The organism is Heyndrickxia camelliae (genome assembly GCF_002844575.1).
GTDB lineage: Bacteria > Bacillota > Bacilli > Bacillales > Bacillaceae_C > Margalitia > Margalitia camelliae.
Genome location: NZ_PIQO01000012.1, coordinates 1 through 57,671 on the forward strand (window position 1 = coordinate 1; position 57,671 = coordinate 57,671).

Annotated in this window: 53 protein-coding genes, 1 pseudogene, 2 riboswitches and 2 other annotated features (1 of these 58 running past the window's edge); of the genes and pseudogenes, 17 read left to right on the top strand and 37 right to left on the bottom strand. The window is 36.5% G+C overall.

The genetic code is table 11. The annotated features are described in order from the left end of the window. Window positions 1-478 precede the first annotated feature (478 nt). Window positions 479-1,724 (bottom strand): annotated as a pseudogene (tyrS, locus tag CWO92_RS14950) (tyrosine--tRNA ligase). 41 nt (window positions 1,725-1,765) lie between these two features. Further along, window positions 1,766-1,974 (bottom strand) — a binding site (T-box leader). 93 nt (window positions 1,975-2,067) lie between these two features. Then, entirely contained in the window at window positions 2,068-3,606 is a 1,539-nt protein-coding gene (gntK, locus tag CWO92_RS14955; protein WP_437177556.1) for a gluconokinase, read from the bottom strand. Window positions 3,607-3,775: 169 nt separating this feature from the next. Here gntK (CWO92_RS14955) and CWO92_RS14960 point away from each other — a divergent pair, with 169 nt between their 5' ends. Beyond that, window positions 3,776-4,591, top strand: coding sequence for a MurR/RpiR family transcriptional regulator (locus CWO92_RS14960; RefSeq protein ID WP_158175307.1), 816 nt, complete (start codon window positions 3,776-3,778; stop codon window positions 4,589-4,591). A gap of 32 nt (window positions 4,592-4,623) precedes the next feature. On the opposite strand, the gene gntK (CWO92_RS14965) is transcribed toward CWO92_RS14960, so the two are convergent. The 5 genes from gntK (CWO92_RS14965) to CWO92_RS14985 all read right to left on the bottom strand — a co-directional run bounded on the left by gntK (CWO92_RS14965) (window position 4,624) and on the right by CWO92_RS14985 (window position 10,276). Beyond that, window positions 4,624-6,162, bottom strand: coding sequence for a gluconokinase (gntK, locus tag CWO92_RS14965; protein WP_101355021.1), 1,539 nt, complete (start codon window positions 6,160-6,162; stop codon window positions 4,624-4,626). 164 nt (window positions 6,163-6,326) lie between these two features. Next, on the bottom strand, window positions 6,327-7,649 hold the full coding sequence (locus CWO92_RS14970) for a GntT/GntP/DsdX family permease (RefSeq protein WP_101355022.1): 1,323 nt from the start codon (window positions 7,647-7,649) through the stop codon (window positions 6,327-6,329). A 338-nt stretch (window positions 7,650-7,987) separates the two neighbouring features. After that, entirely contained in the window at window positions 7,988-8,314 is a 327-nt protein-coding gene (locus tag CWO92_RS14975) for an antibiotic biosynthesis monooxygenase family protein (protein ID WP_101355023.1), read from the bottom strand. Window positions 8,315-9,165: 851 nt separating this feature from the next. Continuing rightward, window positions 9,166-9,960: a phosphotransferase family protein gene (locus CWO92_RS14980; protein ID WP_101355024.1), complete on the bottom strand. Its 795-nt coding sequence runs from the start codon at window positions 9,958-9,960 to the stop codon at window positions 9,166-9,168. Window positions 9,961-10,021: 61 nt separating this feature from the next. Further along, on the bottom strand, window positions 10,022-10,276 hold the full coding sequence (locus tag CWO92_RS14985; RefSeq protein ID WP_101355025.1) for a DUF1572 family protein: 255 nt from the start codon (window positions 10,274-10,276) through the stop codon (window positions 10,022-10,024). Window positions 10,277-10,465: 189 nt separating this feature from the next. On the opposite strand from CWO92_RS14985, the gene CWO92_RS14990 reads away from it, so the two are divergent. Beyond that, on the top strand, window positions 10,466-10,858 hold the full coding sequence (locus CWO92_RS14990) for a hypothetical protein (RefSeq protein WP_101355026.1): 393 nt from the start codon (window positions 10,466-10,468) through the stop codon (window positions 10,856-10,858). A gap of 301 nt (window positions 10,859-11,159) precedes the next feature. Then, entirely contained in the window at window positions 11,160-11,360 is a 201-nt protein-coding gene (locus tag CWO92_RS14995; protein ID WP_101355027.1) for a hypothetical protein, read from the top strand. A gap of 154 nt (window positions 11,361-11,514) precedes the next feature. Here CWO92_RS14995 and CWO92_RS15000 read toward each other — a convergent pair whose 3' ends face one another. The 5 genes from CWO92_RS15000 to CWO92_RS15020 form a co-directional block, all read right to left on the bottom strand. Beyond that, window positions 11,515-12,501: an ABC transporter ATP-binding protein gene (locus CWO92_RS15000; protein ID WP_101355028.1), complete on the bottom strand. Its 987-nt coding sequence runs from the start codon at window positions 12,499-12,501 to the stop codon at window positions 11,515-11,517. After that, complete coding sequence (locus tag CWO92_RS15005) at window positions 12,494-13,483, bottom strand: ABC transporter ATP-binding protein (protein WP_101355029.1); 990 nt, start codon at window positions 13,481-13,483, stop codon at window positions 12,494-12,496. Before CWO92_RS15005 ends, CWO92_RS15000 begins: the two co-directional genes overlap by 8 nt. A gap of 12 nt (window positions 13,484-13,495) precedes the next feature. Continuing rightward, window positions 13,496-14,347 (bottom strand): ABC transporter permease, encoded by an 852-nt coding sequence (locus CWO92_RS15010; protein ID WP_101355030.1) that lies wholly within the window; start codon window positions 14,345-14,347, stop codon window positions 13,496-13,498. A 5-nt stretch (window positions 14,348-14,352) separates the two neighbouring features. Then, window positions 14,353-15,306, bottom strand: coding sequence for an ABC transporter permease (locus CWO92_RS15015; protein ID WP_101355031.1), 954 nt, complete (start codon window positions 15,304-15,306; stop codon window positions 14,353-14,355). 166 nt (window positions 15,307-15,472) lie between these two features. Next, the gene (locus CWO92_RS15020) at window positions 15,473-17,056 is read right to left on the bottom strand and encodes an ABC transporter substrate-binding protein (RefSeq protein ID WP_101355032.1); all 1,584 of its coding nucleotides are present in this window, start codon (window positions 17,054-17,056) and stop codon (window positions 15,473-15,475) included. Window positions 17,057-17,287: 231 nt separating this feature from the next. On the opposite strand from CWO92_RS15020, the gene CWO92_RS15025 reads away from it, so the two are divergent. After that, window positions 17,288-17,731 carry a hypothetical protein gene (locus CWO92_RS15025; protein ID WP_101355033.1) on the top strand — a complete coding sequence of 148 codons (444 nt, stop codon included), beginning with the start codon at window positions 17,288-17,290 and terminating at the stop codon, window positions 17,729-17,731. Between the two features lie 213 nt (window positions 17,732-17,944). Here the strand turns inward: CWO92_RS15025 and CWO92_RS15030 are convergent, their stop codons facing one another. From CWO92_RS15030 to cidR, 3 genes are all read right to left on the bottom strand, one after another. Beyond that, complete coding sequence (locus CWO92_RS15030; protein ID WP_235851620.1) at window positions 17,945-18,427, bottom strand: DinB family protein; 483 nt, start codon at window positions 18,425-18,427, stop codon at window positions 17,945-17,947. 102 nt (window positions 18,428-18,529) lie between these two features. Then, complete coding sequence (gene uptA / locus CWO92_RS15035) at window positions 18,530-19,129, bottom strand: undecaprenyl phosphate transporter UptA (RefSeq protein WP_101355034.1); 600 nt, start codon at window positions 19,127-19,129, stop codon at window positions 18,530-18,532. Between the two features lie 214 nt (window positions 19,130-19,343). Then, the gene (gene cidR / locus CWO92_RS15040; RefSeq protein WP_101355035.1) at window positions 19,344-20,249 is read right to left on the bottom strand and encodes a cidABC operon transcriptional activator CidR; all 906 of its coding nucleotides are present in this window, start codon (window positions 20,247-20,249) and stop codon (window positions 19,344-19,346) included. A 159-nt stretch (window positions 20,250-20,408) separates the two neighbouring features. Here cidR and CWO92_RS15045 point away from each other — a divergent pair, with 159 nt between their 5' ends. Together CWO92_RS15045 and CWO92_RS15050 are read left to right on the top strand one after the other, a co-directional pair. Further along, window positions 20,409-20,780 (top strand): CidA/LrgA family holin-like protein, encoded by a 372-nt coding sequence (locus CWO92_RS15045; RefSeq protein WP_101355036.1) that lies wholly within the window; start codon window positions 20,409-20,411, stop codon window positions 20,778-20,780. Further along, window positions 20,780-21,463 (top strand): LrgB family protein, encoded by a 684-nt coding sequence (locus tag CWO92_RS15050; RefSeq protein WP_101355037.1) that lies wholly within the window; start codon window positions 20,780-20,782, stop codon window positions 21,461-21,463. The genes CWO92_RS15045 and CWO92_RS15050 overlap by 1 nt, the downstream gene beginning before the upstream one ends. A 108-nt stretch (window positions 21,464-21,571) precedes the next feature. Here CWO92_RS15050 and CWO92_RS15055 read toward each other — a convergent pair whose 3' ends face one another. From CWO92_RS15055 to CWO92_RS15070, 4 genes are all read right to left on the bottom strand, one after another. Continuing rightward, the gene (locus tag CWO92_RS15055) at window positions 21,572-22,165 is read right to left on the bottom strand and encodes a YdeI/OmpD-associated family protein (RefSeq protein WP_101355038.1); all 594 of its coding nucleotides are present in this window, start codon (window positions 22,163-22,165) and stop codon (window positions 21,572-21,574) included. A 196-nt stretch (window positions 22,166-22,361) separates the two neighbouring features. Then, window positions 22,362-22,793 (bottom strand): DinB family protein, encoded by a 432-nt coding sequence (locus CWO92_RS15060; RefSeq protein ID WP_101355039.1) that lies wholly within the window; start codon window positions 22,791-22,793, stop codon window positions 22,362-22,364. 66 nt (window positions 22,794-22,859) lie between these two features. Next, window positions 22,860-23,669, bottom strand: a complete 810-nt coding sequence (locus CWO92_RS15065; protein WP_101355040.1) for an ABC transporter permease subunit — start codon at window positions 23,667-23,669, stop codon at window positions 22,860-22,862. Next, window positions 23,666-24,556, bottom strand: coding sequence for an ABC transporter ATP-binding protein (locus tag CWO92_RS15070; RefSeq protein WP_101355041.1), 891 nt, complete (start codon window positions 24,554-24,556; stop codon window positions 23,666-23,668). Before CWO92_RS15070 ends, CWO92_RS15065 begins: the two co-directional genes overlap by 4 nt. A 146-nt stretch (window positions 24,557-24,702) precedes the next feature. On the opposite strand from CWO92_RS15070, the gene CWO92_RS15075 reads away from it, so the two are divergent. Further along, window positions 24,703-25,290 (top strand): TetR/AcrR family transcriptional regulator, encoded by a 588-nt coding sequence (locus tag CWO92_RS15075; protein WP_101355042.1) that lies wholly within the window; start codon window positions 24,703-24,705, stop codon window positions 25,288-25,290. Window positions 25,291-25,380: 90 nt separating this feature from the next. Here CWO92_RS15075 and CWO92_RS15080 read toward each other — a convergent pair whose 3' ends face one another. The 6 genes from CWO92_RS15080 to CWO92_RS15105 all read right to left on the bottom strand — a co-directional run bounded on the left by CWO92_RS15080 (window position 25,381) and on the right by CWO92_RS15105 (window position 31,477). Further along, complete coding sequence (locus tag CWO92_RS15080) at window positions 25,381-27,312, bottom strand: BglG family transcription antiterminator (protein ID WP_101355043.1); 1,932 nt, start codon at window positions 27,310-27,312, stop codon at window positions 25,381-25,383. Window positions 27,313-27,474: 162 nt separating this feature from the next. Beyond that, window positions 27,475-28,863, bottom strand: coding sequence for a glycoside hydrolase family 1 protein (locus CWO92_RS15085; RefSeq protein ID WP_101355044.1), 1,389 nt, complete (start codon window positions 28,861-28,863; stop codon window positions 27,475-27,477). Between the two features lie 74 nt (window positions 28,864-28,937). Then, a complete protein-coding gene (locus CWO92_RS15090) occupies window positions 28,938-29,243 on the bottom strand; it encodes a PTS sugar transporter subunit IIA (RefSeq protein WP_101355045.1) in 306 nt (101 codons plus the stop codon). 68 nt (window positions 29,244-29,311) lie between these two features. After that, complete coding sequence (celB, locus tag CWO92_RS15095; protein ID WP_101355046.1) at window positions 29,312-30,607, bottom strand: PTS cellobiose transporter subunit IIC; 1,296 nt, start codon at window positions 30,605-30,607, stop codon at window positions 29,312-29,314. 14 nt (window positions 30,608-30,621) lie between these two features. Next, entirely contained in the window at window positions 30,622-30,930 is a 309-nt protein-coding gene (locus CWO92_RS15100; RefSeq protein WP_101355047.1) for a PTS sugar transporter subunit IIB, read from the bottom strand. A 268-nt stretch (window positions 30,931-31,198) separates the two neighbouring features. Continuing rightward, window positions 31,199-31,477, bottom strand: a complete 279-nt coding sequence (locus CWO92_RS15105) for a YbyB family protein (RefSeq protein ID WP_101355048.1) — start codon at window positions 31,475-31,477, stop codon at window positions 31,199-31,201. Window positions 31,478-31,649: 172 nt separating this feature from the next. Between CWO92_RS15105 and CWO92_RS15110 the strand changes: the two genes are divergently transcribed. Together CWO92_RS15110 and CWO92_RS15115 are read left to right on the top strand one after the other, a co-directional pair. Next, the gene (locus tag CWO92_RS15110; protein ID WP_101355049.1) at window positions 31,650-31,970 is read left to right on the top strand and encodes a winged helix-turn-helix transcriptional regulator; all 321 of its coding nucleotides are present in this window, start codon (window positions 31,650-31,652) and stop codon (window positions 31,968-31,970) included. A gap of 545 nt (window positions 31,971-32,515) precedes the next feature. Continuing rightward, the gene (locus CWO92_RS15115) at window positions 32,516-33,001 is read left to right on the top strand and encodes a C40 family peptidase (RefSeq protein WP_235851616.1); all 486 of its coding nucleotides are present in this window, start codon (window positions 32,516-32,518) and stop codon (window positions 32,999-33,001) included. 60 nt (window positions 33,002-33,061) lie between these two features. On the opposite strand, the gene proS is transcribed toward CWO92_RS15115, so the two are convergent. From proS to CWO92_RS15155, 8 genes are all read right to left on the bottom strand, one after another. Next, complete coding sequence (gene proS / locus CWO92_RS15120) at window positions 33,062-34,459, bottom strand: proline--tRNA ligase (protein ID WP_213084050.1); 1,398 nt, start codon at window positions 34,457-34,459, stop codon at window positions 33,062-33,064. A 91-nt stretch (window positions 34,460-34,550) separates the two neighbouring features. Next, window positions 34,551-34,762 (bottom strand) — a binding site (T-box leader). 103 nt (window positions 34,763-34,865) lie between these two features. Further along, window positions 34,866-35,774, bottom strand: a complete 909-nt coding sequence (locus tag CWO92_RS15125; RefSeq protein ID WP_101355051.1) for a TIGR01777 family oxidoreductase — start codon at window positions 35,772-35,774, stop codon at window positions 34,866-34,868. An 85-nt stretch (window positions 35,775-35,859) separates the two neighbouring features. After that, window positions 35,860-36,579 carry an amino acid ABC transporter permease gene (locus CWO92_RS15130; RefSeq protein WP_101355052.1) on the bottom strand — a complete coding sequence of 240 codons (720 nt, stop codon included), beginning with the start codon at window positions 36,577-36,579 and terminating at the stop codon, window positions 35,860-35,862. Window positions 36,580-36,593: 14 nt separating this feature from the next. After that, the gene (locus CWO92_RS15135) at window positions 36,594-37,244 is read right to left on the bottom strand and encodes an amino acid ABC transporter permease (protein WP_101355053.1); all 651 of its coding nucleotides are present in this window, start codon (window positions 37,242-37,244) and stop codon (window positions 36,594-36,596) included. A 65-nt stretch (window positions 37,245-37,309) separates the two neighbouring features. Beyond that, the gene (locus CWO92_RS15140; protein ID WP_101355054.1) at window positions 37,310-38,113 is read right to left on the bottom strand and encodes a transporter substrate-binding domain-containing protein; all 804 of its coding nucleotides are present in this window, start codon (window positions 38,111-38,113) and stop codon (window positions 37,310-37,312) included. Window positions 38,114-38,239: 126 nt separating this feature from the next. Beyond that, window positions 38,240-38,968 (bottom strand): amino acid ABC transporter ATP-binding protein, encoded by a 729-nt coding sequence (locus tag CWO92_RS15145; RefSeq protein ID WP_101355055.1) that lies wholly within the window; start codon window positions 38,966-38,968, stop codon window positions 38,240-38,242. Window positions 38,969-39,195: 227 nt separating this feature from the next. Further along, a complete protein-coding gene (locus CWO92_RS15150) occupies window positions 39,196-40,230 on the bottom strand; it encodes an AI-2E family transporter (RefSeq protein WP_233269709.1) in 1,035 nt (344 codons plus the stop codon). 274 nt (window positions 40,231-40,504) lie between these two features. Beyond that, window positions 40,505-40,684, bottom strand: a complete 180-nt coding sequence (locus tag CWO92_RS15155; protein ID WP_101355057.1) for a twin-arginine translocase TatA/TatE family subunit — start codon at window positions 40,682-40,684, stop codon at window positions 40,505-40,507. A 225-nt stretch (window positions 40,685-40,909) separates the two neighbouring features. Continuing rightward, window positions 40,910-41,050: riboswitch (cyclic di-AMP (ydaO/yuaA leader) on the top strand. A gap of 167 nt (window positions 41,051-41,217) precedes the next feature. Here CWO92_RS15155 and CWO92_RS15160 point away from each other — a divergent pair. The 3 genes from CWO92_RS15160 to CWO92_RS15170 all read left to right on the top strand — a co-directional run bounded on the left by CWO92_RS15160 (window position 41,218) and on the right by CWO92_RS15170 (window position 46,233). Further along, a complete protein-coding gene (locus tag CWO92_RS15160) occupies window positions 41,218-43,038 on the top strand; it encodes an APC family permease (RefSeq protein WP_101355058.1) in 1,821 nt (606 codons plus the stop codon). A 195-nt stretch (window positions 43,039-43,233) separates the two neighbouring features. Next, window positions 43,234-43,425, top strand: a riboswitch (Lysine riboswitch). A gap of 216 nt (window positions 43,426-43,641) precedes the next feature. Beyond that, window positions 43,642-45,108, top strand: coding sequence for an amino acid permease (locus CWO92_RS15165; protein ID WP_235851617.1), 1,467 nt, complete (start codon window positions 43,642-43,644; stop codon window positions 45,106-45,108). Window positions 45,109-45,234: 126 nt separating this feature from the next. Next, complete coding sequence (locus CWO92_RS15170) at window positions 45,235-46,233, top strand: DUF3231 family protein (protein ID WP_101355060.1); 999 nt, start codon at window positions 45,235-45,237, stop codon at window positions 46,231-46,233. Between the two features lie 39 nt (window positions 46,234-46,272). Here the strand turns inward: CWO92_RS15170 and cstA are convergent, their stop codons facing one another. The 3 genes from cstA to CWO92_RS15185 all read right to left on the bottom strand — a co-directional run bounded on the left by cstA (window position 46,273) and on the right by CWO92_RS15185 (window position 50,755). Beyond that, window positions 46,273-48,075, bottom strand: coding sequence for a carbon starvation protein CstA (gene cstA, locus CWO92_RS15175; RefSeq protein WP_101355061.1), 1,803 nt, complete (start codon window positions 48,073-48,075; stop codon window positions 46,273-46,275). 189 nt (window positions 48,076-48,264) lie between these two features. Next, window positions 48,265-49,002 (bottom strand): LytR/AlgR family response regulator transcription factor, encoded by a 738-nt coding sequence (locus tag CWO92_RS15180; protein ID WP_101355062.1) that lies wholly within the window; start codon window positions 49,000-49,002, stop codon window positions 48,265-48,267. Then, window positions 48,977-50,755, bottom strand: coding sequence for a sensor histidine kinase (locus CWO92_RS15185; RefSeq protein ID WP_101355063.1), 1,779 nt, complete (start codon window positions 50,753-50,755; stop codon window positions 48,977-48,979). The genes CWO92_RS15180 and CWO92_RS15185 overlap by 26 nt, the downstream gene beginning before the upstream one ends. Window positions 50,756-50,955: 200 nt before the next feature. Between CWO92_RS15185 and CWO92_RS15190 the strand changes: the two genes are divergently transcribed. Continuing rightward, window positions 50,956-51,438, top strand: coding sequence for a MarR family transcriptional regulator (locus CWO92_RS15190; RefSeq protein WP_101355064.1), 483 nt, complete (start codon window positions 50,956-50,958; stop codon window positions 51,436-51,438). Window positions 51,439-51,575: 137 nt separating this feature from the next. After that, window positions 51,576-52,985, top strand: a complete 1,410-nt coding sequence (locus tag CWO92_RS15195; RefSeq protein ID WP_101355065.1) for an MDR family MFS transporter — start codon at window positions 51,576-51,578, stop codon at window positions 52,983-52,985. Between the two features lie 426 nt (window positions 52,986-53,411). Here the strand turns inward: CWO92_RS15195 and CWO92_RS15200 are convergent, their stop codons facing one another. Next, window positions 53,412-54,794 (bottom strand): glycine--tRNA ligase, encoded by a 1,383-nt coding sequence (locus CWO92_RS15200; protein ID WP_101355066.1) that lies wholly within the window; start codon window positions 54,792-54,794, stop codon window positions 53,412-53,414. A gap of 446 nt (window positions 54,795-55,240) precedes the next feature. Here CWO92_RS15200 and CWO92_RS15205 point away from each other — a divergent pair, with 446 nt between their 5' ends. From CWO92_RS15205 to CWO92_RS15215, 3 genes are all read left to right on the top strand, one after another. After that, window positions 55,241-55,777, top strand: a complete 537-nt coding sequence (locus CWO92_RS15205) for a YceI family protein (RefSeq protein ID WP_101355067.1) — start codon at window positions 55,241-55,243, stop codon at window positions 55,775-55,777. A 194-nt stretch (window positions 55,778-55,971) separates the two neighbouring features. Continuing rightward, complete coding sequence (pyrH, locus tag CWO92_RS15210; RefSeq protein ID WP_101355068.1) at window positions 55,972-56,706, top strand: UMP kinase; 735 nt, start codon at window positions 55,972-55,974, stop codon at window positions 56,704-56,706. 101 nt (window positions 56,707-56,807) lie between these two features. Beyond that, window positions 56,808-57,671: the 5' portion of a ketoacyl-ACP synthase III gene (locus tag CWO92_RS15215; protein WP_101355069.1), read on the top strand. 126 nt of this gene lie beyond the right edge of the window; only the first 864 of its 990 coding nucleotides appear in the window; the start codon lies at window positions 56,808-56,810; its stop codon lies off the right edge, out of view.

Genomic DNA, 57,671 nt, shown 5'->3' on the forward strand with positions numbered 1-57,671 from the left:
AAACTCTCCAAAAAAGTGTTTGATATAGCTCTAATTTTAACGTTGGCTTCATTTCCAATAAGAAATGAATAAATATTATTTGTTGACGTTTTTGTTTGTTTAGTTTTCAAAGAGCAATTTTGAATGACTACGAAATTAATTATATCATTTTATTTCGCAGAAGTCAACTTCTTTTTAAAAAAGGATATTCTGAAGTGACAACGAAATTAATTATACTTTGTGTTTTCGCAGAAGTCAACTTCTTTTTTTGTATTCCTGTTTTTCAAAAGGACAATAATTAATTTAACACCATACTTCGCAGAAGTCAACAAAAAAATTTGCCCTTTCGTTTATTTTATCTGGGATTGTGATACTTAGTACGATAAATCATCTAGAAGACATCAGAATCGAAAGGACATATAAAATGAATTTTATTCAATAAGTATCTTTATAATAGAAATCTTATTCTCGACATCATTTTTTCGCACACATATAACATTCAGTCTCTTACCAACTTAACAAACTTCCGCTTTCCAACCTGAATAATCGGTTCTTCCTTTATATTCACTAATTTATTTAAATCTCTTATCTTCACTTCATTGATTCTAACTCCGCCATTTTGAATCATTTTCCGTGCTTCCGTTTTTGAAGGTTGCATTTTTAATTCGACCAGCAAATCAACTAATGGTATTGTACCGTTGCCTTGCCATTTAACTGCCGGAATATTTTCAGGCAATGACCTTCTTTGAAATACTGCTTTAAACGTTTCTTCTGCCCTTTCTGCTTCCTCTATATTATAGAAAGTACTCACAATGGTTCTAGCCAAGAACATTTTAGCATCTCTAGGGTGGAGTTTTCCTTTACCTAATTGCTCTTTTACTTGTTTCTTCCGTTCAAGCGGCAAATCCGTTGCGAGTTCAAGATATTTAACAATTAGAGCATCTGGAATAGACATTGTTTTTCCATACATCTCATGTGGCTCATCATCTACACCTATATAATTATTTTCGGATTTTGACATTTTTTCTACACCATCAAGCCCTTCCAATAAAGGAAGTAATAGAACAACCTGCTTTTCCTTTTTGAAATGTTCTTGCAGCTGTCTGCTCATTAACACATTAAAATGCTGGTCAGTACCACCTAACTCTACATCGCTCTCTAATTTCAACAGAATCATATCCTTGCATTAACGGATAGAAAAACTCATGTAATGAAATGGGCTTTCCAGTGGAAAATCGTTCTGAAAAATCATTTCTTTCCAGCAGCCTTGATACTGTAATACTTGAAGCTAAGTAAATAATATCTTCAAGGTTCAGTCTGTTAAGCCATGTTGAATTATAGTGCAGTTCCACTTTCTCCATATCCATTACTTTATTGAATTGTTCAAAGTATGTTTTTGCATTATTTTTTACCTCTTCATTAGAGAGTTGATTTCTAACAGTTGACTTTCCAGTTGGATCCCCTATCTTTCCAGTAAAATCTCCAATAATAAGTTGGATCCTATGCCCGTTTTCTTGAAATTGCTTTAGCTTATTTAAAACTACTGTATGACCTAAATGAACGTCAGGTGCAGAAGGATCTAATCCTAACTTTATCTTTAATGGCCTGTTTTTTATAATGGACATAGCGATTTTATTTTTTAATTCGTTTAACGGAACAATCTCCTTTGAACCATTGCAATATATATCAAACTGTCTCACTTCCATTAATTGTGCGGTTGTCAGTTTTTCTATAAAATTTTCCATTTACCTTTCCTCCTTCTCAAAAATAAAAAACCACGCCCCTAAAAAGGGACGTGGTTTACGAGGTACCACCCTTATTGAAGATTTCTCTTCCGCTCAAATCGAATAAAGGCTCGCCCGTTCTTCACTACTTTACTTTCGCGAAGAAAGTTCATGGAGGTAATTCGTCCTTATCTGTATACTGATTTTCACCAACCATCAGTTCTCTGCAATAGGGAGATAAGACACTACTTTTTCCAATCATAACCTTTATATTGTCTAAAATTCCAAATATTTTTTATATACTAACTGAAAATGAGATAAAAATCAAACTAATATATAAAAATTGTTAAAAATCCTTCTATTCTTATACCCATTTCTTTTGAAATGCCGAAATGCTATCATACTCTTCCTGCAATAACCTCGTTAATCGAATGTAAATTGGTGTTAGATCTTGATAAATGGCAACATGTTCACTATTTGGGGTATGGTGATGGATAGATCCTACCATTTCATTCGCAACCTTAAATGAATCAATCTCTCCAAGACTGTACAAACCAAGAATAGCTGCACCAAGACATGAACTTTCAAAACTTTCCGGGACATATACTTCATGATTAAAGATATCAGACATCATCTGCCGCCATATCTCTGATCTTGCAAAACCACCGGTGGCATGTATTTTTTGTGGTTCTCCAATTAGTTCCACAAGCGCTAAAAGTACCGTATACAAATTAAAAATAACACCTTCCAGTACAGACCTTATAAGATGCTCTTTCTTATGATGCATTCCTAATCCAAAAAAGGAACCGCGAGCATTAAAATTCCACAGAGGTGCTCTTTCGCCAGCCAAATAAGGATGAAAGAGAAGACCATCAGAACCAGGCGTTACCCTATCCGCTATTTCCGTCAGCACTTCATACGGATCCTTCCCAAGCCTATTTGCAGTGGCCACCTCGGAATCTGCTAATTGATCGCGTACCCATCGAAAAATCATCCCCCCATTATTAACTGGACCTCCGATTACCCACTGATTTTCTGTTAAGCAATAACAAAATATTCTTCCCTTAGGATCCGTGATTGGCCGATCAACCATTGCACGAATGGCACCGCTCGTACCAATAGAGACAGCAACCACACCGGGCTCTATTGCGTTAACGCCAAGGTTAGATAATACACCATCCCCAGCTCCCACAACAAAAGGGGTAGAAGATAACAGATTCATTTCATTCGCATAGACTTCATTAAGTCCTACCAACTGATATGTTGTTGGTACAGGCTGTGATAGCTCTCGTTCCGTTAATCCAGCAATCTTCAACGCTTCACTGTCCCACGTCAATGTATGTATGTTAAAAAGACCGGTAGCAGAGGCAATGGAATAATCAATAACATATTTACCAAAGAGCTTATAAAATACATATTCTTTTATAGAAATAAATTTATCCGCACGATTAAACAACTCTGTAAAATCGTTTCGAAGCCAAACTAGCTTGGAAAGCGGGGACATTGGATGGATTGGAGTACCAGTCCGAAGGTAAATTTCATGTCCATTCATTTCCGACTTAATCTTTTTCACCCATTCTGAACTTCTGTTATCTGCCCAGGTGATACATTCCGTTAAGGCTTTTCCTTTCTTGTCTACTGCAATGACACTATGCATAACGGAGCTAAATGAAACACAAAGGATATCCTCTGCGGAAATACTGCTCTTTTGAATGGTTTTCTTGATAGTTTGTATGATAGCCCTAAAAATTTCCTCCGGGTCTTGTTCAGCTGTTTCCGGTGTAGGTGAATACATAGGATATTCAATACTATGGTTGGCTACTACTGTCCCATTTTTTGAGTAGAGAACTGCTTTTGCACTAGTAGTTCCAATATCAACACCTATTACATAATTACGACTCATGATGATTAATCCTCCTTGAACCTTTCACAAAACTTTCCCTACTGTATCCTTACATCCAATGATCTCGCACAACTAAAGCGAATCTCCTAGCAAGCGGTTTCAATTAGAATGTTATTAACTCTATTATTATGCTATACTCCAAATAGGAATGCTAGAAAGGGAAATAGCAATGAGACAAAATTGTTTGCCGACCATTCGGTCCATTTATTCCAAACTGAGTGAAAAAGAAAAGAAAATTGCAGATTATATTCTCGAACACCCTGAGTTGGTTATCCACCAAACCATTAACGAAGTAGCTGATTATTTACAACTTGCTGATGCAACAGTATTTCGTTTTTCCAAAAGAGTAGGCTATAAGGGCTTTCAAGCAATGAAGATAGCACTGGCTTCAGAATTTATTGACTCAGAGCCAAATAATATTATTTCAAAAGCAAATACGGAAGAAAGTAAAAGCCCTACCGAGCTACTATTTAAAACGACGATTCATTCCCTTGAAAAAACATATGAACGATTGGATAATAACGCCCTTTCGAAGGCAGTTGAAATAATTCTGACCGCGAATAGAGTGCAATTTTTTGGTTCTGGACCTTCTGCCATTCTTGCTCTTGATACCTTTTACAGATTCTCCAATGCTGGAATAAATGCTTCGGCTTTTTTGGAGACTCAATTTCAATTACTCACCGCTACCCAGTTAAATAAAAATGATGCAGCAATTGTTATAGCACAATCGGATACCAACCAGGAAACACTTTCTATTTTGGAAGCCATTAAGAAGACAGGTGCCACTATTATTACCATAACAGATACTTCTAAATCTCCAATTAACTTAAATGCAGATATTGCTCTTTATTCTTTTACCGATGAAATACATGAGGCAGGAATACTTTCCTTACGAAGTGCGCAGCTTGTATTGCTGGATGTTCTTTATATGAATACGGTCTCGATGATGAAGCAGAAAAGTCAAAACAAAAACCCCACTATATAAATGTGAGGTTTTTTTGTTTGGCTTTCAAATCATTACACCCATTTTTTCTGAAACGCTGCAATTCTTTGATAGTCTTCCTTTAGAGATCTGGAAACATGAATATAAATTGGTGCAAGTTCCTCATAAATTTGAACGTTTTCCTCTATAGGCTTATGATAATGACTTTCCCCGACCATTTCAGAAACTACTTCGAGCGATTCAACAATCCCAAGACTATATAATCCCAAGATTGCAGCTCCTAGACAAGAGCTTTCAAAGCTTTCAGGCACGGACAATTCTTGATTAAAGATATCCGCCATTATTTGCCTCCACAACGGCGATCTTGCAAATCCACCAGTTGCTTGTATTTTTTTCGGTTCCCCTATCAGCTCTTTTAAGGCAAGCAACACAGTATATAAATTAAAAATAACGCCTTCCAGCACAGCTCTAATCATATGTTCTTTCTTATGATGCAAGCCTAGCCCAAAGAATGAGCCTCTAGCATGTGCATCCCACAAAGGTGCCCGTTCACCGGCGAGATATGGATGGAATAGCAGCCCCTCTGCCCCTGGACTCACTTTAGCAGCTATTTCAGTCAGTAAATCATATGGATCTATCCCCAGCCTTTTTGCTGCTTCTATTTCTGAGGCACCCAACTGATCGCGCACCCATCGAAAAATCATCCCTCCGTTATTAACTGGTCCACCGATAACCCAGTGTTTTTCCGTTAACGCATAGCAAAATATCCGCCCCTTCGGATCTGTAATCGGCTTATCTGTTACGGTTCTAATGGCACCGCTTGTCCCAATCGTAACAGCAATCGAACCTGGTTCTATTGCGTTAACGCCAAGATTGGAAAGTACTCCATCACTAGCCCCCACAACAAACGGTATATTTGCTGGAATCCCCATCTCTTCTGCATATTTTGAATCCATTCCTCTTAGTCTGTAAGTTGTTGAAACAGGCTTCGACAATTGATTAGAAGTAACACCCGCTACCTTCAATGCCTCTTCATCCCAACGTAACTCCTGCAAGTTAAACATGCCAGTTGCAGAAGCAATAGAATAATCGACTACAAATTGGCCAAATAATTTATAGAAAACATACTCTTTTATGGAGATGAATTTTGACGCACTACTAAATAAATCATATTGTTCCATTCGCATCCAAAGAAGCTTAGAAAGAGGGGACATTGGATGAATCGGGGTACCCGTACGCAAGTAAATTTGATGCCCATTCATTTCATCTTTTATTTTGTCGGCCCATTTTACACTGCGATTATCTGCCCATGTAATACAAGGGGACAGCGGTCTCCCTTCGGTATCAACAGCTAGCAAGCTGTGCATTGCAGAACTAAAGGATGCACATACTATTTCGGATGGAGGAATAGTACTGGATGCAATAACCTCTTTAATTGTCTTCACCACAGCATTCATTATTTCTTCTGGATCCTGTACAGCAGTATCAGGAGTAGGAGAGTAAAGTGGATATTCAATGTTATGACTTGAAATAATTTTCCCTTTTTCGGAGAATAATACTGATTTTGTACTGGTAGTTCCTATATCTACACCGATGACATACTTTGAACCCATTTCTTTATACCTCCTAAAAACATACCTATAAGTATATTTGCTCTGTTATTTATATAAATTCCTTTTCCTTTACTCTTAAATATTGTATAAAAAGAAAAATTTTTTCATAGTAAACGAGAAAAACTGGCCTCAAGTTTAATCAACCATAGCCAGTATAATATCTATTAAATAAACACATCAATAATTAATGCTAAACCAAATGCTACGAAGGATAGAATGGTTTCCAATACGGTCCATGTTTTTAATGTTTCTGGTACACTTAGCCCAAGATATTCTTTCACCATCCAGAAGCCTGCATCATTAACATGTGAGAACATTAAGGAACCGGCACCAGTTGCAATAACCAATAGTTCAAGATTCACTCCGGTCATATGCTGAATAATCGGTGATACAATACCAGCTGCAGTTGTTAGAGCAACGGTGGCCGAGCCTGTAGCGATACGGATTAACCCAGCAATAATAAAGGCTAGCACTAATGGCGATAATGAAAAATGTTGTGCCATTTCACCGATTGTATCTCCTACACCACTATCAATCAATATTTGCTTAAAACCGCCGCCAGCTCCAATAATAGCAAGGATAGAACCAACTGGTACAAAACATTCTTCTACTAATGTTTTCATTCGATTCTTATTTAATCCTTGACGGAAACCAAGAAAATAAATAGCCGCAAAAACGGAAATTAATAGAGCGATTAAAGGACTTCCGATGAATCCAAAGAATTTTTTCACCCCACCAGATAATCCAATAAATGGAACTAACGCTGAAAATATCATAAGAATGACAGGTAGTAATATAACAAGGAATGAAATACCTGTTCCAGGAAGTTTCTTGTTGTCTATATCCTCCATTTTAATTAGCCCGGATTCTTGTTCAGGAGTTATACGTTTTGTAATCCATTTCGCAAAAACTGGGCCTGCAAGAATCGCGGAAGGAATCGCAATAATAAGAGAGTATAAAAGTACCTTTCCCATATTGGCATTATAGATTCCAATTGCTGCAATTGCGCCCGGATGCGGCGGAATCAAGCCATGTGCGATGGATAAACCTGCAATGGCTGGCAATCCAATAAGCAATAAGTTTTGCTTCGATGTTTTGTGCAGTGATATAACTAAAGGAAGAACAATCAATATCCCTACTTCAAAAAATACAGGAATACCAGTAATAAAACCTGCAAGAAGCATCGCCCACGGAAGTCTTTTTATCCCGAAAGTACGGACAAAGAAATTAGAGACCTGTATTCCCGCACCTGACTCTGCCATTAATTTCCCTAAAATCGTACCAAGAGCAAGGATTCCAACTAAATGCCCTAAGGTACCACCAACACCTGTTTCAATACTAGTAACAATCTTATCTAGGGATAAACCCGAGAAAATAGCGAGAAATAAAGTTGCAACTAATAAACTTATAAATGCATGCCATTTAAACAATGTAACTCCGATAATTACGATAATAATAGATAATAGTGCTACAACTAAATGAAACATTTTTTCGCTCCTCTTTATTCTGAAGTGTCATTCTTAGATCTTGCATACATATCGCTATAATACCTACTGATTATTTCAAACGTAAAATGAAAGCACTTTCAATACATAAACTCATTATACGAAAGAAAATTTTTTTCATCAATACATTTTGAAAATTTTTTTCATATTTTTCAATTCTGCTAAATTGCAAAATAAAGAGGCTCTGGATACAACCCAGTTAAAGTCCAAAAAAAAACGTATGAAATCTAATTTAAAAAACTTGATTTCATACATTTTTAATATCTAGGCTGAAACCGATTTCAATGTTTTTTTGTCCTATGTCCCAGCCTCTATTTATCTCACAATTCAAATGAGTACTCTCTCTCAACCTTACAAATCCGAACAGAATAATTTTGATACCACTCTTGTTTCCCCTTTTCCTGTGCTATTTTATGAGCCTCATTTTTCTTCCAATTACTAATAGCTTCTAAAGACTCCCAATAAGAAACAGTAATACCTAGCTCATTATCCCTTGCACTTTCAACACCTAAAAATCCTGGCTGCTTGGAAACTAAACGTTCCATTGCTTCTGCCATTTTTCCGTATCCTCTGTCACCTGTTGTTCTTTGCGAAATAAATATTACGGCGTAATATGGCGGCTGAAAAGTTCTCTTATTTCCATTCATATTGTTTTCCTCCATTTAATTAAATATCGTTAAATGAAACTAATTTAACGGACTCCAGAGCTGTTATTTTTGTCTAAGAAGCTCCGTTTTCCTATCTTCACTGCTATAGAGTCCCGTTATACTGTTTTATGAATAAAGGTACTCTATGTTCGCTAAAGCTTCCAACTGGAAGTTTTTTATGAAAATAGCGGATTCAATGTCGGACTCAAAAAAACTCATGGTTCGTAGTCTTCGGGATTAGGAAATCCACGAACTTCCACAATTCTTGCATGAATATGCTTACCATTTTATCTATTATGAAAGTCCCATCTACTACGCTAAATCGGAATTGGGTTTGATCGTATTTAGCTTTTCGAGGTATGCAAATCTACCATTATTTAATAATCTCTCATATCAAATTGAACATCTTCGATAGGGCTATTCTGAAAATCGCTTATTATTCACGTGCTTATGCAATATCTATGGTATATCGATAAATACAAATTTATATGTTCACTTGCTCGCGAATGTTTATATGCAACGGAAGTCTAACACAATAAATTTCAGAGATTCCGCGCGCAGCAATTCCTAATCCGCAATAAGAGAAGTCAATTCCCCTTCATCATAATCAGCCCCATTTTCCATCGATTTGAGCATATCATCCGGCTTATTAAAATGGTTAATCATTAAAAAAGAGAGCTTTCGAGTTGCCTAATTATTCGTTGAGAACCTTGGTTATTATTGTTTTTCTTCCACCTGAAACAGGAGCAATTACAATAATAAATGGTGATTTTCCTTCAACCATATTTTCCTCCTCACAGTTTAAGTATCCCCTAATCAAGGAATCTATTATTATTATGCAGTACATACACTTAAAAAAACTCATTTAATCCGTTTACAAAATAATCGTATTCCTTATAATTAATTATTTTCTCCCCGTATCCCTCAAAGAAAATTTGCCTATCAATTTCATCTTGGAACAAATTAGGTTTCGGACGAATTGCTATAGAAACATCATATCTAGGATCTCCATAGGCTCCACCGCTCCAATCAATAATGCCTGTAATGATTCCATCAGACACTAAAACATTATCAATCGTATAATCTCCGTGGATTAGTGTGTTTTTACCAATTCTAGGTTTACTTGTTTTAATTTTTTCTAATAATGCTATATCTCCTTCCACCTTATAATGATTCAAATTATATGCAGCAAGTAATAACATATTGTCACTCCACGGCCGTACAGTCTTTAGTTCCTCAGGGCAAGGTATTGTATGGATATTGAATAAGGTTTTTCCATAATTAAATATCATTTCTCTTCTCTTGTTCCTATTCTCTAGATTAGAAATAGCAGTCCTTAAAGTCTCTCCCTCAATACATTCCATCAAAGCCCAGCACTGATCCAGTTGTTTTTGCTCAACAAACATTTTCACTTTAGGAATTGGAAGATTTGTTTCATTGGTTAAACAATTTATTACAGATATTTCTTTGTTTAACCAAGAACAAAATTGCTTTCCCATCGTCCTTTTCAACACATAGATGCCCTGATCACTTTCAATAATGCCTACATTAGAAGTATATCCCTGCCTTGGGAATCGAACGGAGTGAACGTTTCTTACATACTCTATTATCTCCATTGGAATTTCTCCCATTTGAAACGGTTGCAATTCTGACACCTCTCCCTATATATCTGAAACCATTGATGAATACATAGAACAGTTACAAGGTTTAATACCCCAAGCCTTCGTCTATAAATTCTAAGTCCCTTTTTCTATACGCCTTTTCCCAATCTGTATTTAAAAAATTCACCCAACCAGAGTGCATATTCCCGCTTATATGCTTTATTAAGATTGCAATATTGTTAGATTCTTCACTGGGCTTCCAATGTAATTCCTCTTCAGATAGTTGCTTAAAAGCCTTCTCCGCTCGTTCCTTAAAATGCTGAATTACAACGGAAAGATATTGATTTTCTAATTCACTCAAGTCTTTCCCTCCCTTTTTTTAAAAAATTATCAAGAGATATTCATTTTCTACGATTCCCTTAACTATCCTGTTTTGGACATCAAGTGTTAAATAACTTTCACTATTTACACGAGGGCACTAAAGCTTATTAAGCTATAATAAAAGTAGAACAACTTTTCTCTAACGCACAAAATAAAGGAGATATTAAAAATGTTCCTTTCAGAACTTAAACAAGAAGAAAAAACAGCTTTTCTTGAATTAGCTTCTCTTATCGCTAAAATTGATCATAAACAAACAATTTATGAAGATTCCATTTTAAACAAATATAAAAAGGAAATGGAAATTGATCATTATAAAATACAAGGGTTAGAGATGGAGGACATCCTTAAAGTTTTTAAGAGTGAACGCTCCAAAAATATTGTTTTAGCGGAAATCCTTACCCTTATCTTTTCAGACGGGGTTTTTCATGAATCAGAAAGGGAATCCCTTCAATTGATTAAAAAGCATTTCGGGTTTAAACCTAGCGAATTTTCAAGTTACAAGGACTGGATAGATAAAATTAGAGAGTTATCAAGCCATGAAGAATATCAAACAATAGGATAGTTTTATCGCCAGCTTACAAAGAATGATTGGAAAATCGAATCCAATCATTCTTTTTTCATTTTCTTCCCCAACATTTTTATATAGGAGTACAGTTAATTGAATATAGATCCTAGTTATACGAAATCGGCAGGAAAAATGTTGCATTGTTCAATTAGAAATAACGCAAGAAATCATCTTTTCTATAGTTTCATTCCTGAAACATTTCTGAAGCATTTCTTAACAGTTTTTTTAAAAAGCTTTAATACCCCCTTAATGAACGTCCAATATAATGAATGTAGATAATTTAAAGGAGGCTCGCATAATGACAATCCAAATAGTAGTAGATGAAATTTTGGGTGGAGGAAAAATAGAAGTCACATTGGCAAAATATATTGGTTTATCTCTGACGAAAAAGGACGTGCAAATTGTCAAAAATGCAGTAAAGAAAAAAGATGAGCAACAAATATACCACGCTGTTCAAACTATTTTGCAGAAACCTCGTAATCGAAAACTACTGAATTAATTTGCAGCTTCCTGCCATTTACCGATTTCCTAGTAATATAGGCAATAATCTTAAATTGACCGATTCTAAAAGATAATTCAGGCATAACCCGGAAAAATTCTGCCAAACCACTATAAAAAAGGCCCCGCCAAAGCGAGACCCACATTTACATTTCCTATTCATACAAATGGCAAGCAACATAATGCCCGCTTCCGACTTCTTTCATTTCTGGGTCTATTTCCGCACATTTTGCGGTTGCAAACGGGCAACGTGAACGGAAGCGGCAGCCTCTTCCTATTTCTAATGGACTAGGCAACTCACCTTGTATGGACTCTGTACTTGCCCTTTGTGCTTTAATTGGATCTGGAATTGGGATGGCGGATAAAAGTGCTTTTGTATATGGATGCAGCGGGTTTTGATACAATTCGTTACTATCCGAAATTTCAACCATTCTTCCTAAGTACATGACACCAATCCGATCCGAAATATGGCGGACCATCGAAAGATCATGGGCAACAAATAAATAAGTGAGACCCATCTCCTCCTGTAAATCCTTCAGCATATTGATTACCTGAGCCTGTATGGAGACGTCTAAAGCGGAGATCGCCTCATCACATAAAATAAACTCAGGATTAATCGATAATGCCCGCGCAATGCCAATACGCTGGCGCTGACCACCACTGAACTCATATGGAAATTTCTCCATATCCTGCTTGTTCAGACCTACTTTCTCAAGCAATTCCCCAATCTTTTCTCTTCTTTCTTTTTTTGATAGATTCGTATGGATCTCTAAAGGCTCCTCAATAATCTCCCCAACATTCATATACGGATTAAGGGAGGAATAAGGATCCTGAAAAATAATCTGCATTCTTTTGCGATAAGGTTGTAGTTCTTTTGAATTTAATTGTGCAATATCTATCCCATCAAAAATAATTTCTCCATCAGTCGCATCATATAATCGATTAATGGTTCTGCCCAGCGTTGATTTCCCACAACCGGATTCACCGACAAGTCCAAAGGTCTCGCCTTTATTTATGTAGAAAGTCACATCATCGACTGCTTTCACATATTGATTCTTTTTTTGAAGAAAAGATGATTTTATGGGAAAGTACTTTTTCAAATGGTTTACCTCAATGAGTTTTTGCTTGTTGTTATCACTCATTGTTTTCCTCTCCTTCCCCAGCTAAAAAGCACATACTTCTTTGTGTATCCGAAAAATTTTTGTAAGCTGGCATGTCTGTAAAACATTTTTCCATCGCTAGCTCACATCGTTCCGCAAAAGGACAACCTTTCGGAAGATTATTTAAGGAAGGCGCAGATCCTTTAATTGGCGGCAATCTACTTTTTTCTGCCTTATCCATTCTCGGAATGGAGCTTAGTAGCGCTTTTGTGTATGGATGCTTAGGAGAATAAAAAATTTCAGTAGCTGTACCTTCCTCCATAATCATCCCGGCATACATTACCACAATCCTGCTACAGAGGCTCGCTACCACCCCTAAATCATGGGTAATGAGGACGACAGACATATCATTATCACTTTTTAACTTTTTTAATAGATTTAAAATTTGTGCCTGTATAGTGACGTCCAAGGCAGTTGTCGGTTCATCGGCAATTAATAACTTTGGATTGCAGGATAATGCCATAGCAATAAGCACCCTTTGCCGCATACCTCCGCTAAACTCATGTGGATATTGATTTGCCCTTGTTTCTGGCGATGGAATACCGACTCTTCTTAACATTTCAACGGCTTCCTTTTTTGCCTCTGGCTTTTTCATTCCTCTAACTCGTACAAGCAACTCAATAAGATGGTCCCCTACTTTTTTTAGCGGATTTAAAGCAGTCATCGGATCTTGGAAAATCATTGCAATTTCTTTCCCTCTAATTGCTCTTTTTTCTTTCATGGAAAGTTTCTCAATATGCTGTCCATTTAAGATTACTTCTCCGCTATCAACCTTCGCAGTTTTCGGAATGATCCCCATTATGGATTTCATTAAAATACTCTTGCCACTACCAGATTCGCCAACAATTCCTAGAATTTCCCCTTTTTGTACAGATAGGTCTATCCCGCGAATGGCTTCAAGCCTTGTTTTTCCGTCATAAAAAGTGGTCTTTAAATTCTTTACAGTTAATAACGAGTCACTCATAACATCCACCTCCTATTTCCCCGTTTTCGGTTCAACTATCACACGAAGAACATCGCCCAATTTATTAAATGAATATACGGTCAAGACAATTAACAAACCTGGTAATATTGCCATATATGGAGCACTTCCGAGGTTTCCTTGTGCCGTTTGAAGCATACTCCCCCATGATGATAAAGGTTGTTGAACACCTAGTCCCAAAAAGCTCAGCGCCGATTCCATTAAGATTGCATTTGCAATACTTACGGTTGATGCAACAATAAATGTTGGCAATGCCCCTGGAATGATATGCTTAAAAATGATTTTCCAAAAGGATTGTCCTGAGGCCTTCGCATACAAAACATATTCCCGCTCTTTTATTGATAAGGTTTCCGCACGTACTAGTCTGGCTGTCCCCATCCAAGTGAATAATCCAATAACAAGGATGATTGCTTTCAATCCTGGGGTCAAAAAAATACTGATAACCGTTACTAATATCATCCATGGGATGGAAGAAATGATATCGACAATCCTCATAAGGAGGTTATCTACTTTACCTCCAAAATATCCACTTACAGTCCCTACTAATACACCTATGCATGTAGATATAGCCATGGCTAAAATTCCTACTGTAAGAGATATTCTCCCTCCATATAAAGCCCTAGTTAAGTAGTCTCGGCCAAGCTCATCCGTTCCAAATAGATGACTGCCGCTCGGTTGTTGTAAAACCTTTCCGACATTTACTGCATTTGGAGAATAAGGAGATAGAAAGGCAAAGATAGAGGCTAGTATAATCAAAGAAAGGAATATAAATGCAAAAAGTGCTAGCTTGTTAGACTTTAATTCTTTTTTTAGCTTTTCCATTCTTCTATTTTTTTGTTTTGCCATTTCTGTCACCTCATTTCCTTAATTCTAGGATCAATAATGCAATATAAAATATCCGATATTAAATTTCCTAAAATAACTAAACTAGCGGAAAACAGCATGATTGCCATCACAACAGGATAATCAAATCCTTGAATGGCTTTCACAAAATATGGACCAATTCCCGGCCACCCAAAGACAGTCTCCGTTACAAAAGCACCTGTAACAAGCATCGGTAATGACATTCCAACAATGGTTACAAGCGGCAATAACGCATTTCGAAGAACATGTTTAAATAGAATGGCTGCACCAGACGATCCATACGCTTCCTGCACCATCACATAATCCTCTGACAGCTGACCTATTGTTGAAGATCGAACATAACGAATTAATTCTGGTAAAAAAGCAATCGTCAATACTACACATGGCAAGAAAAGGTGGTGGAAGAAGTCAGAAGTCGATCCTTCCATCCCGATCGTATGCATGCCAAGAATCGGAAACAACCCCATCTTATAACCAAAAATAAAAATAAAAATCATCGCTAACCAAAAGCTCGGAATGGCAATCCCGATTGAACTAAAACCATCAATGATTTTATCTAGTAATTTTCCCCTATTCGCACCTGCTATAAGACCAAGAATAATCGCTAGAATCAGTGCCAATACATATGCCGGCAAAACTAGTACTATCGTATTTGGAATTCTTGAAATCAAATCCTCTGAAATACTTTGGTGGGTGACAAGAGAATACCCGAAATCTCCATGTAAAATTCCTTTCATCCAATCAAAGTATTGAATATAAGCAGGATGATCCAGTCCGTATTTTGCCTTTATTAGTTCAATGGTCTTTTGTGACATATTCGGTGTTGTCATTGAATCAATCGCATCATATGGCGCCATTTGCATGAGTGAAAAACAGATGATGGAAATGATAATCAGCATGGGAATCGCCTGCAAAATTCTTTTTAAAATGTATTTTGCCATCGCTTTTACTCCTTACCTAAAACTGTGTTTGTTTACTAAAAGTTGAGGGTTATGCATCTTTTCTCGAGTGCAAGAAACAGTTGCAACCCAATTTATACTTTGGAAAGAGTTTACCTAAAAAGAAAGATAAACAGCGTGATAGCCGTTTATCTTTCTTTTCCATACATTATTTATAAGAAAGCTTTGACATATCCTCAAATGTATACACTGGAACCAAACCGGCTTGATCAATTCCTGTAATATTTGAGTCGATGGCGAGAATTCGTTTATTTTCTGTAATCGGATAGAATGCTGCGTCATCAATAATTAATTTTTGAATTTTTTCATAGATTGCTTGACGTTTCGCATCATAAGTCTCCACTCTACCTTTATTAAACAATTCATCTACCTCAGGATTGCTATAGTGCATATAATTACTTGGACTTCCTGTTATAAATAAGGAATTAAATGTATCTGGGTCAATTCCCATAATAAATCCATTTAAATACATATCAAAATCAGTTTGAACTTTTTGAAGCTTTTGGCTTAATGCATTTGCATCCATTCCAACTAATTTCAAATCAATACCCACCGCTTTAAGATCCTGCTGCATAACGGCGGCTTGCTTTTGTTGAATAGGATCACTTCCTGTATAAGCTAGTTTAAGAGATAAGCCTTTCACACCAGCTTTCTTCAAAAGATCTTTTGCCTTACTTACATTAAAATCATGCTTATCTACATTTTCTGTATAGTAAGTTGCTTTTCTAGGTAAGAATGTATATGCTGGAGCTGCATAATCACTAGATAAATAGCTTGCTTTAATAATTTCATCCCGGTTTAATGCATATGCTATTGCCTGGCGAACTTCTTTTGATTGTACCGCTTTTGAGCTCAAGTTAAATGCCATGTAACCAATGCGGCCTTCATCATATGGTTTAAGCGTAACTTTCGTATCATTTTTAAATTTTGCCACATCAGAAGGCTGGATAATTAAAGCATTAATCTCTCCGCTTTGAAGCGAGATGTTAGCTGTATTCGCATCTTCAATAATACGGAATACTATTTTATCGATTTTTGGTTCTCCTAAGAAATAATCCTTGTTTTTCTCAAACGTAACACTTTCGCCGGCCTTATATTGTACAAGCTTGTAAGGACCTGTTCCGACTGGTGTTGCATTTTTAGTACTATTAGCGATATCCTTTTCCCCTTCATAAATATGCTTTGGCATAATAAAGATATTTCCAAGGGACTCCATTGCTCCCATACTTACTTCCGGAAGCTCAAATTTTACTGTATAATCATCTACCTTGACTACTTTCACCGGCTTGTTGTTAAAGATAAGCATACTTCTTGCCCATCCACCGTTTGATTCCTTTAACATTTGATCATAAGTGAATACTACATCATCTGCAGTAAATGGCTTACCATCTGACCATTTAACATCTTTTCTTAATTTTGCTGTATATGTTTTGAAATCTTTAGATGGTGTCATACTTGTTGCTAAAAAATACTTCACATCATCTTTTCCGTTATACATATATAAAGGTGAATAAATCGCTTTAATTTCCATGAGGCCAAAACGATCACCTGTTGTAATAACGTTTACAGAATTACCTGGGTCTCCGCTAATTCCATATATAAATGTATTTGATTTAGCTGCCGAACCAGTAGATTTATCATTGGATGCACTATTGGAATTTGATGAACATCCTGATAAAACTAACACAAAGCTTAGCAATATAGCAGCAAATAAACCAATCTGCTTTTTCATCACTTGTTCCCCCTAAGTTGGTTTTTTCTTTGTAAAACCAAATATAAAATAACGGAATAAACAGTTTTTTATGTACAAAATTCAATTCCGATTAAATCTATATGTTTTACAGATTATAAATATACGATATTATAATATCGAATTCAATCATTTTTCTTTCACATTAAAAAAATCGGAATTACATGAAAAATCCATGTATAATGAATTGTGTTATTAATAGGGGGATTCAAAATGACTACAGTAAAATTATCTATGCCGATCGGACTGCAATTAGAAATGGCTCGTACAGGTTGTTTATCAAATGATCATTTACTTGAAATATGTAAATCGAAGGATATTCATGCTCTAAAACATCTAAATCAGGATGCTGAGGACTGGAAAATGCTTTTTCAATTTGCCGAGGAGCATTGGGAAGAGTTTCAAGAAGCGGTACAGGTCGGGTACAAATTCAAGTTTGTTACTCGGAATGGTTTAAAACAATTTATGATTTATCGATATGGACTCGAAGAAGGAACAGACTTCGAATGTGGAGAAACGTATTTTGATCAAATCAAATTAAAAGCTGATCAAGTTTGTGAACTTGAAAGGATGATTACACAAAATTGGAGAATAAAACGCCTGACTGCAGAAAATAATGTCCTTGAATTAATCCGAATTGAACGGTCAGCACAATAGGAAAAGAATAGCATACCATAAAAAAACAACTTGAAAGATTAAACGGATTTTTTAATGACAAGGTGATGATGGAATTATCGGTCATACGTTTAGAGATAGATCTATCATTTTTGCATGATCTTAGGTTAATTAAAGAAGCCTGGGTCCGCTAGAAATTTACAATACTTCAATTAAGCGCATGAATTTCCATTACCTATCCATGCGCTTGCTTACTTAATATAAATCAAACATATTAACCTCATACCCCAGTTCTTTTAGATAGTTAAAAAACTGGCCACGATGATGGAAGATGTGTGTGGTACTTTCCGTCAGCCACTTCACCTGAGTATGTCCTTGCATATCTTCTGCAAAATAAAATGGCTTTGATATTTTTTCAAAAAAGTCTCTTTCAGAAAGTGAATCGTAATACCCTTTGAACTCTTGATATCCTTTTTTCAAAACATCCGCTAATTCCAATGCACTGCCTGTATGAAGTTGATTTTCTAACTCGCGTACTTCTTGCTCACTTTTTTCTTGCCCAATAGCAAAATCAATGGCCGGAATCTGAACTAAATGGTTAGCAAGCTCGAGTAATGTTCTCATATTCTCTCGCGGGTGATAATCCCAATCCTTTTCTTGAACCTTCGATAATAAGTTGGTTATCGTACGAACGGCAACTTCCCACTCTGAAAACAATACCTCTTTCATTTTGCTCATACTCAAGTTTAAAACCTCCTTTTTGCATACCATTTCGATAAATAACTAAAAATCCCTCCCAAAAAAGGAAAAACCCAGCTATTACGGCTGGGCACCTTGGCATTAGAAAGTTTTCTTTCTTTTTCGGAATATCGTTAACGCAACATACAATAGAATCACTATTACTGCGATAATCATGATAGGCTGAACGTAAGGTTTCGCTATTTCATTTACTTGTTCCCAATTTGAAGCCAGTTTATGACCTAGATAGATGAATAGAATTGACCATGGGATTGCAGCAAGACCCGTGTATAAAGTAAATTTGCCAAAATGCATTTTCGTGATCCCTGCAGGAATGGAAATCGCATGTCTTACAACAGGAACAAATCGAGCGGTGAAAACTACTCCAGATCCATATTTATCAAACCACTTCTCTGCAAGTTCAATATGATGTTCATGAATAAAAATATATTTACCAAATTTCTTAAGAAATGGTCTACCGCCGTATGCACCAATCCAATATATAATCATTTGGGCAAAGGTTCCCCCAATAACACCAGCTATTGTTGCTCCAATAAAGCTGACGTCACCCTTTGACACAAGGTACCCTGCAAAGGCAAGTACAATTTCACTCGGTATAATTTCAATTGCCAATCCTAGTATTATTCCTACGTACCCAAGACCTGCAAAGGTTTGTAATAAAGAGTGTACTATATCTCCCATTTTTTGCCTCCATTATATCGCTATTCAAGTTAATAGACTCCCTTTTATATTTCAAAGTTCATATAATTTCACAAAATGACAGCCCGAGCCCTCTATGCCCAGACTTCCGTATCTTTCATATAAGCAGTTATGTATAGTATAACTCAAGCTGACCGATGATTAAAGCAAGCAAATGTGGAGAAGCTATGTCAGACTACAGATATGTTCAAAGGGTTTATTCTTCGATGATATCCCCTTCTTTCTCCATGAATTGCTTCGTAAAACGAAGCCACTCCCTGGCTGCAAATGATAAATACCTATCTTTTCTCCAAATAATGCCGAGCTTCCACGGAATAATCGGATCGATCAGTGGAATGATAGTGACACGTTCTTGATCCAGATGCCTGCATATCGCCTCTGGAAGTAATGCAATGCCTAAATTAGCTGCAACCATTTCACTAATAAAATCCCATTGGGAGCTTTCATAGATAATATTTGGCTGATACCCAGTACGAACGCATTCTGTGATTATACGATCGTGAAGAGCAAAATCCTTCCGAAAAAGAATAAAATCCTCATGTTCCAGATCCTTTAGGTGCACCACTTCTTTTTTGCTTAATGGATTTGTCGGGTGAATTAAGACCCTTAATTGTTCATTTACAAACGAAAACGTATGGAAAATATCATCCTTCGTCGGCAATACTACAACACCAAGATCGAGCATCCCATTTCCAACATCTGTTTCTATCTTTTTTGCCCCGTCTTCAAAGAGCTGTACCGTAATTCGTGGATATTGCTTATGAAACTCCTGAATTACCCTAGGGAAAAATCTTGACCCAATCATCGGCGGCAGACCAATTTGAATATTCCCTGTCTTTAATTCCATTAAATCATCAAGTTCAGATGATAAATTTTGAAAAGATTTAATGATATTCTGCGCTTGTCCAAGCAGAACCTTACCCGCATCTGTCAGCTTGACCTGTTTGCTTGATCGATCAAATAAGGTAACCCCCAATTCATCTTCAATACTTTTTATCATTTTACTAATGGTCGGCTGAGTCACGTAGAGCTGCTGTGCAGCTTTTGTAAAGTTCCCATACGTTGCAACGGCTACGAAATACTGCAAATGTTGAATATCCATTTTCAACCACTCCTATCAATGTGATTCTACAACTATCAATTATTATTAATTTCCACTCAAAGTTTTGAAGCATAACCAAACGGAATGTTCATTATTCGATATATTCATTTTACCTATCATTCATGCTGCTGTACACTTTCAATGGGGTGAAAATCAATTATGCGAAACTTTATCAAAGGATTTATTCAAGTGGCTATATTAGTTGCTTTTTCTTATATAATGGGGAAAATCTCCAACATGCTGCACATTGGCATACCTGGCAGCATCCTAGGTATTATCATTCTGTTCATTTTATTAAAAACTAAAATTGTAAAACTGAAATGGATTGAAGTTGGAGGAAATTGGTTATTAGCAGAATTCCTTCTTTTTTTTATTCCGTCTGCAGTTGGAGTGATCCAATACAAGAGTATGCTAATGGATAATGGTCTTAAAATTATTAGCATTATTATTTTAAGTTCTGCATTAGTCATGACATGTTCCGGATTCATTGCGGAAAAAATTATGCATAGAAAGGAGGAGAAACATATATAATGGTCGGATTCTTATGTTTGGTTTTAACAGTGGGAATCTACTGGGCAGCGAAATGGGGTTATAAACATTTAAAAAAGATATACTTAACACCTCTTTTAATCGCACCAATTCTCATTGTTGCCATTTTATTAATATGTAATGTTTCTTATAGTGGATATGAAGACGGCGGCAAATGGCTGACTGAACTTTTGCAGCCAGCAACAATAGCGTTTGCCATTCCGCTTTACAAATTTTATCCTGTATTAAAAAAACATTTTAGCGAGATTCTTTTAAGTGTATTAACCGGTTCATTAATTTCAGTCATCGCATCTGCCTTCATGGCTGTATTTTTACATTTAAATAAGTCATTGATTCATAGCATTATCCCTTATTCCATCACAACTCCTATTGCAATGGGGGTTTCGTCCAAGATTGGTGGAATTCCAACAATAACCGCTATCTTTGTTATTATAACTGGAATAACAGGAATGATACTCGGACCTATGATTATTCGTATTTTTAAATTCAGAAGTGATGTTGCGCACGGAGTGTTATTAGGAACAAGCTCCCATGGTGCTGGAACATCAAAGGCATTAGAGATAAGCAGCTCAGCTGGTGCCATTTCAAGCGTTTCGATGATTTTGGCTGCCTTGATGTCGTTCTTCATATCTCCGCTTCTCATTAATTATGTTTTTCCGTTCTAGTTCCCTCAAATATAGATTAATAAAATTCAAAAACGCTTGGGGTCATTCCTCCTAAGCGTTTTTGAATTATCGAGCAATTCACCAACGGCTTCAATCTAATCGTTTATACTAATCATTTAGTCCCTTTCCATCCAGAATTTTCTGCATGTATTTTTGAACCCTTGATTCTCTGGTTTTGGATTGTTTAGCTTGAGAAAAATAATAGATATACGCTCTTTGCCGTCCCGGGGTTAATGCTTCAAAGGCGGTTTTCAACGCTGGGATATTATCTAATTTATGTTGAAACTCTTCCGGAATTTTGTATTCTTCTGTTTTTTTGAAATTCACTTCTAAACCAGCCATTTCCACTTCAATTGCTTGATTAATATAAGCCTTCAAGATGGATTCCATTTCAACTATTTCTTGAACATTGGTAAAGCGAATCTGACGCGCAGCCTGGACATTCTCAGTTTGTTGGATTAAAATCCCTTCGCTGTCCTTTAACAAGGCACCTTTGTGAAACAGCAGCGCACAATATTCTTTAAATCCATGTATTAAAACAATGTTTTTATTCTCATACGTATAGCAAGGATGCATCCATTTAAATTCTTCGGTCAACTCACAGTCAAGAACGATATTTCTTAACTTTTCATATTGTTCCTTCCACTTTTTTGACTTACTTATGAATTCATCTACCTTAGGATTCGTTCTGCTTTTTGCCATTATATAACACCACCACCAAATTGAATCTTCAAACTCTAAAACCCATGGTTATTAACGTAGTAAATTCAGTATATTTCTAGACAATATTTTAGCATATAAGATAGATTATTTATTTTTGCAGTATAAGAATAATAAATAAAAATAGCAAACCATATCGTAATTACTTAGTCTGCTATTTCATATGATCGTCCTTTTATTATTTTGCCTTCAACTGCTTTAAATGATGCTGATCGTGTTCTACTTCCCCTTCGACATATTCTTGAAGCGATATTTTTCTTTCCTTTATGGTAAAAGTTTTCGTTAAGTCTTTACCCTGCAATACATTTATGATCATTTGCCGATACTTTAAAGCCCCAGCTATTATCTGTTGACGGCTTACTCCAGAATGTGCATACTCTTCTGCCTTTTTGTTCATTTCTTCTACTTGGCGTTCCGTAATCCCTACTAAGTCTTCCCCTTTTAACATGTGCGGCAATCGTTCCTCGTAAAAGAAACGATCCCAAAACATCATGTGCGCAATAATCGCCGCTTTCGACCATTTCCCTTCCTTGTATGGTTTAAAAAAGCTGTCATCCTCTTTTCCCTCCATACTATTTAGATAGTCAATCCAGGCTCCTAATGTCCCCATCTTTCACACCCCACTTTTTCGATTCCTTACTAATTCTCCATGAGATTGATTTTTTCCTTGTATACTTTATAGTGGAAGATCTCGTTTTGAAAAAATAAGAATTGCCAAAGTGTATAAAACAATACCCGAAAATCCCAACGCCAGTGATATGGGCAAAATATTAACAGTACCTTTAGCAATTCCAGATGGATCAAAGGTTGAAAAGACAGTGAAATATTTTAACCAGTCATAATCGGTACTCATTTTTGCAACTAAATGGATGGCAAAGAAGATAACTGATAGGCCACCGGATACTGCCAGTACTCGCTTTTCATCATTAAACACACAGGAAAAGAAGAAGGAGTAGCCGCTAATCACAAAGAACAACAGAAACCCTACTACATTCATTTGAATAAAATTTGATACTTCAAGATCATTGCCTTTAATCATCAAATCCGAGCCAATTAAAACAGTAGCGATGGTAATCACAGTGATAAGTAATAATCCGAAAATAAGAATGGCAGCTTGCGTCACTGCAACTTTCGTACGGGAAGCAGATGTTGAAAGCAAATATGCCATGGAACCCCTGTCTACTAATCGAACCATTAACTGTGAGGAAAGGATAACACTATAAATCATCAAAATGAGAAGAAACAGTAATCCATAAAATTCACCTGCTAAAAATCCACTGAGATTCTGCGGCATTCCCCCATCAAGCCCGAAAGCATTTAAATACTTTTGCGGCATTTGTTTGAGCACAACATCCATTGCATTTGATTTTGCAAAAGAAGGATAAATAAGCATAATTAACAAGACATAAAAAGCAGATCCAATCGCATAGCTGAATAGTGTCTTACCATTTGTTTTTAAGGTTGAAAAGAAAAGTGATGCATTCATCTTGCTTTCTCCTCCCTTTCATAGAAATGCATAAAAATTTCTTCGAGTGACTGTGCATGGATATCTAGATTATTAATCTGACATTCTGCCAATACTTTGACAAAATGATTGTACTCCCCTTGCACAGCAACCTTTACACGTAATTCATTCTCGGAAAGAATACGCAGCCCAGATTGTTTTATCTTTTCCAAATCTTCCTGATTTCGCACAGAGATATCGAATACTTTCCGTTGAATCGATTGAAGATGCTGGACATTTTCAATTGCTACTAATCTACCATCTCTAATAATGCCGACCCTGTCACAAGTGCGATCAATCTCTTGAAAAATGTGAGATGACATCAGTATCGTTTTTCCCTCTGATTTTTCTTCCAAGATTAAATCGATAAACATGCTTTGCATCAACGGGTCGAGCCCTGACGTCGGTTCATCAAGGATTAGAATTTCCGGGTCATGCATAAATGCTGCCACAATTCCCACCTTCTGTTTCATCCCCTTTGACATTTTGCGTATAGGCGTTTTCACATTAAATTGAAATCGTTCAATTAGTTCATCTCGTTTTTTCTTGTTTTTCATACCCCTCATTCCGCCAAGTAATTCAAGGAATTGAAGCCCATTCATGTTATCGAAAAAAGCAATCTCTCCTGGCAAATAACCAACCACTTTTTGAATTTCAGGACTGTTACTCCAACAATCCAAACCATTTATCTTTGCAAAGCCTGTTCTTGGCTTCATATATCCCATTAGATGACGTATAGTAGTTGATTTCCCTGCACCATTTGGTCCTAAATAGCCGAAAACCTCGCCTTGGTTGACTTCAAAAGACAAATCAAAAATGCCTTTATCATTCGGGAACACTTTCGTTAAATGACTGATTTGAATTCCCATAAACAGATCCCCTTTTTATATATTTTGAATAGACATCATTCATTTATTTCATAATAGTTCACACTAAATTAAATATCAATATGTTTTGAATAAAATTTATTGTTTCATTTCAAAACATATAGTAATCTTATTTTGAGGTGAAAGAAATGGACGGATATCAACGCAGAACGGAAAAGAAAAAGGAGAGTATACGTGCAGCAGCTATTGAACTTTTTAGTACTTACGGCGTGGAAAAAGTAAGCATTGGTGAGATTGCGAAAAAAGCAAACGTTTCTCCAGTATCTATTTACAATTACTTTGGAAATAAAGAGGAACTAACGTTATCAGTTATTGATGAATTTTTTAATACAGAAATGGAGAAGTTTGAAAAAATACTCTATATGGAGATTCCCTTTCCTAAAAAGGTAGAAAAGATTCTTTTTGATCGGATGGAACTAACAAAGTCCATTTCAACGGATTTTATCAAATCCATAACAGATCCAACCATCCAAAAACTTATTGAAGAGTGGACATATAAAAAGGCTATGCCTGCAATGATGGAGCTCATTGAACAGGGACGTCAAAGTGGTTACATTAGCCCGCAAATATCTTCTGAATCCGTTATTTTATACTTTCAGATTTTTACTGAAGCGATTCAGCATCCTGAATTGATCGCTAATCAAAGCAAGCAATCTATCATCGATCTAGGACATCTTTTCTTTTATGGATTAATGGGACAGCCAAAAGAGGAATGACAGGGGTTAAAATTATATAGTAACAATATTAGGGGGAAACTGCGGTAGTGTCATGGACGAAAAAGGACATCCCTTATGGATGCCCTTCTCCTATCTAATATTCCCGATAAACTCATGATAATCTTTCGCTTTAATTAACTTTTGTACGATTGAACTGCTGTCGATAATTTTCCCAAGCAATTCATACATAGATTGTAAATCCTCTTGGCTGTTTTTCTTTACATTGATAATACAAATAAATTGGACCAGTTTTTCACCCCACTGAATAGGCTTTTTCAATGTGCACACAGTGAGAAATGTTTGATGTGACTTTGGAGTGATTGGATGAGGAATAGCAACTAAATTTCCAAAGGCAGTTGGAGCTACATTTTCCCGTTCATAGACGGCCTCCAGAAATGTTGGTTCCACTAATCCCATTTTTAGTAATTTAATATATAAAAACTCTAAAACTGCTTCTTTCGAAATAAAATCTTCCCCAAGAAACATAAGCTCTGGCCTAAAATACTGCTCCACTACTGATATCTGATTTGCTAAGAGTTTTTCTATTTTTGCTAAGTCTGATTCACCTAAAATCGCATTAATTTCTACAACTGGAACTGGCAATTCTGCTGAAATTGGAATGGAACTGACAACAAAATCAATATCACGTAAATTATACTGCTTCAAATTATAATATTCTGTTGTACCAACAACATCCAATATATCCCCAAATTGATTTTTTAATTTATAATAAATCAACTGTGCAGTTCCCAGCCCAGAAGCACAGACAATAATACAACGTTTCGGACCCGATTTCATTTTTTGTCTTTCAATAGCTGCACCGAGATGAAGAGCAAGATACCCAACCTCATTTTCATTCATTTTTGTCCCTGTTTGTTCTTCAATGGCAAGACCAGCAACGATTCCCGCTTCGAATGCGAGAGGGTAATTTTTCTTAATTGCTTCTAACATAGGGTTACGAATATTCATTCCATATTTATAGCGATTTATCGCTGGTTTTAAGTGAAGACTTAAAGCAATAATTAATTCTTTATCATTTTTTAAATCAAGGTTCAGTTCTAATTTTATTTTATCTAGAGCAACCATAACCATATCAATTATTTTATCATCTATCACCTGCTCAACCACTTTTTTTCCGGCACTGGATTGGTTTAATATTTTCGTTCCCAATAGGTGCATAGCAATGTAAGCGGTCTCATAAAGAGGGAAAGTTACCTGGAATGCTTCCTCAACTTCGTTGACTATTTTTCTCGCTACCTCATATTCTCTTTGCTGCATAATTTCCTTCATTTCTGACTTAAATAATGTTACATGATTTCCTGTTTTAATACGTTCATAGGCGATATCAATATGGATAAGAAGATTATGAAGAGCAACATCCGATAAGATAATATTGTTTTCGCTAATTTGACGCATAATAATTTCTTGAATTTTATCTAAGTCTTCTTTTGGTAATGGAGAAAAACTAATATCGGATATTAGTTCGGTACTTCGTTTGTTACGGTCAAATAAGTATTCTGCAATACAAAATCGCAGTTTCAGTTCATTGCCTATCGCTTTTACTCCATAATTTGGGCGTGATTCTATATGAATATCATACTTTTCTAATCTTTGTTTCACATCTTTTAAATCATTTTGAATGGTGGATTTACTAATATACATTTCATCTGCTAAATCTTCCAATTTTATAAATGTCTCACATAATAACAATCGTTTAATAATGTACAAAATTCGTTCCTCTGGTGATGATGGAACATCCTTACCGTATGATGTATTATCCTCAATATTTGCTTGCAAATACTTTACAAACCGTTGATTGTCTTCGATTACTAATTTATATCCTTTTCCTCTGAACGAATGAATTCTTGCCCCATGAGCAGCAAGGATGGAATCAAGGTATTTAATGTCCTCCCTTATGGTTCGGGATGTAACCTGATTTAAATGGGCTAAGTATGTACCAGTAACCAGCCCGCCTGCTGTCATCAATTCACGTAGGATTATGCTCATTCTATCGTTAAGCATGATGAATTCTCCTTAGTTCATTCTCTTATTTATAGCATGCCATAAATATTTAAAAAATTCTTACATTTCCCCTTGAAATTTTGATAAATTCAAATAAAGGTTCCAGCTCTTCAAGAACCAGAACCCTTTACAGCTTAATTTTTTTTGCTTTTAATATTTTAGCTAAAAACCATTTTTTTCGGATACTTCCTTTATCCAATAAGCGCTTTTTTTCAACGTACGTTTTTTTGTATTTACATCAACGGAGATGAAACCATAGCGGTTTTTATAGGCATTCATCCATGACCAGTTATCCATAAGTGTCCATAAGTGATATCCTCTTGCATTACAGCCTTCCTCAATTGCTTTATGCAACCATATTAAATGTTCACGGATAAAATCAATTCGATAATCATCTTGGATTTGCCCATTATTAACAAATCGCTCTTCATCCTGAACACCCATTCCATTCTCTGAGATAAATGATTCTATATTATTGTAATTTTCTTTCAAGTTAATCATAATATCATAAATGCCTTTTTCATAAATTTCCCAACCGCGATATGGATTCATCTTTCGACCCGGCATCTCATATAAATCGAAGAACCACTCAGGCATGAATGGACCCTCCATATTTGGCAGATGATCCTTTGCCTTAACCCGCCGAGGTTGATAATAATTGACACCTAAAATATCAACTTTCCCAGCCATTAGGAGCTCTTTATCACCATTTTGAGTAATTGGCAATTGATGATGATCCCTTAATATCTGTATTAACTCTTCAGGATATTCACCTAATACGGCTGGGTCAAGGAAGCTACGATTAAAGAATAAATCTGCAATTCTTGAAGCCTTCAAATCTGCAGGATGCTGGCTTCTTGGATAAGATGGGGTTAGGTTTAAAACTATTCCTATCTTTCCATCTCTTATATTACATTCACGAAAGGTTACAACCGCTTTAGCATGCGCAATCATAGTATTGTATGCAACCTGTGTAGCACGCTTCCCATCCACTACATTCGGATAATGAAAATCATAAAGATATCCACCTTCGACAGGTACAATTGGCTCATTAAAAGTAAACCATTTTTTTACACGGTCCCCAAATAATTCAAAAGCAATTTTTGCATAATGTTGGTAGGCATCGACAACTTCTCTGTTTTCCCATCCACCTTCATTTTGCATTTCAAGCGGCATGTCAAAATGAAAAAGAGTTAAGAATGGCTCGATACCGTTTGCAATAAGTTCATCAATTACATGATTATAGAAGTCAACTGCCTCTTGATTGACCTTGCCTCTTCCACCGGGTATTAATCGCGACCAAGATATCGACATACGAAAAGTGTTATGTCCGATTTCCTTCATTAATTGAATATCTTCCTTATAACGATGATAGAAATCGGATGTTGTTTCTGGTCCAATTTGTTCAAAGAAGCGATCCGGTTCTTGCTTATACCAATGATCCCAGATATTCTCTCCTTTACCACCCTCATGTGCGGCACCTTCTATCTGCGTTGCCGAGGTTGCACTGCCCCACCAAAACCCTTCGGGAAAAACATATTTTTTAGACATAATGTACCTCCGATGCATGAATCTAGGAAACTAGCATTTTTGATTAACTACTTCCTATATTTTTTACGGTTGATTTATTTATTTCGATAGATTTCAATAATTTCAATCGCTAAATCTCTCACTGTCATTGCAGTCATTAAATGGTCCTGCGAATGAACAAGGATCACATTGACTGAAGTACCTTCGCCGCATGCCTCTTCTTGCAGCAGCTTTGTTTGATAGCCATGTGCCTTTCCGAGCTCTTCACTTGCAGCTTTAATAAGCCGATCAGCTTCTTCAAAATTTGCCTCTTTTGCTGCTTGAATTGCCTCCATTGCATTGGATTTACCGTTGCCAGCATATAAAATTATTTGGAATGCAATCTCTGTTATCGTATCCATGTGTTAGTCTCCTCTAATGTGTTTGACCTGACAGAAATCTAAACGGGGAATTGTTGCAAACAAAAGTGTTAGCTTGCTTTAGAATTAGATTCATATTTTTCCTTTTCATAATAATTTTTGTCTAATATTTTCAAGAACGGCCACCAAATCACTGCCACAATTACAAAGTTTATAGCCTGTAAAACTCCGCCTTGCCAAGCATTTCCCGTAGCCAAAAATCCATTCAATACAACAGGTGTAGTCCAGGGTACAATTACACCAGCAGGACGTGGAACAAGTCCGGTTGACATCGCAATATAAGTAACTATCGCAACAACTACTGGAGCTAACAGCCAAGGGATAAGGACTAATGGATTCATAATGATTGGCAAGCCAAAGATAATAGGTTCATTTACATTAAAAATACCTGCTGGTCCTCCAAGTTTTCCAAGTTCCTTAATCTGTCTGCTTTTCCCGATTAAAAAGATTAAAAAGACAACAGCTAATGTCATGCCAGATCCGCCCATACCTACGAGGAATGAATCAATAAATTGCTTTGTGATGACGTGAGGAAGCTCTGTGCCTGCTTGAAAAGCCTTTAAGTTGTCATCATTTAATGCATACCAGATAGGATCAAAGACAGAATTGACAATAATTTGACCGTGCAATCCAAAAAACCAGAAAATCTGAATTAACAGTACTGCTATAATTGTGGCAGGTAAACCGCTTCCTAAATGTGTTAATGGCTGTTGAATAATCGTATAAATGAAGTTCTGAACCGTGTCGTAAGGTGTGTAACTGAAAAGAATACGCACAACTAAAAAGATTGTTAATGTCAAGGTAATAGGAATCAATGCACTAAAGGATCTCGATACAGCATCAGGCACACCAGGTGGCATTTTAATTGTCCAATTCTTTTGTACAAAAAGCCGGTATAGTTCAGATGAGATAAACGCTGTAAAAATCCCTAAGAACATTCCTTGTGCACCGAGACTTGCAGTTGGAATAACACCGGATACTTTTTCCACTACTTGCGGCGTCAGAATAAGAAAGGACGCTAATGCAACCACACCACCATATATTGCATCAACCTTATAATATTGTGTTAATTTATAACCTATCCCAACAATAACAAACAGTCCCATAATGCTTAAAGTCGCCGCAGAAGCTGGTCCTAAAGCATCTTGATATTTTGCATAAGCACTTTCACTTATAACCTTATCAAGGAATGGAAAATTTGCAATAACGACAAAAATGGAGCCAAATATGATTAATGGCAGCGCCACCATAAATCCATCACGCAAAGCAGATAAGTAACGGTTATTATTTAGTTTATCTGCAATCGGCAATAAGACATTCTCCAATACTCCCATAAACTTATTCATTTGTTTCCCCTCCTTTAATTGCCAATGAGTTGAAGAGCCTTATTCAATACAGCTTTTCCATCAACACGTCCATATGCAACAGGATCAATAACATCCAATGGAATACCCGCCTCTTCTGCAACTTTGGCAAACTTCCCTTTTAAAAACCTCATTTGTGGTCCAATTAATAAGACATCCGCTTTTTTTATATCCTCAAAAGCTTTATCCTGCGCTACAGCCCAAATTTCCGCTTCTACTCCTTCATCAGCTGCAGCTTCTTTCATTTTGGATACTAATAAACTTGTTGACATACCTGATGAACACGCTAACAGAATTCTTTTCATTATCAATTCCTCCTAGGTAATTTGTTATAATCTTTGAAAGCTAGGATTACTTATAGTCCTATAGTAGTATAAGAGCGTTTACAATAACACATATTGTTTTTCCGTTAGGTAGCGGAAATCCGTACCTTTGTGAATAAACAAGAAAAGGGCTCTCACGAATGGTGAGAACCCTCCCTTACTGTTTCCTATACTTGATATAATCTAAATACCTAACTATAAAGGGTAACAGAATCAATTTTTGATGGAATAAATAGCTGTGCCATATTCATTACGACTGCTGTTCTTCTTGATTATAATAATCAACTCCATACATAGCACCCTCACTTAACATTTGATGATCTTCAAAATCATAAGGATCAGAATGTCCCACCTTTGTTAATGGGGATCTTTTGTGTTTTAGTTTTGTCAACCAGGAGTCTGTTTTTACTTTTGCATTCTGAAGCATGACACGTGTTTTTTCACGATTGTTCTTGGAGGACAAATATGAAATCCCTGCTATACCAATTCCTGCTATAACTGCTTTGTTGATATTGCTTATCTTTGCCATAATTATCTTCCTCCTTGTCCATTTTCTTTTATATACCCCGTTTTTCCACGAATCATGCAGAAAATGCAAAAAAAGTTGCATTAAACTTACTTACTTTTAGTAAGCATTAAAAAGGTGTATAATAGGAAATAAGGTATAATCAAAGATTATCCTTTTTAGGAGGTGTAAATCGATGGAGGAATTTAGCCTATGTCCTAAATTTGAAAAAGCCTTTCAATTATTGGGCAAACGATGGGTCGGAGTGATTATTCGCGTGCTTATGGAAAGGCCAAAAAGATTTAATGAAATAGCGGAACAAATTCCACATATAAGTCAAAAGATGCTTTCGGACCGCCTTAAGGAATTAGAAGCGGAAGATATTGTGGTTCGGGAAGTTTACCCCGAAACCCCGGTTCGGATAGAATATCGTTTAACTGATAAAGGGCATGCAATTATGCCTGTCTTAGATGAAGTACAACATTGGGCAGATAAATGGATATGTGTTGAAAAATAAGGGCTGTCCCAAAAGCCATATAATCGTCAAAAACCGTCAGGAAAAGTATAATTTCTCGTCGGTTTTTTCTTTTCTTACAAAAGGTAATCCTTCCACTGTTTCTAAACAATTAGTGTTATCAAAGAGGAGTGATAATCTAATAATTTGATAATTTTTCTGGCATTTCGGTGGATAGTGCTTCATAATTTGCTCTTATCTATTCTAATATGAATCCATAGATGCGATAGGCTTTATAATGAATAAATAAGAGCCTTTTCTCTCCTAAGAAAAACATCTTATTTTGAAATATATCCAAAGAGCTAATCCCAAATTTGATACGAGGTCATCGTAATAACCTTTGTTATGTTTCACCTTATTTTTCCAACTTTTTTAATATATATCAATACCTAATAGTTTGTTCATCCAATCAATCTACCTGAATAAGTAATGTATACATATCCCCCTGTCCATTTATTTTAATATTACAACTATAGAATCATTCCGATAGTCCTAACATATATTAAATCGTGCTTAAAATATATAGAAAAAGTAGGGGGTTTTTTATTGTGGGGGTAATACTAAAAAGAAAGAGTTCTTTGGCCGTAATGGCAGCTATTTTTGCTTTTACTGCAGCAATTCTGCTAGTGCCTTTTTCAAAGGCATCTGCATCCATTAATTACGGTGACGAAGTTGCTGCTACAGCACAAATTTATAATGGGGCAAAGTTTAAAATGGGAGGAACAACACCTAAAGGCTTTGATGCAAGTGGCTTTACCAAGTATGTATACAAAGATGCTGCTACAAAGATGACAATTCCTCGCACCAGTGCTGATCAGTATAAAATAGGCAAATCTGTGAAGCTTAAAGACTTACAACAAGGAGATCTAGTCTTCTACGCAACAGGAGAAAAGAAAGGAAAGGTTTCCTTCGTTGCTATTTATATTGGAAACGGCAAATTTATTGGGTCAACATCTAAAGGTGTAAAAATAGTGAAAATGTCCGATAAATATTGGAAAGACCGCTATGTTGGCGCAAAACATATCATAAAATAAAAGAGGGTATCAGGCATCAGATTAGAATGAATATAATCTGGTGCCTGATACCATTTCATTTTAGTAAGCTTTTGCCCAGTATACTAAGTGCTTGGCTTCTCCTCCGCAGCATACGCATTTGTCAGAGAGATGTTCTTGCTCAAATGGTATACAGCGAGAAGTTGCTGCTGTTTCTTCCTTAATAAAGTTTTCGCATGCTTCGCTTCCACACCACATTGCTTTGATAAATCCAGGATTTTCCTCTAGATTCTTTTTAAATTCATCCATATTGTAAGCAACTGTTGTTTTTTCCTCACGATGTTTTTTGGCTTTTTCAAATAGATTGTTTTGAATCTCTTCTAATAAAGCTGGAATTTTTGTTTCTAATTCTTCCATCGGTACAATTATTTTTTCACTTGTATCACGTCTAGCTAATACGACCTGACCCTTTTCAATATCCTTAGGCCCTACTTCCAAGCGGACAGGAATGCCCTTCATTTCATACTCATTGAACTTCCATCCAGGCATTTTATCGCTAGCATCTATATCGACACGTGCAACTTTGTTCAAACGATTCTTTAATTCATAAGCTTTATCCAAGACGCCTTCTTTGTGCTGTGCGATTGGAACAATCATCACTTGTTTTGGTGCAATTCTTGGTGGCACAACTAGACCGCGGTTATCCCCATGAACCATGATTAGTGCCCCGATTAAACGTGTGGTAATACCCCAAGAAGTTTGATTAACGGTTTGAAGCTTCCCGTCCTTATCTGTGAACTGGATGCCAAATGCTTCTGCAAATCCTGTTCCTAAATGGTGAGAAGTTCCAGATTGGAGCGCTTTTCCATCATGCATTAAGCTTTCAATGGTTAGGGTAAATTTCGCACCTGCAAATTTTTCCTTTTCTGTTTTTTGACCTTTCAATACTGGTACAGCAAGATAGTTCTCGACTACCTCCGCATACACTTCTAACATTTTACGAGTTTCCTCAGCTGCTTCCTCTTCAGTCGCATGGCATGTATGGCCTTCCTGCCATAAAAATTCTAATGAACGTAAGAATGGTCTTGTTGTTTTCTCCCAACGTACAACATTGGCCCATTGATTATATAACTTTGGTAGATCACGATAAGAATGAATAATATTGGCGTAATGTTCGCCAAACAGAACCTCAGATGTTGGACGAACAACAAGAGGCTCTGCCAATTCTTCTGATCCGCCATGTGTAACCAACGCAACCTCTGGAGCGAATCCTTCAATATGATCCTTTTCTTTCTGAAGTAAGCTCTGAGGAATTAATAATGGCATATACACGTTCTCATGCCCTGTTTCTTTTATTCTACGATCCAAGATGCTTTGGATATTTTCCCAAATAGCATATCCGTATGGGCGTATAATCATAGACCCTCTTACAGAGGAGTAATCTACTAAATCTGCTTTTTTAACGACATCGGTATACCATTGGGCGAAATCGTCTTCCATTGCCGTGATTTCTTCAACAAATTTTTTATCCTTTGCCACGGTATTTCATCCTTTCTCAGTTTTAATTAAACGCAAAAAAGCCTCGATTCCCAAAAGGGACCGAGGCCTGGTGGTACCACCCTTATTTACAGCTGCATGCTGTACACTTTGTCTTGATAACGGAATATTCCGCTTGTATCTTAGTATAAATCGATACAGAACTCCAAGGCAGGTTCAAATGCGGTCTTTGGAAATCTTTCACCAATTGATTTCCTCTCTACAAAAGACGTAAAACATTTTACTAGTCCTTTTCAACGTTTCATTATAATTTTTTATTACTATATTCATTTTTTTATCAAATGTCAAGTTGTTGATAAATACTCTTTAAGTATAGCTTCATTTATACACTGTTCACAAGCCTTCTCTATTATTTTTTTCCAAGAATATTTTCTAATGCATTCTCTAATACCAAGTATTGAAAAGTATAGCCATGCTTCATTGCAATTTCTGGGATAACATACTGCCCTTTTAATAACATGTCACTCATTTCGCCCAATCCGAGTTTCATCAAAAAGCTAGGAACAGGCATCCAATGTGGACGTCTTAAGACCTTACTAATTGTTTGACCAAATTCCTTCATTTGTACCGGATTAGGTGCTGTAACATTCATTGGACCATTGATATCGGTATGTGTAATTGCATAAACAATCATCTGCACTGCATCATCAACATGAACCCAAGAAATCCACTGTTTTCCACTACCTATCGTACCACCAATACCTAGTTTGTAGGGTAGGACCATTAATGGCAATGCTCCCCCATTCCCTAAAATCACGCCAAATCTAGTAAAAACTGTTCTAATATTTAGTTGCTGGATGTCTTTAGCTTCATTCTCCCACTTCTTCACAACACTTGCCAAAAAGTCATTTGCTGCACTAGCGCTTTCCTCTGTGTAAGTTTCTTCTTCCGACATTCCATAATACCCAACAGCAGAGGCTTGAATAAGAACTTGTGGTTTCTTTCCCAGATTAGAGATTATTCGATAAATTTCCTTTGTAGTATTTAACCTGCTGGATAGAATTCTCTCCTTCTTCGATTTCGTCCATCGGGAACCACCTATGGATTCACCCGCCAAGTGGATGATTGCATCAACATCTTTCAACTCGGCTTCCGGATCATTTCCTTCGTTCATCCATTCGACTAATTTAACTCCTTGTAGTTCTTGTTTTCCGTCTATGTTCCTTGTTAAGATGGTTACTTGATGACCATTATTAAGGAGGTACATTTGCAGTCTTTTTCCCAAAAACCCGCTTCCACCCGAAATAACGATATGCATGTTACACCTCCTATCATTATGGAATTCTGCTAAACATAATAAAAGCAGACAATCATCCCGATGTCTACTTTTATTGTTAAAAATATTATATTGAAACCCCACCTGATGCAGCGGTATTTTTCACTTTACCTTGTTTCGCACTATTTCTTCGGTTTGTATCTAATCGTTTTTCCAGCCATCTAGCAACTAATGATAGTGCATAATTTACGACAAAATACATGAGGATTGCCAAAATAATAATCGGAATAACATAGTTTATATTACCATTGTAGATTCCCTTCGCATTATGTAGAAGCTCTGGCAAAGCGATAATGATAGCTAGGGATGTATCCTTTAGAAGTGAAATAAATTGACTTACTAATGGAGGGATCATTCGCTTAAGCGCTTGCGGCAAAATAATGATCCTCATGGTTTGTATATATGTCAGTCCCGAAGAGCGGGCGGCCTCAATTTGGCCTTTTTCTATAGAATTCAGACCGCTACGGACAATTTCACTGATCATGGCTGATTCAAAAATAGTTAATGCAACAATAGCGGCTGACTTAATTTCAAATTTTATTCCGATTTCAGGCAAAGCAAAGTAAACGAAAAAGATAATTAATAAGAGAGGAAGATTTCTGATAACCTCCACTACCAATATAACAATATGTGATACAACAGGAATTTTCGAATACCGCAATATCCCCAACAAACTACCTATTACAAAGCTCAATATAATAGAAATAAAGGCAACCTCTAAGGTAACAGCGAACCCTCTTAACATATACATTAGATTTCCAGCTTGATAAGCACCTGCAAAATCCATTTTTCCATTCCTCCCTAATACGCTCTAGCCATTCTTTTCTCTAAATAATTGACAAGGAGGCTTAACGGGATTGTAATAACTAGGTAAAACATTGCTACAAAAATATACGTATCAAATGTTACATATGTTTTTTCATGGATGGCATCAGCGAAATACATAAGATCCATTCCAGCAATCATTGCCATGATGGAGGAGTTTTTCACTAAATTTAAAAATTGATTGCCGATTGGCGGAATAACAATTTTAATAGCCTGTGGTAAAATAATTATCCTCATTGCCTGTGTATATGTTAGTCCTGATGAACGAGCTGCCTCCATCTGCCCTTTATCCACAGATTGGATTCCAGCCCGGACAGCTTCTGCTATGAAGGCTGATGTGTAAATGGTCAATGCTATTGTTCCTGCAACAAATCCACTCATATTTATATAGATACTTAGACCAAAATAAAAGAAAAACGCAATAATCATCAATGGGATGTTTCGGATAAATTCTACATAGCACGCCCCAATGAAATTTAAAATTTTTAGCGGGACAATTCGGAGCACCGCGATAATAACCCCTAGTATAAAGCTGCAAACAAGTCCTACTAGACTAATCTTTAATGTATTTAAAAATCCTTCCATATACATATCAAAGTAATTCGTTAGTATGGAGAAATCGAGCATTTTCCCCCTCCTTTATGAAAAGGATGGGCGTTTGTTTGCCCATCCATTGGTATAAGAATATAATTCTATTCTTTTATCCATTTGTTTTTAATTTGATCGTATTCTCCACTGTCTTTTAATTCTTTTAGGAATTTATTAATATACTCTTGGAATTTCTTTTGTCCTTTTCTAACTGCGATTCCATATGGTTCATCTGTAAAGGTACCCCCAACTAGTTCATAATTGCTATCTTGGGCAGCCATTCCATAAAGAATGGAATTATCCGTTGTTAGCGCGTCCCCTTTTCCAGATTTCAATGCTGTAAAGGCTTCTGCATAGTTTTCAAATTCTAGCACTTCGGCATCAGGTGCTGCTTTTTTTACATTATCAACGGAAGTAGATCCTTTAACTGCTAATACCTTAGTACCCTTTTTCAAATCATCCACTGATTTAATGGGGCTTCCCTTTTTTACAAGTAATGATTGTCCTGCATCAAAATACACATCGGAAAAGTCAACTTCTTTTTTGCGTTCCTCATTAATCGTCATTGTGGCTATAATAGCATCGATATCCCCGTTATTTAATTTAGGAATACGTGTTTTCGATGTAATTTCCACTAGTTCGACTTTATTTTCATCGCCAAGAATTTTCTTTGCCAATGCTTTAGCGATATCAATGTCAAAACCTGTTACTTCACCCGTTTTTGGATCTTTATAGCCAAACAAATTTGTATCGTACTTCACACCTACAACAAACTTTCCACGATCTTTTATTTGTTGGAGTGTATCTTTACTTGTATCCCCGTTTGTTTTCTTCCCGCATCCTGCAAACAAAGCAGCTACCAATGTAAAAATCAACCCAAGAAACAATACCTTTTTTAAACCTTTCAAAGACTCTTCCCCCTTAATTTTTCTTTATATATAACTAATAAGTGGTTATATGACTTACCTTTATGCTACTTTTACTCTTGCTATTACATTTAAATCCCACAACCACCACTAGCTATAACCCCGTTTTTAATGATTTAATACCCTTTTCAGAAATATTTGTGCTCTTTCTGTTTTTGGGTTAGAAAAAAATTCACTTGGATTATCCTCTTCCAATATTTGTCCCTGATCCATAAACACAACACGGTTGGCAACTTCCTTAGCAAAGCCCATTTCATGTGTGACGACCACCATCGTCATCCCTTCTTTAGCGAGTGACTTCATTACTTCTAATACTTCCCCAATCATTTCAGGGTCAAGTGCCGAAGTAGGCTCGTCAAAAAGCATTACATTGGGTTTCATCGCAAGCCCTCTTGCAATGGCCACCCTTTGCTGTTGTCCGCCTGATAATTGTGATGGATAGGATTTTGCTTTTTCCGGAATGCCGACCTTTTCTAAGTAGAACATGGCCGTTTCTTCCGCTTGCTTTGGATCCACCCCTAATGCTTTAATGGGTGCCAGGGTAATGTTTTGGAGAACCGTTTTATGTGGATATAAATTGAAGTGCTGAAAGACCATTCCTATATTCTTGCGTAAATCATTGATGTTGGTTTTCTTATCATTGACCTTGAATCCATTCACTGTTAGTTCTCCATCTGTAATCGTTTCTAAACGATTGATACAGCGCAGCATCGTACTTTTCCCGGATCCGGATGGACCGATAACTACTACTACCTCCCCATCCTTTACGTCAAGATTAATATTTTTTAAGACATGAAAATGACCATAATGTTTATTAACATTTCGAAAAGATATCAATACAACCCCCCCCTGATGTAAAAAATAAAAAGAATAGGACTAAAGTCTACTCTTTGCTATGAAGATAATATTTTAATGTTATAAATCTTCATAATTATTTATATTTCGACTTTCCTCAAAAAATTCCTTCAATTAATATTAACAATCTATAAAATAGGCCTAAAGAACTAAGACAGATGTATAAAAAAAGCACGTTAACCCTGTATGGCCAACGTGCATTCTTAACGTTATCTTTTTTTAGTGACTATTTTACCTGTGGTTAATTCTTTTTCTTCGCGGTCATTATTTGTTACATCTAAAACATCTAAAAGGAACATGAAGATTGGGATACCAACAATTAGTCCCCATACACCGAAAAAGTGCTCGGAGAAAATCAACACCATAAAGGTATAAAAAATCGGTAAATTTGTTTTAGATGACATCAATTTAGGATTTAAAATATATGTCTCAATTGCGTGGATGATAAGAATCGTAATGATGACATATACAACCTGCATAATTCCTCCAATACTGTAGGCAATTAAGCTTAACGGCACAAATCCGATGATGACCCCTGCAACAGGGATAAGGCCTAGGAAAAAAATCAAAATTGCTAACCCGAACAGTTGAGGGAAATGCATAATAGACAAAGCAATGGTTGTTAACACCGTATTGACAATCGCAATGATAAATTGTGCCTCAATTACTTTTCCAAAAGAACGAATAAATTTTTCTGCAAAAAATTCGATCTCATTGTAAAAAGGCGCTATCTTACTGTGCTTAAACTTCTTGGTAAAGTTAATTAAACGCTGCTTTTCTAATAGGAAAAACAAACTTAGCAATATAGACATTAATACTTGCACAAATACTTTTCCAAGACCTGTAAAGTAAGTAAACACAAATGTGAAGCCATGCTCTAAATAGGAAGAAATTTTTGAGCTATTGATTATGTTTACAATATAATTTAAGACTTTATTGTTATGCGGCTGAGTATAAAACGCAGTTAATTGTTTAACAAGCTGTGAAATTTCTGAAATTACGACTGGTAAATATTTCACAATACCTAAAGACAATAGCCCAACAATTAAACAATACATAACGATAACCGTTACTTTTCGGTTAAGGTGAATTTTCTCTGTGACAAAATTCACTAATCGATCCATTAAAAAGGTAAAAATAAATGTTAGCAAAATGAGATTGATCATACTTCTTAAAAAGTATAGAATCACTGCAATAAGAGCAAAAATAATCAATCTCTTAACGCTCTTTTTTTGTAAAAGCATTAGCAGTACATCCATCAGTTTTTCGTGTCCCCTTATTATATAAACTTTTCATTCTAAGTATATTTTCTTCATCACATCTTGATTATCTTTTTTATAACCTTATTTTCCTTCATCATAACACGAAACCGCTGTTTATAATAACTTTTTTCCCTATAATTTCTTAATTTTTAGCAAGAGATATTTTGTTATGCCTTTTTGGGGATTATTTATCTTTTTATATTTTCAAAGTCAAACAAAAGACCATAGGAATACTATGGCCTTTTTATACATTGCTTTATTTATTTTCTTCTTTTTTTACTTCCTCATCTTCTGCAATGATTCCATTAACACCTTTTTTAAATTCTCTAAGCGTTTCACCTGCAGCCTTACCGAGCTGAGGCAACTTGGATGGGCCAAAAATCAATAATGCAACAACAAGGATAATTAACACTTCACCAAAACCTAAATTACCCATTCATGTCACTCCTCTACATTAGCAGTCCACTTTCTTTTGGAAACATTAAATTAGTCATTTAACCATATCATAGTCCTATTTGAAGGTTAATTCAACCAAGAATAATAATAATATTTTTACAATTAAATCTCCCAGTATGTTGTCTAAATTTGTCAAAAAAAATAGTGGAAATCACATCTTTACAAGTGAAATTGATGGGAGTATATTTTTAATATAAATTTTAACATTGTACAATCGCTTAATCCTAATGGAGCGGGGGACCCAAAATTGTGAATGTTTTTCACTAGGGGTGAATCCTTTTAAGGTAGGGCTTTCTCTCATGCCCGAATCCGACAGCTAACCTCGTAAGCGCAAGAGAGGAATGAAAGCATGTGATCGTAAAATACTGACCACAGAAGGCTGCATCCCTTCTGTGGTTTTTTGTGTTGTTTTTTAGTAAATATCCTTTTAGTCACTAGGAAAATAAATCATTATACTTTTTTGCTATTTTACAAACAATACTTAAATGAACACTTCATTAAGGAGAATCATCCATGTATAGTTCAATCAAACGCTTATTAATCGGAAGACCATTGAAATCTCATGAATTAGGTGAGCAGAAATTATCTAAATTAAAAGCACTTGCTATTCTCTCATCGGATGCGCTATCATCGGTTGCTTATGGTACAGAACAAATCTTAATTGTATTGGCTTCTGTCAGCACTTTGGCGTTCTGGTATAACATTCCAATTGCTGCAGGGGTCTTATTTCTGTTATTAGCATTGACCCTTTCCTACAGACAAATTATTTTTTCCTATCCACAAGGTGGCGGTGCCTACCTTGTTTCCAAGGAGAATCTCGGGGTCAATCCTGGTTTAATTGCAGGGGGATCCTTACTTGTTGATTACATTTTAACCGTTGCTGTAAGTATTTCATCAGGAACAGATGCCATCACATCGGCCTTTCCTGCATTACACCCTTACAGTGTTGAAATTGCTATCTTTCTTGTTATCTTGATCACCATTTTAAATTTACGAGGATTAACAGAATCGGCATCTGTGTTAGCATATCCTGTCTATTTATTCGTATTTGCCATTATTCTTTTGATAATTGTAGGTGCCTATAAGGTTGCAACAGGACAAATTTCACCTAATCTACATCCGCATATCGGGACGCCTGTTGCCGGAATTTCACTATTCCTGCTACTTCGGGCGTTTTCATCCGGTTGTTCCGCATTAACAGGGGTGGAAGCAATCTCAAATGCTATCCCTAATTTTAAAGATCCTGCTCCTAAAAATGCGGCAACAACATTAGCCATGATGGGCGGGATACTTGCAGTCCTATTTAGCGGCATAACATTTTTATCCTATTGGTATGGTATTGGCCCAAAAGCAGATGAAACCGTCGTTTCCCAAATTGCTTCCCATACATTCGGAAGAAATTATGTATATTACTTTATCCAAGCTGTAACAGCCATTATCCTTGTCCTGGCAGCAAACACAGGTTTTTCTGCCTTTCCGCAGCTAGCTTTTAATCTTGCAAGGGATAAATACATGCCGAGGATGTTTACCATGCGGGGAGATCGCTTAGGATATTCAAATGGAATTATCTTTTTAAGTGTTGCGTCCATTCTCCTTATCATTGGTTTCAAAGCAAGAACAGAGCATTTAATTCCACTTTATGCGGTGGGTGTATTTATTCCATTTACTTTATCTCAAACGGGGATGATTATTAAATGGGTAAAACAACGACCTAGTGGATGGGTTTTAAAATTAATCATCAACTTAGTTGGTGCACTTATTTCATTCCTTGTTTTCGCGATTATTTTTGTAACAAAATTCCACCAAGTGTGGTTTGTAGTTATCTTTTTACCAGCATTGGTATACCTATTTCATAAGATTAATAAACATTACCGAGCAGTTGGAGAACAATTACGTTGTTCTCATCAAGTAGCAGAAAAAATTAATGGTAATGTGTTTATTGTTCCAGTCTCTGGGATTACAACAGTGGTAGAACGTTCGATAAATTATGCAAAATCATTAACGAATGAGGTTATTGCCGTCTATGTAGCATTTGATCGGGAAGATGAAAAACGGATGGAACAAAAATGGGCCGAATTGAATAATGGAGTACGATTAGTAACGCTTCATTCTTCATATAGAAGCATTATATATCCACTATGTAAATTTCTCGAGACGGTTCAAACAAAGGTTGCTGAAGGTGGGTATATGGTAACAGTTCTTGTACCACAGTTTATACCGAAGAAACGCTGGCATACTATTTTGCATAATCAGTCAGCTTTATTGATAAGAGCAAGACTTCTATGGAGTAAAGATATCGTTGTTGCTACCCTGCCTTACCATTTTAAAAAGTAATTCCAAAATAGCGTACTAAGCTGCGCTATTTTCTTTTATTACCCAATTAAAATAACTGCTTTCATGACCGTTTCATATTATTCGTATTTCCAATTACTGCAATTTACTTTTTTATTCATGAAATCTATTGATTTTTGTCGAATAAACGTTATAATTAAACACTGTATTAACTGAATATAAAAATCCTCATCAAACCGGTGAGGTAGAGGTCGCGACTATTATTAGTAAAACGGACGAGATGCAAAGAACATTTTGGACTCCGTTTGAAAGGAATAGTTGCCGAAGTCAGATGTTTTTCTTTGATTCATTTGGCTGGGGCTGTCTCCAAATAGGAACAGAACTGTCACGGTTGTTCTTACCAGACAAACGTGTTGAGCTATCTTTCGGAAGGTATGATGCGGGTATTATAGATAAGCCGTCGATTACTTTCGACGGCTTTTTTGATTCCCCACCCCTTCTAAGAAAAGTGTTAGCGACTTGCCCATCAGCATTCAAAGTTTGATGCTTCGACTACAGAAGTCTAATGCCGATAGGTGCTGGAACGAGACATAAACAGCAAAGGTGCCCACGCACCAACAGCGACTAAAAGGGAGTGTGACAACTTTGGAAATACATTCATTATCAAAAACGAAAAAGGATAGCGAACCGCAAACATTAAAGCGAAGCCTTAAATCACGTCATTTATCAATGATTTCTCTTGGAGGAACAATTGGTACTGGTCTTTTCCTTGCCAGTGGAGGAGCGATTCATTCAGCAGGACCAGGAGGAGTTATTGTTGCGTACCTATTAATTGGTATTATGGTTTATTTTCTTATGACCAGTCTTGCAGAAATGGCGGCTTATATGCCAGTTGCCGGTACTTTTAGTACGTATGCCACTAAATTTGTAGATCCTTCTCTGGGATTTGCTCTTGGCTGGAATTACTGGTATAACTGGGCAATTACTATTGCAGCTGAATTATCCGCCGCAACCATTATTATGAAATTCTGGTTTCCACATACTCCATCGCTTATTTGGAGTGCAATTTGCTTAATCATCATGTTTTTGCTTAACTATCTTTCAGTCAAAGGCTTTGGTGAGGCAGAATTTTGGTTTTCTATTATAAAAGTTATTACGGTTATTGTTTTTATTATTACTGGGTTCTTAATGATCTTTGGAATTATGGGGAATAACCCGGTTGGTTTTAAAAACTTTACGATCGGAGATGCTCCTTTCCATGGCGGATTCATGGCCATGCTCGGAATTTTCATGGCAGCTGGTTTTTCTTTTCAAGGTACAGAGCTTCTTGGAATCGCAGCAGGAGAAAGTGATAATCCGGAAAAAAGCATTCCAAAAGCAGTAAAGCAAGTATTTTGGAGAATCCTATTGTTTTACGTTTTAGCCATTCTTGTCATCGGATTATTAATTCCATACACAGATAAAAACTTAGCAAATGATGCTGTTACCATGAGTCCATTTACAATAATCTTTAATAAAGCTGGGATTGCTTTTGCTGCCTCAGTGATGAATGCAATTATTTTGACCGCAGTACTATCAGCAGGTAACTCAGGCATGTACGCCTCTACGCGAATGCTTTGGGATTTAGCTCGTCAAGGAAAGGCACCTAAATTCTTAGCAAAGTTAAACAAAAATGGCGTACCAGTAAATGCTTTAATCGTGACATCCTTAATTGGAACATTAGCATTCCTGGCCTCCCTATTTGGAGATGGAGTGGTGTATACTTGGCTATTAAATGCATCCGGTATGTCGGGCTTTATCGCGTGGCTAGGAATTGCTATCAGCCACTACCGATTCCGTAAAGCATATATAGCGCAAGGAAAGGATTTACGGGACCTTCCATATCGCTCTAAATTATTTCCATTTGGACCTATTTTTGCCTTTGTTCTTTGTGCCATTGTAATTCTTGGACAAAACTACTCAGCCTTTTTGGGCGGTAAAATTGATTGGAATGGAATTCTCGTTTCTTATATTGGATTGCCATTATTCATTATTATTTGGCTGGGATATAAGATTGTGAAGAAATCGAAAGTTATTCCTCTTCAAGAATGTGATTTCAACTATAAAGATTAACCTGTATAAGGCCGTCAAATGGACGGTCTTTTTTTAATTTAAAATAGAAAACATCACTTCTTTACGAATAGAACTCCTTTAATAATCAAATTCTAATAATACCTTTTACTTAGAGGAGGATCATAAATGGCACATACCAAACTGACAAGTGCTGAAATCGGCGGACTCTGGTCCACCTATATGAATAGCAGTATGGAGTGGTGCCTTATTACGTATTTTCTACACCATATAAAGGATTCTGAGATAAAAGCTATTTTGGAACAAGCTTTAGGATACTCAAATAAAAGATTAAATTCTTTAAAAGAGCTCTTTTCAAGTGAAAATATTCCGATTCCAGAAGGTTTTACTGAAAAAGATTTAAACTTGAAGGCACCACCATTATTCTATGATCCATTTGCCTTAACCTTTGTGTATTCACTTAGTAAGATGGATTTAATTTTGTACTCCTTCATCACAACAAATATTTGCCGCTTAGATTTACAAGAATTTTTCACTATAACTGTAAAGGAAAATACAGAACTTTATAAGTCCTCCACTACTTTGCTGTTATCAAAAGGATTATACGATCGTCCGCCAAAGATTCCGTATCCTAGCGAGGTAGAGTATGTAAAAAAGGAATCGTATATAAATGGATTTATTGGAAAAAAACGTCCTTTAAATGTTGTAGAGATAACGGAAATCTTCTCAAATATTGAACGAAATTATTTCGCTATTTTATTATGTACGGGACTTCTTCAAGTCATCAAAGATCCGGAAATCAAAGAATACTTGAAGAATGGAAAGGAAATTTCGGAGAAGCAAATCAATCTTTTTAATGATATGTTAAAAAAGGAGGATCTTTTAGGAATTGTTCCAGTAAACATGGAGGTTACTGATTCCACCGATTCTCCCTTTTCGAATAAGCTCGTCATGGCACTTTTTTCCGCTTTAAATGCCATTGATGTTACCTTAATTGGACATGCGCTTTCTTTATCCTTTAGAACCGATTTATCTGCTCATTACAGTAAATTAATCGGCGAAATACTGTTATATAATAAAAAAGGCTTTGACATTTTAGTTGACCGCAAATGGTTGGAAAAACCTCCTAGCGCTCCTGATCGAGGAAAATTGCAAAATTCTAAGTAAAATAGAGCGGAGATACGTCTCCTGCTCTATTTAATCTTCTTATATATTTCCTGTAGACATCTTTTCCATTTTCACTTGTGGAGAAGTTAATAACTCAATCCATTTCTTAATCGCTGTTATCATAATGACTATACCAAGAACAAGCATGATAATGGATAATATACCGTTTAGAAGGCTATAACCTGCATCTGCATGATTTAAATAAACATTTTTCACCATCCAGTATCCTGCATAATTCACTGTTACATATAAGTAAGCCAACGGAATTAAACAAGTAAGCATATACCTTTTTTTATCAGCAATTTTCAAGATAACTGTTGCTCCAACAATTAATCCTATGGAAGCCATTAATTGGTTTGAAACTCCAAATAATGCCCAAACGGACCCGATATCTCCTGAGAAAAGAAGGTAACCCCATAATAAACACGCTACTGCACTCGCAAAGATTGAACCTGGCATCCAGTCTGTTTTCTTCAAAGGTTTATAAATTTCGCCAAAAAAGTCTTGAATTAAATAACGCGCAACACGGGTTCCCGAATCAATTGCTGTTAAAATAAATACTGCCTCAAACATAATGACAAATTGGAAGAAGTACGGGGCAAGATGAGAGAACCAATGAATTTTAGTAAAAATATAGGTCATCCCAACCGCTAGTGTTACTGCTCCACCTGTTCTTCCTTCTAATCCAAGGCCGATTTCATTTGCAAGATGCGGAAGCTGTGAAACATGCATTCCTAATGTTTTAAAAACCTCCGGTGTCGAGTTAATAGCAAAATAATCTGCTGGTTGTAATGCTGTTGCTGCAATTAATGCCATAATTCCAACCACACACTCCACTAGCATTGCACCAAAGCCAACCACTTTAATATCTGTCCAACGATCAAGCATTTTTGGTGTTGTACCAGATCCAACGAAAGCGTGGAAACCGGAAATTGCACCACAAGCTATGGTGATAGAGATAAATGGCCAGACCGGACCAGCCATTACCGGGCCGCCTCCATGGACGAAGTCTGTTAACGCCGGCATTTTAATGGATGGGTTAATAATAAATACACCAATGATTAAAGCAATAAAGACGCCAATCTTCATAAAGCTGCTTAAATAATCTCGAGGTGCAAGCAATAACCATACAGGTAATGCTGCTGCAAAGAACGCATAAATAGGTAAAATAATAGCTAATGTTTTCGTATTTAATGTTAATAGATTTCCTAATGCAGTACCTTCAATATATGGTCCTACAAACACACAAACCATAATTAAGATAAATCCTACAGTTGTTGTTAATTTTAAATTTCCAGTTTTCTTATAAAAGACTCCAACCCCAATTGCAATCGGAATTGTCATTCCTACGGAGAAAGTACCCCACGGATTATGTTGCAATGCATTTAACACCACCATGGATAAACCGGCCATTGTAATTGTAATAATAAATAGCATTGCTAAACCTGTACAAAATCCAGCAACAGGTCCCATTTCTTCTTTCGCTACTTCCGATAATGACTTTCCTTTTCGGCGCATTGAAGCAAATAATACTACTGCATCATGTACGGCTCCTCCAATAACCGCACCAATCAGTAACCATAGTAAACTAGGAAGATAGCCAAATTGTGCAGCTAATATTGGGCCAACTAATGGACCTGCTGCAGCAATTGCCGCAAAATGATGACCAAAAGTTACCCATTTATTCGTTGGAACATAATCTTTTCCATCATTAAATTCATGTGCTGGTGTTGGTGTTGCATCGCTTAATTTTAACACCTTAGCAGCCATGAACGTTCCATATAAACGATAAGCAATCATAAGTATACAAATCGATCCAATTACAATTGTAATCGCATTCATTTTATGACACCCCTTTTACCACTCTTTTATATAACTTATCTACATTTTATAGGATGAAAACGCTAACAATATCTTTTCACTGCGAAACGCAGAAATTTAGAGGTGAAATACAATATGCGTGTTATGAAATGCACGAAATTTTGAAAAAACTCCATAAAAAAAGTTCGAGAAGATCCTCCACCCGAACTTTTAAAACCCTATTGTTTGTTTCAGCTCTTTTATATACGTTCTACTGACAGGGACAGATTCCCCATCTTTCATCACTAAGTTATAGGTAGAATTGAACCATGGTTCAATTTCTACAATTGCATCCAGATTAACAAGATATCCACGATGAACGCGAATAATAGGTGTACCTTGCAGCTTCTTCTCAAATGTCACCAATGACTCACTTGCTTGATATTTTTGTTTTTCTGTTGCTATAACTGTTTTTCCCTCGATGGTACCTATATAAAGAATTTCATGGATATGAATAATAATAATTCTTTCATCTACTGTAATGGCAAGCTTGTCCGATGGTACTTTCTTTTCACTAGCTACAGTCTCCATTGGATTACTTTTTTGTGGAAGAAAGCTAGTTAATTTCTCGACCGTTTGTTGGATTCTTTGTTCCTCAAATGGTTTTAAAATATAATCAATTGCATTTAATTGAAATGCTTTTAATGCATATTCGTCATATGCTGTTGCAAATACAACAGCAGGCTGCTTTCCTTTTTCCAACAGCTTTTCTACTAGATCGAGACCCGTTTCATTTGCCAACATAATATCTACAAATAAAACATCAATTGGTGTATCATCCATTCTCCCCAGCGCCTCTTCTATACAATCTGCTTCCCCAACAATCTCGACTTGCTTCGTTCTTTTTAAAAGATACTTTAATTCATCCCGCGCTAAGGGTTCGTCATCCACTATAAAGGCTTTTAGCATACTCCTCACCCCACTTCTGTTCATTTACAGGCAGACTAATAGTGATAGTTGTACCTGAGAATGGTTTACTATCTATTTTAAAGTCAGCTTGCTGTCCATAAATCTCATCTATTCGTTTTTTTATATTCCAAAGTGCAGTTCCTGTTCCCTCACTGGATTGTACCGTTTGTGTTCCTAGTTTTTTCCTTTGATCTTCCGTCATCCCTATCCCATTATCCATAGTCGTAATGTTAATCTTATCATTTTCTTGACAGGCATGAATGGAAATAACTCCTTTTTTCATTTTCTTAAATGCATGGTGTACTGCATTTTCCACTAGGGGCTGCAAAGTAAATGGAGGAATCAACACATTTTTAACCGACTCCTCAATATCCATAGAAACCTCGTATTTATCTGGAAAACGTGCTTGTTCTAGCGACAAATAAGCATGCACATGTTCCAATTCCTTTTCTAACGGAATAAGCATCTGTCTTGCACCTTGCAAATTACTTCTAAAAAATTTACTTAGCTGCAATAATAATTTTCGCGCTTGATCTGCATCTGTTCTAATTAAACATGAAATCGTATTAATCGCATTAAATAAAAAATGAGGATGAACCTGTGCTTGCAAGGCTTTGATTTCCGCGTCCTTTAATAATTTCCGTTGTCGTTCCGCCTCAGCAAATTCTAATTGTGATGAAAAAAGCCTTCCTAATCCTTCTACTAATTCTTCATCTACCATACTTAACCCATTTGTACTTTTAAAATATAGTTTTAAAGTACCTATCGCATGATTATGTGCCTTTAAAGGAAGAACGATTGCGGAACTTAGTGGGCAATCCTCCCGATAACATTGGATTTCGTCCTTGGTGGTTGCTTTCTGAATGTTTCCTTGCTCCAGCACCTTCTTCGTAAGCTTTGTAGCCATACTTTTGAGTGGGATATGATGATCTGAAGCCAGTCCCACATGCGATAATACTTGATGACGATTCGTGATGGAAACAGCATCTGCCCCGGTATGTTTTAATATAATCTCTGCAACTTGTTCACAGGATTCCTTATTTAATCCTTGTCTAAAAAACGGCAAGGTTAATTGGGCAATATATAATGCACGATGCGTTTGAAGAGTTCTGGTACGGTCCTCTTCCAAAAGAATCGTTTGAATAATAAGCATGAAAATAAACGTTCCGAATCCATTAACTGTAATCATTGGAAAGGCAATAATTTTTACAAGCTCCAAAGCAGATTCAAATGGTCTTGCAATTAGCAAAATGATTGCCATTTGCACACATTCCATTAAAACACCAATGATAACTGCTCTCATATATGCATTTTTTTCACGTATATTAAAACGTTTACCTAAAAGTCCTGTGACAATCCCGGCTATAATAGTGGAGATCCCACACGCAATACCCGTGTATCCTCCAAATGAAAGGCGATGTAGGCCAGCAATAAGACCAGCACCTAAGCCAACAATAGGTCCTCCAAGTAATCCACCAATGGCAACCCCCATAATCCGTGTATTTGCTATAGCACTACTTCCTGATAATCCACCTATATGCCACTCCTCTAAAATCGAGCGATGGTGAATCTCAATTCCAGTATAATTGCTTATAATACCAAATACACCGAACACCGTAATTAAAATGACTTTTTCTCTCATTACATGTTCATGATCAATTATTCGGCGAAACGATTTTAGTCGTGATAATAAAAACGCAACAATAATTAAAATTCCAGCACGCTCTAACATAACAGGAAGTAATTGTGCCAAAGAATCTCCCACCCTTCATTAATTCCTATTATACAAAAATAGGCGGATACATTTAGTTTATTTAGTATGGAAAAATGCGGGATTTACGAAAAAGTACTTTGACTTTATTCCTTTCTAAAACACTTATTTTAATATTGTAGAAACGGAAACAATAATTTAATATAATATTGTCACTGCACCAACGGGTGGGAGGACAGGCCATGAATAAACAGGAACAGATCATATTGGGTTTCAGGGACTTATTAAACAAGTTGGTTTGGCTTAATAAGCCTAAGATGGAAGATAGTCTTAAGGGTTATAAGCCTTCTGAGGTACATTGTATCGAATACATTGGAAAAAATGTAGATTCCAACGTGACAAAACTTGCGGAGTCCTTTTATATGACTAGAGGTGCTATAAGTAAATTAACTAAGAAGCTTATAGAAAAGGGCTTAATCGAAAGCTACCAAAAGCCGGAGAACAAGAAAGAGATCTATTTTAGGCTTACCGAGCAAGGGAAAAAAATTAACAAAATCCACGAGGAACTGCACAGAGAGTTTCAAGAGCGGGATAAAGCGGTGTTTGAGCAGTTAACTGAAGAACAATTTGACAGTATCCTTAGCTTCGTGGAAAAGTATAGTAGGCATTTGGATACAGAAATTCAGAAACTTGGTGTAGATATTAAGCCGAATAAATTGGAATAATGAAAATTACCAGCAGCCGAACTCTATTGAGAATAGGCTGCATTTTTTATCGTTGATATTTTGTTGACAAAGAAACAAAATATTGTTATCTTTTTGTTGACAAGGAAACAAACTTTCACTTACGAGAGGAGAATAATATGTCCATAGATAAAGTAAAGAAACCGGGATTGCCAAAAGAAATTCTCACGGCTGCCTGGGCTATTGCACTAGGAGCAATTGCTCCAATGCTTGATTCAACAATGGTGAACATCGCAATCAATAAACTAACTAGAGATTTCAACACAACATTGGATATCATCCAGTGGTCTATTACAGGTTATGTTTTAGCCCTTGCGATTGCAGTTCCAATATCTGGATGGCTCATGAACAAATTTAACGGGAAGAAAGTATTCGTCGGCGCTGTCATCGCCTTTGGTGTGATTTCTATTCTTGCTGGAATTAGTTGGGACATCTCCAGCTTCATCTTCTTCCGTTTGCTTCAAGGATTTAGTGCTGGTATTATTACCCCGCTTATGTCGACACTCTTGGTTAAAACCGCAGGCCCGGAAAATCTGGGAAGAGTTATGGCAATCGTCAGCACACCAATGATCTTCGGCCCAATCTTAGGACCTGTAATCGGGGGCTTAATCGTTCAAGGTGCATCATGGCATTGGATTTTCTTCATCAACGTAATCATCGTTTCCATTGCTGCACCATTTATGATGAAAACTATTCCTGACTTTAAACCATTCAATAAAGATAGTAAACTCGATATTTTTGGGATTACCGTCTTATCCATAATGAGTGCGTCAATGATTTACGGCATTACGAGGGCAACGGACCATGCATCCTTTAACAATGGCCAAACAATCTTATGGGTGGGTATTGGCTTTGTTTTGGCAGTAATTTATCTGATATACAATCGAATTAGAAAGAATCAAACCGTGCTTCCGATGAATTTATTTTTACGCAAGAACTTCTTAGCAGCCAGCAGCGGTTTATTCTTAGCCAACATAGCTGTCATGGGACCAATGTTAATACTTCCACTTTTCTTTCAAAACTTCCGTCATTTTACTTCAAGTGAGGCAGCGCTTGCGTTAGTCCCGCAAGGAGTTGGCATGCTTGTTACTCGACCAATGATTGGAAAAATGATTGATAAAATTGGTGCGAAATACGTGGTTATAGTAAGCCTTATGCTTTCGCTTATCGGTACTATTCCGCTTATCTTTGTCACCGATAAAACAAATATGATTTGGATTTCCATCTTATTGTTTATCCGTGGAACCAGTTTCGGAGGAATTATGCTTCCGTTGACGAGTGACGCTTATACAGGACTCGACAGCAAACAACTTCCTGAAGCGGGTGTCGGTATTAATATTATTGAAAACCTTGGTTCAAGCTTTGGCTCAGCTGCCATCGCGACCATTGTCGCAACTGTTACACAAGGATTAAAGCCAAGTATTTCCAGTAACTTAAGAGGCTATCATGCCGGATTCTTCATATCCGCCATTGTCCTTGCGCTAATCTTCATCCCTAGTCTTTTCCTCACACATAAAAAGAATGCATAAAAAGGAACCTGCACTAGAATATTGGAGCACAGGTTCCTTTTTAGATGAAGATTTCATACAATCTTCACGTATGCTATATTGTTGGAGCTGTGAGCGACAGTCGGAAACATTCTAAATGCCTAATAGTTTTGTAAACTTTTCACTCCTCTTTTGGAAATTCTCCGAACCACCAAGATTGTTGCTTTTGGTATAAGTATATAATCCTTGAAATGGATAAGATTCGCACTCTTTTCTACATTCCATTTTTCATTTGATTGTAGAAAATTACCGTAAAAATCCTACTGCCGATTTTTACTCATATGTAAATAGCAATAAAGTTTAAGAAAAGAGCCAAGAACATATAATAATAGGGTTTCAAAACTTGGTACAAGTTCTGAAACCCTATTTGTTTACAGTCTGAGCCACCTCGGGGAAGTGTGTTTAATATTAAAATTGAACTTTTTCTTCTAAGAATTTTTTCAAATCGCTAATTGGAAGTCGGGTTTGTTCCATTGTATCGCGATCCCTTACTGTAACCATTTTGTCTTCCACAGAATCGAAGTCATAAGTGATACAGAATGGTGTTCCGATTTCATCTTGACGTCGATAACGTTTACCGATAGAGCCTGTTTCATCAAAATCAACCATGAAATCTTGCGCAAGTTCTCCAAATATTTCTCTAGCACCATCAGATAATTTCTTTGATAGTGGTAAAATCGCTGCTTTATAAGGTGCCAAAGCTGGATGTAGATGCATTACGGTTCTGGATGTGCCATCTTCCAACGCTTCCTCTTCATAAGAATCAATTAAGTAAGCAAGTGTCACACGGTCTGCACCAAGAGATGGTTCAATACAATATGGAACATATCTTTCATTTGTTTCTTGCTCATGGTATGTGAAATCCTCACCGGAGTACTCCATATGTCTCTTCAAATCAAAATCAGTTCTGGATGCAATGCCCCATAACTCTCCCCAACCGAATGGGAATTTATATTCAAAGTCCGTTGTTGCATTACTATAATGAGATAATTCCTCTTCTGAATGATCACGAAGACGTAAGTTTTCTTCTTTCATTCCTAATGATAAGAGCCACTTCTTCGCATAATCCTTCCAGTAATCAAACCATTTTAGTTCTTCGCCTGGCTTACAGAAGAATTCCAACTCCATTTGTTCAAATTCGCGAGTACGGAATGTGAAGTTACCAGGTGTAATTTCATTTCGGAAGCTTTTACCGATTTGCGCAATACCGAACGGAACCTTCTTGCGCATTGTTCTTTGTACATTTTTAAAGTTAACAAAAATACCTTGCGCGGTTTCTGGACGTAGGAAAATTTCATTCGTACTTGATTCTGTTACGCCTTGGAAAGTTTTAAACATTAAATTAAACTGACGAATGCCTGTAAAATCTTTGCTTCCGCAATCAGGACAAGCAATGTCATACTCTTTAATAAGCTCTTCCATTTTAGAAAATGGTAAGCCATCTACTACCATCTCAATGCCTTTTTCTTCGAGGGCATTTTCAATTAATTTATCTGCACGATGTCTCGCCTTACAATTTTTACAATCAATCATTGGATCATTGAAATTACCGATATGACCAGATGCTTCCCAAGTTCTTGGATTCATTAATACTGCGGAATCTAAACCTACATTATATGGAGATTCTTGTATGAATTTTTTCCACCAAGCTTTTTTTACATTATTCTTTAATTCCACACCTAACGGACCGTAATCCCAAGTATTAGCTAATCCTCCGTAGATTTCAGATCCTGGGAAAACAAAGCCTCTATGTTTGGCATGGGAAACAACTTGTTCCATGTTTGCACTCATCGTAAATCTCTCCTTTTTAATGTAAAAATAATAAAAGCTCTCATCCTCAGACTCTCTTGAGAGTCTGGGGACGAGAGCTGTGCTCACGCGGTTCCACCCCAGTTGATACGCAAATTACGTATCCACTTTCCAATGTATGACTCCAGATCGCCGTTTCACTAAGTCTCTTATTGGGCTTTCACCATCCCCAATTCGCTTAAAAGATAATCCCTTAGCTACTATAATTCCTTCAACGTCATAATTATTATTTTTAATGATTATATTACAAGATGGTTTCGAGGAAGTCAATGTCCAGGAAAAAGGAAAAAAATTATTTTGAATTCAAAATGTTATTGACTTCTTGGACTCAAGATATTATACTTACTTACATAAAGTTACTTGATGAGCATTTCATCACAATATGAGTTGGATAAAATTATATTTTTCATAATATGGAGGTAATTAAAATGACAAAAATCAAATGGGTAGTAGACGCAACACATAGTGCAATTGATTTTTCTGTGAAACATATGATGGTATCAAAAGTTAAAGGAGCATTCCATAACTTTAATGCAGCAATCGCAGCAGATCCTGCTGACTTAACTACCGCAAGCATTGACTTTACGGTTGATGTTGCAAGCATTGATACACGTAATGCTGATCGTGACGGCCATCTTAAATCTGCAGATTTCTTTGATGTAGAAAACTTCCCTACAATGACATTTAAAGCAACAAGCATTACGAAAAAAGATGATGATGAGTACACTGTAACAGGGGATATGAACATTCATGGCGTAACTCGTCCAGAAACATTCACTGTTACATTCGAAGGTGTTGCAAAGGATCCTATGAGCGGTGCAGAAAAAATCGGCTTCAGTGTTGAAGGAAAAGTAAAACGCAGCGACTATGGTTTAACATGGAATGCAGCACTTGAAACAGGCGGCGTTCTTGTTGGCGATGACATTAAAATCAATATCGAAATCGAAGCGGCAAAAGAAGCATAAAAAATTTTAAAAAAGTATTAGCTAATTGATTAATTATTTCGTATAATCAAATAAGTGAAATTATCCATTAAGGGAAGGAGTGGATCGTATGAAAGTGAAAAATTCTTTTCAAATTCCATTTCTTCTTACTATTTCAGGAGCAAGGCATTAGCCATTGCTCCTTTTTATTTGTCTAAACGAAGGGGGAGCTTTATTTGGCGAAATATCAAAGGGTTTTACTGAAACTCAGCGGTGGTGCACTTGCAGATCAAAGCGGCAATAATTTCGAATCCAGCCGTTTGGAACACATTGCTAATGAGATTTTATCTGTTGTTCAATTAGGAATGGAAGTATGCATCGTGGTAGGAGGAGGAAATATCTTTAGGGGCAAGCTTGCAGATGAATGGGGCATTGACCGTGTAGAAGCTGATAATATAGGTACACTTGGAACAATCATTAACAGTCTGATGCTAAGGGGTGTTTTAAAAAGCAAAACCGATAAAGAGATAAGAGTCATGACCTCCATCCCTGTTACCACCGTTGCCGAACCGTATATTCGTCTAAAAGCAATGAACCATTTAGATAAAGGGTATGTAGTTATTTTTGCAGGTGGTAATGGGCAGCCTTATGTAACTACCGATTATCCAAGCGTCCAAAGGGCATTGGAAACTAACTGCGAAGCAATTCTTGTTGCGAAACAAGGAGTTGATGGAGTTTTCACCGGTGATCCGAAACTAGAACCGTACGCAAAGATGTACTCCCATCTTAACTATAATGATGTTGTCCAACACAATTTAAAGGTGATGGATCAGTCTGCATTACTACTTGCCCGCGACTATCAATTACCAGTACATGTCTTTAATTTTGATGAAATTGGTGTAATGAAGAAAATATGCATGGGACAGCATTTTGGTACGTTAATTAGTCATGGAGAAACTACTTTGATGTAGATCTGTTGAATAACAGGTCTATTTTTTTATTGACAAATTTAGCACCTGGTACTAGTATTAGTTATTATCATTAGATAGTAAAATAGGATGGTGAATATCTTATGAACTCAACAGCTCGTATAACGGCCATTGGAACGTATGTACCGGATAAAATATTGCGAAATGAAGATCTGGAGAAAATGGTTGATACAAACAATGAATGGATTGTTCAAAGAACTGGCATGAAGGAAAGAAGAGTTTCGGGCGAAGGTGAATTTGCATCGGCACTTGCATGTAAGGCGATTGAAAATTTAATGGAAACATATGATAAAAGTTTGCAAGACGTTGACTGTATCGTTGTTTCCACTACCACACCGGACTATGTTTATCCGAGTGTTGCATGCCAAATACAAGACTACTTTCATATTCCTCATACAGGTGCCTTTGATTTGAATGCGACTTGTGCAGGTTTTACGTATGCTTTGCATGTGGCTAACAGCTTTATCACTTCAGGCTTACACCAAAAGGTATTAGTTGTGGCAACGGAGACATTAACAAAGGTAACCGATTATACGGATCGTTCCACTTGCATCTTATTCGGGGACGGTGCTGGAGCCGTTTTAGTGGAGAAAGATGAAGTTAATCCAGGTTTTATCGCTACCCACATGGGAACAAATGGTGAAGGCGGCATTCATGTTTACCGTAGTAATCTAGCTACTACTATGTTCGATCTCCCTTTAAAAGCTGATGGAAAAATCGTTCAAAATGGCCGTGAGGTTTATAAGTGGGTGTCCAGGACCCTCCCGCCTTCCATTGATATACTGGTGCAAAAAGCAGAAATGAATCTTAATAATATTGATTGGTTTGTTCCACACAGCGCAAATATCAGAATGATTGAATCAGTTTGCGAACGCTCCGGAATCCCGATACAGAAAACATTAACAAGTTCGGAGTTTTTGGGGAATACCTCTTCTGTTACCATCCCT

Coding starts and splice junctions, on each gene's coding strand:
- gntK (WP_437177556.1), bottom strand. CDS start 3,606: ATGAGTCGTAATTATGTAATAGGTGTTGATATTGGAACTACTAGTGCA.
- CWO92_RS14960 (WP_158175307.1), top strand. CDS start 3,776: ATGAGACAAAATTGTTTGCCGACCATTCGGTCCATTTATTCCAAACTG.
- gntK (WP_101355021.1), bottom strand. CDS start 6,162: ATGGGTTCAAAGTATGTCATCGGTGTAGATATAGGAACTACCAGTACA.
- CWO92_RS14970 (WP_101355022.1), bottom strand. CDS start 7,649: ATGTTTCATTTAGTTGTAGCACTATTATCTATTATTATCGTAATTATC.
- CWO92_RS14975 (WP_101355023.1), bottom strand. CDS start 8,314: ATGAATGGAAATAAGAGAACTTTTCAGCCGCCATATTACGCCGTAATA.
- CWO92_RS14990 (WP_101355026.1), top strand. CDS start 10,466: ATGTTCCTTTCAGAACTTAAACAAGAAGAAAAAACAGCTTTTCTTGAA.
- CWO92_RS14995 (WP_101355027.1), top strand. CDS start 11,160: ATGACAATCCAAATAGTAGTAGATGAAATTTTGGGTGGAGGAAAAATA.
- CWO92_RS15000 (WP_101355028.1), bottom strand. CDS start 12,501: ATGAGTGATAACAACAAGCAAAAACTCATTGAGGTAAACCATTTGAAA.
- CWO92_RS15005 (WP_101355029.1), bottom strand. CDS start 13,483: ATGAGTGACTCGTTATTAACTGTAAAGAATTTAAAGACCACTTTTTAT.
- CWO92_RS15010 (WP_101355030.1), bottom strand. CDS start 14,347: ATGGCAAAACAAAAAAATAGAAGAATGGAAAAGCTAAAAAAAGAATTA.
- CWO92_RS15015 (WP_101355031.1), bottom strand. CDS start 15,306: ATGGCAAAATACATTTTAAAAAGAATTTTGCAGGCGATTCCCATGCTG.
- CWO92_RS15020 (WP_101355032.1), bottom strand. CDS start 17,056: ATGAAAAAGCAGATTGGTTTATTTGCTGCTATATTGCTAAGCTTTGTG.
- CWO92_RS15025 (WP_101355033.1), top strand. CDS start 17,288: ATGACTACAGTAAAATTATCTATGCCGATCGGACTGCAATTAGAAATG.
- CWO92_RS15030 (WP_235851620.1), bottom strand. CDS start 18,427: ATGAGCAAAATGAAAGAGGTATTGTTTTCAGAGTGGGAAGTTGCCGTT.
- uptA (WP_101355034.1), bottom strand. CDS start 19,129: ATGGGAGATATAGTACACTCTTTATTACAAACCTTTGCAGGTCTTGGG.
- cidR (WP_101355035.1), bottom strand. CDS start 20,249: ATGGATATTCAACATTTGCAGTATTTCGTAGCCGTTGCAACGTATGGG.
- CWO92_RS15045 (WP_101355036.1), top strand. CDS start 20,409: ATGCGAAACTTTATCAAAGGATTTATTCAAGTGGCTATATTAGTTGCT.
- CWO92_RS15050 (WP_101355037.1), top strand. CDS start 20,780: ATGGTCGGATTCTTATGTTTGGTTTTAACAGTGGGAATCTACTGGGCA.
- CWO92_RS15055 (WP_101355038.1), bottom strand. CDS start 22,165: ATGGCAAAAAGCAGAACGAATCCTAAGGTAGATGAATTCATAAGTAAG.
- CWO92_RS15060 (WP_101355039.1), bottom strand. CDS start 22,793: ATGGGGACATTAGGAGCCTGGATTGACTATCTAAATAGTATGGAGGGA.
- CWO92_RS15065 (WP_101355040.1), bottom strand. CDS start 23,669: ATGAATGCATCACTTTTCTTTTCAACCTTAAAAACAAATGGTAAGACA.
- CWO92_RS15070 (WP_101355041.1), bottom strand. CDS start 24,556: ATGGGAATTCAAATCAGTCATTTAACGAAAGTGTTCCCGAATGATAAA.
- CWO92_RS15075 (WP_101355042.1), top strand. CDS start 24,703: ATGGACGGATATCAACGCAGAACGGAAAAGAAAAAGGAGAGTATACGT.
- CWO92_RS15080 (WP_101355043.1), bottom strand. CDS start 27,312: ATGCTTAACGATAGAATGAGCATAATCCTACGTGAATTGATGACAGCA.
- CWO92_RS15085 (WP_101355044.1), bottom strand. CDS start 28,863: ATGTCTAAAAAATATGTTTTTCCCGAAGGGTTTTGGTGGGGCAGTGCA.
- CWO92_RS15090 (WP_101355045.1), bottom strand. CDS start 29,243: ATGGATACGATAACAGAGATTGCATTCCAAATAATTTTATATGCTGGC.
- celB (WP_101355046.1), bottom strand. CDS start 30,607: ATGAATAAGTTTATGGGAGTATTGGAGAATGTCTTATTGCCGATTGCA.
- CWO92_RS15100 (WP_101355047.1), bottom strand. CDS start 30,930: ATGAAAAGAATTCTGTTAGCGTGTTCATCAGGTATGTCAACAAGTTTA.
- CWO92_RS15105 (WP_101355048.1), bottom strand. CDS start 31,477: ATGGCAAAGATAAGCAATATCAACAAAGCAGTTATAGCAGGAATTGGT.
- CWO92_RS15110 (WP_101355049.1), top strand. CDS start 31,650: ATGGAGGAATTTAGCCTATGTCCTAAATTTGAAAAAGCCTTTCAATTA.
- proS (WP_213084050.1), bottom strand. CDS start 34,459: ATGGAAGACGATTTCGCCCAATGGTATACCGATGTCGTTAAAAAAGCA.
- CWO92_RS15125 (WP_101355051.1), bottom strand. CDS start 35,774: ATGCATATCGTTATTTCGGGTGGAAGCGGGTTTTTGGGAAAAAGACTG.
- CWO92_RS15130 (WP_101355052.1), bottom strand. CDS start 36,579: ATGGATTTTGCAGGTGCTTATCAAGCTGGAAATCTAATGTATATGTTA.
- CWO92_RS15135 (WP_101355053.1), bottom strand. CDS start 37,244: ATGCTCGATTTCTCCATACTAACGAATTACTTTGATATGTATATGGAA.
- CWO92_RS15150 (WP_233269709.1), bottom strand. CDS start 40,230: ATGCTTTTACAAAAAAAGAGCGTTAAGAGATTGATTATTTTTGCTCTT.
- CWO92_RS15155 (WP_101355057.1), bottom strand. CDS start 40,684: ATGGGTAATTTAGGTTTTGGTGAAGTGTTAATTATCCTTGTTGTTGCA.
- CWO92_RS15160 (WP_101355058.1), top strand. CDS start 41,218: ATGTATAGTTCAATCAAACGCTTATTAATCGGAAGACCATTGAAATCT.
- CWO92_RS15170 (WP_101355060.1), top strand. CDS start 45,235: ATGGCACATACCAAACTGACAAGTGCTGAAATCGGCGGACTCTGGTCC.
- cstA (WP_101355061.1), bottom strand. CDS start 48,075: ATGAATGCGATTACAATTGTAATTGGATCGATTTGTATACTTATGATT.
- CWO92_RS15180 (WP_101355062.1), bottom strand. CDS start 49,002: ATGCTAAAAGCCTTTATAGTGGATGACGAACCCTTAGCGCGGGATGAA.
- CWO92_RS15190 (WP_101355064.1), top strand. CDS start 50,956: ATGAATAAACAGGAACAGATCATATTGGGTTTCAGGGACTTATTAAAC.
- CWO92_RS15195 (WP_101355065.1), top strand. CDS start 51,576: ATGTCCATAGATAAAGTAAAGAAACCGGGATTGCCAAAAGAAATTCTC.
- CWO92_RS15200 (WP_101355066.1), bottom strand. CDS start 54,794: ATGAGTGCAAACATGGAACAAGTTGTTTCCCATGCCAAACATAGAGGC.
- CWO92_RS15205 (WP_101355067.1), top strand. CDS start 55,241: ATGACAAAAATCAAATGGGTAGTAGACGCAACACATAGTGCAATTGAT.